At 61.8% G+C, this 55,033-nt stretch carries 61 protein-coding genes (2 of these 61 cut by a window edge); 40 read left to right on the plus strand and 21 right to left on the minus strand.

What is annotated here, in order from left to right:
* The 18 genes from flgK to AC0QTX_RS02855 form a co-directional block, all read left to right on the plus strand.
* Window positions 1-121, plus strand: partial view of a flagellar hook-associated protein FlgK gene (flgK, locus tag AC0QTX_RS02770; protein WP_474602295.1) — the 3' portion only. Its footprint begins 1,343 nt before the window's first position; 121 of the gene's 1,464 nt are visible here — the last part of the coding sequence; the start codon falls outside the window, past its left edge; it ends in the stop codon at window positions 119-121.
* 3 nt (window positions 122-124) lie between these two features.
* Entirely contained in the window at window positions 125-1,474 is a 1,350-nt protein-coding gene (locus AC0QTX_RS02775) for a flagellin (RefSeq protein ID WP_474602296.1), read from the plus strand.
* Window positions 1,475-1,489: 15 nt separating this feature from the next.
* Window positions 1,490-1,837, plus strand: a complete 348-nt coding sequence (gene flaF, locus AC0QTX_RS02780; protein ID WP_474602297.1) for a flagellar biosynthesis regulator FlaF — start codon at window positions 1,490-1,492, stop codon at window positions 1,835-1,837.
* A complete protein-coding gene (gene flbT / locus AC0QTX_RS02785; RefSeq protein ID WP_474602298.1) occupies window positions 1,834-2,250 on the plus strand; it encodes a flagellar biosynthesis repressor FlbT in 417 nt (138 codons plus the stop codon). Before flaF ends, flbT begins: the two co-directional genes overlap by 4 nt.
* 14 nt (window positions 2,251-2,264) lie before the next feature.
* Window positions 2,265-2,660 carry a flagellar hook assembly protein FlgD gene (gene flgD / locus AC0QTX_RS02790; protein WP_474602299.1) on the plus strand — a complete coding sequence of 132 codons (396 nt, stop codon included), beginning with the start codon at window positions 2,265-2,267 and terminating at the stop codon, window positions 2,658-2,660.
* 1 nt (window position 2,661) lies between these two features.
* Window positions 2,662-2,928: a flagellar biosynthetic protein FliQ gene (locus AC0QTX_RS02795; protein ID WP_204238942.1), complete on the plus strand. Its 267-nt coding sequence runs from the start codon at window positions 2,662-2,664 to the stop codon at window positions 2,926-2,928.
* Between the two features lie 123 nt (window positions 2,929-3,051).
* Window positions 3,052-5,127: a flagellar biosynthesis protein FlhA gene (gene flhA / locus AC0QTX_RS02800; RefSeq protein ID WP_474602300.1), complete on the plus strand. Its 2,076-nt coding sequence runs from the start codon at window positions 3,052-3,054 to the stop codon at window positions 5,125-5,127.
* Window positions 5,124-5,879 (plus strand): flagellar biosynthesis protein FliR, encoded by a 756-nt coding sequence (gene fliR, locus AC0QTX_RS02805; RefSeq protein ID WP_474602301.1) that lies wholly within the window; start codon window positions 5,124-5,126, stop codon window positions 5,877-5,879. Before flhA ends, fliR begins: the two co-directional genes overlap by 4 nt.
* A 5-nt stretch (window positions 5,880-5,884) precedes the next feature.
* Window positions 5,885-6,283: a hypothetical protein gene (locus tag AC0QTX_RS02810; protein ID WP_474602302.1), complete on the plus strand. Its 399-nt coding sequence runs from the start codon at window positions 5,885-5,887 to the stop codon at window positions 6,281-6,283.
* A 47-nt stretch (window positions 6,284-6,330) separates the two neighbouring features.
* Window positions 6,331-6,834 (plus strand): rod-binding protein, encoded by a 504-nt coding sequence (locus tag AC0QTX_RS02815; protein ID WP_474602303.1) that lies wholly within the window; start codon window positions 6,331-6,333, stop codon window positions 6,832-6,834.
* 40 nt (window positions 6,835-6,874) lie between these two features.
* The gene (locus tag AC0QTX_RS02820) at window positions 6,875-7,219 is read left to right on the plus strand and encodes a flagellar protein FlgN (RefSeq protein WP_474602304.1); all 345 of its coding nucleotides are present in this window, start codon (window positions 6,875-6,877) and stop codon (window positions 7,217-7,219) included.
* Window positions 7,216-7,665 (plus strand): hypothetical protein, encoded by a 450-nt coding sequence (locus tag AC0QTX_RS02825; protein ID WP_474602305.1) that lies wholly within the window; start codon window positions 7,216-7,218, stop codon window positions 7,663-7,665. The genes AC0QTX_RS02820 and AC0QTX_RS02825 overlap by 4 nt, the downstream gene beginning before the upstream one ends.
* 53 nt (window positions 7,666-7,718) lie before the next feature.
* Entirely contained in the window at window positions 7,719-8,102 is a 384-nt protein-coding gene (locus AC0QTX_RS02830; protein ID WP_474602306.1) for a response regulator, read from the plus strand.
* 4 nt (window positions 8,103-8,106) lie between these two features.
* On the plus strand, window positions 8,107-9,222 hold the full coding sequence (locus AC0QTX_RS02835; RefSeq protein WP_474602307.1) for a protein-glutamate methylesterase/protein-glutamine glutaminase: 1,116 nt from the start codon (window positions 8,107-8,109) through the stop codon (window positions 9,220-9,222).
* Entirely contained in the window at window positions 9,219-10,070 is an 852-nt protein-coding gene (locus AC0QTX_RS02840) for a CheR family methyltransferase (protein WP_474602308.1), read from the plus strand. The genes AC0QTX_RS02835 and AC0QTX_RS02840 overlap by 4 nt, the downstream gene beginning before the upstream one ends.
* A gap of 410 nt (window positions 10,071-10,480) precedes the next feature.
* Window positions 10,481-11,629 carry a flagellin N-terminal helical domain-containing protein gene (locus AC0QTX_RS02845; protein ID WP_474602309.1) on the plus strand — a complete coding sequence of 383 codons (1,149 nt, stop codon included), beginning with the start codon at window positions 10,481-10,483 and terminating at the stop codon, window positions 11,627-11,629.
* 74 nt (window positions 11,630-11,703) lie between these two features.
* Window positions 11,704-12,306 carry a hypothetical protein gene (locus tag AC0QTX_RS02850; protein ID WP_474602310.1) on the plus strand — a complete coding sequence of 201 codons (603 nt, stop codon included), beginning with the start codon at window positions 11,704-11,706 and terminating at the stop codon, window positions 12,304-12,306.
* 30 nt (window positions 12,307-12,336) lie between these two features.
* Window positions 12,337-13,125 (plus strand): DUF1217 domain-containing protein, encoded by a 789-nt coding sequence (locus AC0QTX_RS02855; RefSeq protein ID WP_474602311.1) that lies wholly within the window; start codon window positions 12,337-12,339, stop codon window positions 13,123-13,125.
* Window positions 13,126-13,175: 50 nt separating this feature from the next.
* On the opposite strand, the gene AC0QTX_RS02860 is transcribed toward AC0QTX_RS02855, so the two are convergent.
* On the minus strand, window positions 13,176-13,547 hold the full coding sequence (locus tag AC0QTX_RS02860) for a hypothetical protein (RefSeq protein ID WP_474602312.1): 372 nt from the start codon (window positions 13,545-13,547) through the stop codon (window positions 13,176-13,178).
* Between the two features lie 621 nt (window positions 13,548-14,168).
* Here AC0QTX_RS02860 and AC0QTX_RS02865 point away from each other — a divergent pair.
* Entirely contained in the window at window positions 14,169-14,828 is a 660-nt protein-coding gene (locus tag AC0QTX_RS02865) for a transglutaminase-like cysteine peptidase (RefSeq protein WP_474602313.1), read from the plus strand.
* Window positions 14,829-14,889: 61 nt separating this feature from the next.
* Here the strand turns inward: AC0QTX_RS02865 and AC0QTX_RS02870 are convergent, their stop codons facing one another.
* Window positions 14,890-15,492: a hypothetical protein gene (locus AC0QTX_RS02870; RefSeq protein WP_474602314.1), complete on the minus strand. Its 603-nt coding sequence runs from the start codon at window positions 15,490-15,492 to the stop codon at window positions 14,890-14,892.
* Window positions 15,493-15,678: 186 nt separating this feature from the next.
* Between AC0QTX_RS02870 and AC0QTX_RS02875 the strand changes: the two genes are divergently transcribed.
* Window positions 15,679-17,349: a methyl-accepting chemotaxis protein gene (locus AC0QTX_RS02875; RefSeq protein ID WP_474602315.1), complete on the plus strand. Its 1,671-nt coding sequence runs from the start codon at window positions 15,679-15,681 to the stop codon at window positions 17,347-17,349.
* Between the two features lie 111 nt (window positions 17,350-17,460).
* On the opposite strand, the gene AC0QTX_RS02880 is transcribed toward AC0QTX_RS02875, so the two are convergent.
* The gene (locus AC0QTX_RS02880) at window positions 17,461-17,925 is read right to left on the minus strand and encodes a response regulator (RefSeq protein ID WP_474602316.1); all 465 of its coding nucleotides are present in this window, start codon (window positions 17,923-17,925) and stop codon (window positions 17,461-17,463) included.
* Window positions 17,926-18,091: 166 nt separating this feature from the next.
* On the opposite strand from AC0QTX_RS02880, the gene AC0QTX_RS02885 reads away from it, so the two are divergent.
* The 4 genes from AC0QTX_RS02885 to AC0QTX_RS02900 all read left to right on the plus strand — a co-directional run bounded on the left by AC0QTX_RS02885 (window position 18,092) and on the right by AC0QTX_RS02900 (window position 21,225).
* Window positions 18,092-18,490 carry a response regulator gene (locus AC0QTX_RS02885; protein ID WP_474602317.1) on the plus strand — a complete coding sequence of 133 codons (399 nt, stop codon included), beginning with the start codon at window positions 18,092-18,094 and terminating at the stop codon, window positions 18,488-18,490.
* Window positions 18,491-18,529: 39 nt separating this feature from the next.
* The gene (locus tag AC0QTX_RS02890; RefSeq protein ID WP_474602318.1) at window positions 18,530-18,952 is read left to right on the plus strand and encodes a response regulator; all 423 of its coding nucleotides are present in this window, start codon (window positions 18,530-18,532) and stop codon (window positions 18,950-18,952) included.
* Window positions 18,953-19,075: 123 nt separating this feature from the next.
* On the plus strand, window positions 19,076-19,462 hold the full coding sequence (locus tag AC0QTX_RS02895) for a response regulator (protein ID WP_474602319.1): 387 nt from the start codon (window positions 19,076-19,078) through the stop codon (window positions 19,460-19,462).
* 170 nt (window positions 19,463-19,632) lie between these two features.
* Window positions 19,633-21,225, plus strand: a complete 1,593-nt coding sequence (locus AC0QTX_RS02900; RefSeq protein WP_474602320.1) for an ABC-F family ATP-binding cassette domain-containing protein — start codon at window positions 19,633-19,635, stop codon at window positions 21,223-21,225.
* Window position 21,226: 1 nt separating this feature from the next.
* Here the strand turns inward: AC0QTX_RS02900 and AC0QTX_RS02905 are convergent, their stop codons facing one another.
* Window positions 21,227-24,697, minus strand: a complete 3,471-nt coding sequence (locus AC0QTX_RS02905; RefSeq protein ID WP_474602321.1) for an indolepyruvate ferredoxin oxidoreductase family protein — start codon at window positions 24,695-24,697, stop codon at window positions 21,227-21,229.
* A gap of 159 nt (window positions 24,698-24,856) precedes the next feature.
* Here AC0QTX_RS02905 and AC0QTX_RS02910 point away from each other — a divergent pair, with 159 nt between their 5' ends.
* Complete coding sequence (locus AC0QTX_RS02910) at window positions 24,857-25,312, plus strand: Lrp/AsnC family transcriptional regulator (RefSeq protein ID WP_474602322.1); 456 nt, start codon at window positions 24,857-24,859, stop codon at window positions 25,310-25,312.
* Window positions 25,313-25,326: 14 nt separating this feature from the next.
* Here AC0QTX_RS02910 and AC0QTX_RS02915 read toward each other — a convergent pair whose 3' ends face one another.
* Window positions 25,327-25,719, minus strand: a complete 393-nt coding sequence (locus AC0QTX_RS02915; RefSeq protein WP_474602323.1) for a PaaI family thioesterase — start codon at window positions 25,717-25,719, stop codon at window positions 25,327-25,329.
* A 193-nt stretch (window positions 25,720-25,912) separates the two neighbouring features.
* On the minus strand, window positions 25,913-27,943 hold the full coding sequence (gene paaZ, locus AC0QTX_RS02920; RefSeq protein ID WP_474602324.1) for a phenylacetic acid degradation bifunctional protein PaaZ: 2,031 nt from the start codon (window positions 27,941-27,943) through the stop codon (window positions 25,913-25,915).
* 205 nt (window positions 27,944-28,148) lie between these two features.
* On the opposite strand from paaZ, the gene AC0QTX_RS02925 reads away from it, so the two are divergent.
* The 7 genes from AC0QTX_RS02925 (at window position 28,149) to AC0QTX_RS02955 (ending at window position 33,769) form a co-directional block, all read left to right on the plus strand.
* The gene (locus AC0QTX_RS02925) at window positions 28,149-29,045 is read left to right on the plus strand and encodes a PaaX family transcriptional regulator (protein WP_474602325.1); all 897 of its coding nucleotides are present in this window, start codon (window positions 28,149-28,151) and stop codon (window positions 29,043-29,045) included.
* Window positions 29,046-29,267: 222 nt separating this feature from the next.
* A complete protein-coding gene (paaA, locus tag AC0QTX_RS02930) occupies window positions 29,268-30,263 on the plus strand; it encodes a 1,2-phenylacetyl-CoA epoxidase subunit PaaA (protein WP_474602326.1) in 996 nt (331 codons plus the stop codon).
* Window positions 30,264-30,277: 14 nt separating this feature from the next.
* Window positions 30,278-30,568, plus strand: a complete 291-nt coding sequence (gene paaB, locus AC0QTX_RS02935; RefSeq protein WP_474602327.1) for a 1,2-phenylacetyl-CoA epoxidase subunit PaaB — start codon at window positions 30,278-30,280, stop codon at window positions 30,566-30,568.
* On the plus strand, window positions 30,568-31,326 hold the full coding sequence (gene paaC, locus AC0QTX_RS02940; RefSeq protein WP_474602328.1) for a 1,2-phenylacetyl-CoA epoxidase subunit PaaC: 759 nt from the start codon (window positions 30,568-30,570) through the stop codon (window positions 31,324-31,326). Before paaB ends, paaC begins: the two co-directional genes overlap by 1 nt.
* Before the next feature lie 13 nt (window positions 31,327-31,339).
* Window positions 31,340-31,855: a 1,2-phenylacetyl-CoA epoxidase subunit PaaD gene (gene paaD, locus AC0QTX_RS02945; protein WP_474602329.1), complete on the plus strand. Its 516-nt coding sequence runs from the start codon at window positions 31,340-31,342 to the stop codon at window positions 31,853-31,855.
* 17 nt (window positions 31,856-31,872) lie between these two features.
* On the plus strand, window positions 31,873-32,949 hold the full coding sequence (paaE, locus tag AC0QTX_RS02950; RefSeq protein WP_474602330.1) for a 1,2-phenylacetyl-CoA epoxidase subunit PaaE: 1,077 nt from the start codon (window positions 31,873-31,875) through the stop codon (window positions 32,947-32,949).
* A 16-nt stretch (window positions 32,950-32,965) separates the two neighbouring features.
* Window positions 32,966-33,769 carry a Phenylacetic acid catabolic protein gene (locus AC0QTX_RS02955; protein WP_474602331.1) on the plus strand — a complete coding sequence of 268 codons (804 nt, stop codon included), beginning with the start codon at window positions 32,966-32,968 and terminating at the stop codon, window positions 33,767-33,769.
* Window positions 33,770-33,790: 21 nt separating this feature from the next.
* Here AC0QTX_RS02955 and AC0QTX_RS02960 read toward each other — a convergent pair whose 3' ends face one another.
* From AC0QTX_RS02960 to paaG, 4 genes are read right to left on the minus strand one after another with little or no spacing between them, the layout of a single operon-like run.
* Window positions 33,791-34,426, minus strand: coding sequence for a TetR/AcrR family transcriptional regulator (locus AC0QTX_RS02960; protein ID WP_474602332.1), 636 nt, complete (start codon window positions 34,424-34,426; stop codon window positions 33,791-33,793).
* 7 nt (window positions 34,427-34,433) lie between these two features.
* The gene (paaK, locus tag AC0QTX_RS02965) at window positions 34,434-35,768 is read right to left on the minus strand and encodes a phenylacetate--CoA ligase PaaK (RefSeq protein ID WP_474602333.1); all 1,335 of its coding nucleotides are present in this window, start codon (window positions 35,766-35,768) and stop codon (window positions 34,434-34,436) included.
* Window positions 35,769-35,785: 17 nt separating this feature from the next.
* On the minus strand, window positions 35,786-36,259 hold the full coding sequence (paaI, locus tag AC0QTX_RS02970) for a hydroxyphenylacetyl-CoA thioesterase PaaI (RefSeq protein WP_474602334.1): 474 nt from the start codon (window positions 36,257-36,259) through the stop codon (window positions 35,786-35,788).
* On the minus strand, window positions 36,259-37,050 hold the full coding sequence (gene paaG / locus AC0QTX_RS02975; protein WP_474602401.1) for a 2-(1,2-epoxy-1,2-dihydrophenyl)acetyl-CoA isomerase PaaG: 792 nt from the start codon (window positions 37,048-37,050) through the stop codon (window positions 36,259-36,261). The genes paaI and paaG overlap by 1 nt, the downstream gene beginning before the upstream one ends.
* A gap of 338 nt (window positions 37,051-37,388) precedes the next feature.
* Here paaG and AC0QTX_RS02980 point away from each other — a divergent pair, with 338 nt between their 5' ends.
* From AC0QTX_RS02980 to AC0QTX_RS03000, 5 genes are all read left to right on the plus strand, one after another.
* A complete protein-coding gene (locus tag AC0QTX_RS02980; protein ID WP_474602335.1) occupies window positions 37,389-38,555 on the plus strand; it encodes an ABC transporter substrate-binding protein in 1,167 nt (388 codons plus the stop codon).
* A gap of 77 nt (window positions 38,556-38,632) precedes the next feature.
* On the plus strand, window positions 38,633-39,505 hold the full coding sequence (locus tag AC0QTX_RS02985; protein WP_474602336.1) for a branched-chain amino acid ABC transporter permease: 873 nt from the start codon (window positions 38,633-38,635) through the stop codon (window positions 39,503-39,505).
* Between the two features lie 2 nt (window positions 39,506-39,507).
* Entirely contained in the window at window positions 39,508-40,455 is a 948-nt protein-coding gene (locus AC0QTX_RS02990; RefSeq protein ID WP_474602337.1) for a branched-chain amino acid ABC transporter permease, read from the plus strand.
* Window positions 40,452-41,234 (plus strand): ABC transporter ATP-binding protein, encoded by a 783-nt coding sequence (locus AC0QTX_RS02995; protein ID WP_474602338.1) that lies wholly within the window; start codon window positions 40,452-40,454, stop codon window positions 41,232-41,234. The genes AC0QTX_RS02990 and AC0QTX_RS02995 overlap by 4 nt, the downstream gene beginning before the upstream one ends.
* Entirely contained in the window at window positions 41,227-41,931 is a 705-nt protein-coding gene (locus AC0QTX_RS03000; RefSeq protein ID WP_474602339.1) for an ABC transporter ATP-binding protein, read from the plus strand. Before AC0QTX_RS02995 ends, AC0QTX_RS03000 begins: the two co-directional genes overlap by 8 nt.
* A 13-nt stretch (window positions 41,932-41,944) precedes the next feature.
* Here AC0QTX_RS03000 and AC0QTX_RS03005 read toward each other — a convergent pair whose 3' ends face one another.
* From AC0QTX_RS03005 to AC0QTX_RS03035, 7 genes are all read right to left on the minus strand, one after another.
* Window positions 41,945-42,163: a DUF2783 domain-containing protein gene (locus AC0QTX_RS03005; RefSeq protein WP_474602340.1), complete on the minus strand. Its 219-nt coding sequence runs from the start codon at window positions 42,161-42,163 to the stop codon at window positions 41,945-41,947.
* Window positions 42,160-43,776 carry an FAD-dependent oxidoreductase gene (locus tag AC0QTX_RS03010; protein ID WP_474602341.1) on the minus strand — a complete coding sequence of 539 codons (1,617 nt, stop codon included), beginning with the start codon at window positions 43,774-43,776 and terminating at the stop codon, window positions 42,160-42,162. The genes AC0QTX_RS03005 and AC0QTX_RS03010 overlap by 4 nt, the downstream gene beginning before the upstream one ends.
* A gap of 21 nt (window positions 43,777-43,797) precedes the next feature.
* Window positions 43,798-44,754 (minus strand): MBL fold metallo-hydrolase, encoded by a 957-nt coding sequence (locus tag AC0QTX_RS03015; RefSeq protein WP_474602342.1) that lies wholly within the window; start codon window positions 44,752-44,754, stop codon window positions 43,798-43,800.
* A 134-nt stretch (window positions 44,755-44,888) separates the two neighbouring features.
* Complete coding sequence (locus tag AC0QTX_RS03020; RefSeq protein ID WP_474602343.1) at window positions 44,889-45,797, minus strand: TonB family protein; 909 nt, start codon at window positions 45,795-45,797, stop codon at window positions 44,889-44,891.
* 17 nt (window positions 45,798-45,814) lie between these two features.
* Window positions 45,815-46,261: a protein TolR gene (gene tolR / locus AC0QTX_RS03025; protein ID WP_474602344.1), complete on the minus strand. Its 447-nt coding sequence runs from the start codon at window positions 46,259-46,261 to the stop codon at window positions 45,815-45,817.
* A complete protein-coding gene (locus AC0QTX_RS03030) occupies window positions 46,261-46,947 on the minus strand; it encodes a MotA/TolQ/ExbB proton channel family protein (protein WP_474602402.1) in 687 nt (228 codons plus the stop codon). The genes tolR and AC0QTX_RS03030 overlap by 1 nt, the downstream gene beginning before the upstream one ends.
* Before the next feature lie 10 nt (window positions 46,948-46,957).
* Window positions 46,958-47,290, minus strand: coding sequence for a Tat pathway signal protein (locus tag AC0QTX_RS03035; RefSeq protein WP_474602345.1), 333 nt, complete (start codon window positions 47,288-47,290; stop codon window positions 46,958-46,960).
* 351 nt (window positions 47,291-47,641) lie between these two features.
* Here AC0QTX_RS03035 and AC0QTX_RS03040 point away from each other — a divergent pair, with 351 nt between their 5' ends.
* Entirely contained in the window at window positions 47,642-47,923 is a 282-nt protein-coding gene (locus tag AC0QTX_RS03040; protein WP_474602346.1) for a hypothetical protein, read from the plus strand.
* 334 nt (window positions 47,924-48,257) lie between these two features.
* Here AC0QTX_RS03040 and AC0QTX_RS03045 read toward each other — a convergent pair whose 3' ends face one another.
* From AC0QTX_RS03045 to AC0QTX_RS03060, 4 genes are all read right to left on the minus strand, one after another.
* The gene (locus AC0QTX_RS03045) at window positions 48,258-49,775 is read right to left on the minus strand and encodes a UxaA family hydrolase (RefSeq protein ID WP_474602347.1); all 1,518 of its coding nucleotides are present in this window, start codon (window positions 49,773-49,775) and stop codon (window positions 48,258-48,260) included.
* Between the two features lie 18 nt (window positions 49,776-49,793).
* Window positions 49,794-51,143: a TRAP transporter large permease gene (locus AC0QTX_RS03050; protein WP_474602403.1), complete on the minus strand. Its 1,350-nt coding sequence runs from the start codon at window positions 51,141-51,143 to the stop codon at window positions 49,794-49,796.
* A gap of 20 nt (window positions 51,144-51,163) precedes the next feature.
* Window positions 51,164-51,766 carry a TRAP transporter small permease gene (locus AC0QTX_RS03055; protein ID WP_474602348.1) on the minus strand — a complete coding sequence of 201 codons (603 nt, stop codon included), beginning with the start codon at window positions 51,764-51,766 and terminating at the stop codon, window positions 51,164-51,166.
* Window positions 51,767-51,843: 77 nt separating this feature from the next.
* Window positions 51,844-52,839, minus strand: a complete 996-nt coding sequence (locus AC0QTX_RS03060) for a sialic acid TRAP transporter substrate-binding protein SiaP (RefSeq protein WP_474602349.1) — start codon at window positions 52,837-52,839, stop codon at window positions 51,844-51,846.
* A 125-nt stretch (window positions 52,840-52,964) separates the two neighbouring features.
* On the opposite strand from AC0QTX_RS03060, the gene AC0QTX_RS03065 reads away from it, so the two are divergent.
* Both AC0QTX_RS03065 and AC0QTX_RS03070 read left to right on the plus strand, forming a co-directional pair.
* Complete coding sequence (locus tag AC0QTX_RS03065) at window positions 52,965-53,681, plus strand: GntR family transcriptional regulator (protein ID WP_474602350.1); 717 nt, start codon at window positions 52,965-52,967, stop codon at window positions 53,679-53,681.
* A 161-nt stretch (window positions 53,682-53,842) separates the two neighbouring features.
* Window positions 53,843-55,033 carry the 5' portion of a thiamine pyrophosphate-dependent enzyme gene (locus AC0QTX_RS03070; RefSeq protein ID WP_474602351.1) on the plus strand. It continues 42 nt past the right edge of the window, so the window shows 1,191 of its 1,233 coding nt (coding positions 1-1,191); it begins with the start codon at window positions 53,843-53,845; its stop codon lies beyond the right edge, outside the window.

Here is a 55,033-nt window from a genome sequence, read left to right on the forward strand (position 1 = left end):
CGTGAACATGGATGACGAGACTGCACTCATGCTGCAGCTGGAGAAATCCTATTCCGCTTCGGCCAAGCTGCTCTCCGTCATCGATCAGATGCTCAAGACACTCCTCAGCGTGGTGGGCTAATCCATGAGAACGACTTTTGTCTCGACTCTGGCGCTCTGGAATTCATCCAAAACGTCGCTCGACAAGCTGCAGACAGGCCTTGTGAAGGCAAACAAGGAGCTTGTCACCGGCCGCGAGTCCGATGTGGGCTTGAAGCTCGGCTACAAGACCGGCCAGACTCTCTCCTTGCGCCAGGATCGAGCTGAGATCGACGCCCTGATCGACAGCAATGCCTCGATCCTGCTTCGGATGAATTCGAGCACGACAGCCCTCGATCAGGTGCGGACCAACGGCGACAAGTTCATGGATGCGCTCATTGCGACGCCGCTGAGTTCGTCGAGCCTTTCGACAATCATGTATCAGGCGAAAGCCAATCTCCAAAGCATGACGTCGTCGATGAACAGCAACGTGGGCGGTCAGTACATCTTCGGCGGCATCAACTCGCAGGAAAAACCACTCAACGACTACTCGGGCGGAACGCCTCCTCTGCGCGCGAGTGTCAGCATTCCCGTGTCGGGCTTGTCAGCCAACGATGTCATCAGCTTTAGTGTGGGCGGCGCTCCAGACCAGGTCTTCACTGTCATCGGAGAGACCACCGTCGACGATCTTGTCGCGTCCATTAACGCAGCGGTCACGGCGAACACCCTCAGCGGCGTAGAGGCATCCCGCGATCCGGTGACCGGCAATCTCGTGCTGAAATCGACCGATCCGACGGGCAAGATCGATGTGACGGGCTCCTTCACGAATGTGGACGGAACCGGAGTCCCGGTCGCGGGAGCCGTCACGCGAAGCCCTCAAGCCGCTGTCGCCTCGGCCTTCAGGTCGACCTTCGGGTTCGGGTTGGATGACGCTGCCGTATCGACGATTACGCCCGGCGATATGAGAGCCTTCCTGGAAGGTTCTTTCGCGGCGCTTTTCGAAGGGACCAACTGGCAGGACTGGTCGAACGCATCGAGCCAGAACATTCAAAGCAAGATCTCCGCAACGGAAAAGGTGGAGGCATCCACCAACGCCAATGGTCAGGGGATCCAGAAAATGGCGATGGCCTATACGATGATCTCCGAACTCGGCCTCGATCGTCTGGGTGAGAGTACCCGGGAAACTCTCGTCAACAAAGCGATTGCGACCTTCTCCGAGGCCACTACGGGCGTGACCATCATGCAATCGAAGCTTGGAGCCGTTCAGGAGAAGGTTGAGGAGGCTGACGAGCGGATGAGCCTGCAGAAGGATATTTTCGACGCGAAGATCATCCATCTGGAGGCGGTCGATCCGGCCGAGGCGAAGATCAGGGTCGACCGGCTGATGACGCAAATCCAGACGTCCTACTCCCTGACGGCACAACTCAGGACCATGAGCCTGATCAACTATTTGTAATGGGTGGAGTGAAGTATGTACCGTTTCTCCTACGCCGAAGTCATTGAGGACTCCTCCAGAGATTGCCGCGACCGCGAATACCAGCTTTTCGATCGGGCCATCACCATGCTGAAGGCGGCTAAAGGCAAGCCGTCACAGTCCCAGGAAATGCTTGAGGCCATCGTCTTCGTTCAGCGTCTCTGGACCTATCTGATCAAGGATATCGGCCATCCTGATAATGGGCTCCCGGATAAACTGAAGGGACAACTCATTTCCATCGGCCTCTGGATCATGCGTGAGTCCGATCGCGTGGTCAGAGGTGAACACAACAATCTTGAAGCTCTGATCGATATCAATGCCATGATCCAGGAAGGCCTGAAATGAAAGCGAAGATGCGGTTTTCCCTCAAGGCGGGCGAGCGGATTTTCATCAATGGCGCGGTGCTGACGGTGAGCCAGAAGGTCACCTTGAGCCTTCTGAACGAAGCGCGCTTCCTCCTGGAGAGCCATGTGCTTCAGGTTGCGGAAGCAACCACGCCGATGCGCCAGCTCTATTTCGTCGCGCAGTCCATCCTGATCAACCCCCAGGAAGCCGACAAGGTGATGGGCGCCTTCCGCAAGCTTTACGACTCGATCCTCTTGGTCGCAGCGGACGAGCCCACGAAGGAGGCCCTTCGCAGGGCAGGCGATCTGGTCGAGGCGGATCGGATCTTCGAGGCTCTCAAGCTCATCAGGACCCTGTTCGAGCCGGAGGAGCTCTCAGTCACTCCAGTCCCTGCAGCCGTCCAGGCCGCCTAACCGGGAGTCTTACGATGAATGTGACCTCCGTATCATCGCCTGTCGCAAGCCGGTCGGGTGCGACCGGCCAGTCGACCGCTACGGCGACCTACGACAACTTCCTGAAGCTCCTGATGGCCCAGATGAAAAATCAGGACCCGACGGAGCCCATGAAGTCGACTGAATACATGGCTCAGCTCGCGACCTTCTCCCAGGTCGAGCAGACGGTGCAGAGCAACGCCAAGCTCGATGCGCTGCTCGCGTCGTCGGCTCTCGCCCAGGCCGACAGCGTGATCGGCCGGACCGTGACGACGGCAGACGGCAAGATCTCGGGCAAGGTGGACTCGGTGATCATCACCAACGAAGGCGCCGTCGCCAAGCTGACGGGTGGCGCCAACGTTCTGCTCGGCCCGGGCATCGTGGTGAGCTGACATGAACGAGGTCGACGCCTTGGAACTGGTCCGCGCCGCAATCTGGACCGTCATCATCGGAGCCGGCCCCGCCGTGGCCGCCGCCATGGTGATCGGCATCGTCATCGCCTTGATTCAGGCACTGACTCAGATCCAGGAGGTCACCCTCACGTTCATTCCGAAGATCATCGCGATCCTGGTCGTCACGCTGGTGACGGGTTCCTTCGTCGGCTCCCAGATCTTCGCGTTCACTGAACTTGTCTACGGCCGGATTGTAACAGGGTTTTAAAAGCCTAAGTTCTTTGCCGAACGGGGCGCGATATTCTCCCGCTCCCCAACGGCTTGCGACCTCCGCGCAAGCTTCATGGTGCATCTGTCAGGCTCAACGTTCAATCGGTGAGCTGACAGGCACATGGAAGCAGTTCAAACTACAGCGCTGAGCCGCGGCAGGGATGTGGCCTTCGCCGGCGGCGTGGTGGCTATTCTGGCCATTCTCTTCCTTCCGATTCCTCCCCTACTGATCGATATGGGCCTTGCCCTCTCGGTCGCCATGTCCGTCCTGATCCTGATGGTGGCTCTCTGGATTCACAAGCCGCTTGAATTTTCGGCTTTTCCGACGGTCCTTCTCATCGTGACCCTGTTGCGTCTCGCTCTGAGCATCGCATCGACCCGCCTGATCCTCTCCGAAGGTCACAAGGGCATCGATGCGGCCGGACACGTGATCAGCGGCTTCTCCCAGTTCGTGATGAGCGGCGACTTCGTTATCGGTATCGTCGTCTTCATCATTCTCATCACCGTCAACTTCCTGGTCATTACCAAGGGCGCGACCCGAATCGCGGAGGTCGGTGCTCGCTTCACCCTCGATGCCATCCCCGGCAAGCAGATGGCCATTGACGCGGATTTGTCTGCGGGCCTGATCGATGAGAAGGAAGCTCAGAAGCGGCGGCGTGAGCTCGAGGAGGAGAGTGCCTTCTTCGGTTCAATGGACGGCGCCTCCAAGTTCGTCCGCGGTGAGGCCATCGCGAGCCTGATCACGATCGCGGTCAACATCTTCGGCGGGATCATCATCGGTGTGACCCGGCACGGCATGGAGCTGTCCAAGGCCGCCGACGTGTTCACGCAGCTCTCCGTGGGTGACGGCCTCGTCAGCCAGATCCCGGCACTGGTGGTCTCCCTCGCAGCCGGCCTTCTCGTCTCGAAGGGCGGAACGCGCGGGCAGGCGCAGGAGGCGGTTCTCGATCAGCTGGGAGCCTATCCGCGGGCCCTGATGGTGTCTGCTGCCCTGATGTTCGTGTTCGCCATCATGCCTGGCCTTCCCATGATCCCCTTCCTAGCGCTGGGCGGCTGCATGGGCTTCATCGCCTATTCGATCCCGAGGCAGAGAGCCGACCTGGAAGCGAAGGCTAAGGTCAAGGTCGCCGAGGAGCAGCAGAAGAACTTGCTGGAGTCGCGGGATTCGGTGAAGGAGTCCCTGAAGCTGGCCGAAATCGAGGTATGCCTCGGCAAGCATCTCGCGTCCTATCTCGCAAGCTCACATGGGGACCTGGCGCACCGCGTCGGCAAGATGCGCAAGAAGTTCGCGCAGGATTACGGCTTCGTCCTTCCGGATGTGAAGCTCTCCGACAGCCTGATGATCCCGCCGAAGAGCTATCAGATCAAGATCCACGGAACCGTGGTGGCGACGCAGGAAATCCGGCCGGGCGATCTTCTCGTCGTGCTCGGTGACGGCCCGATGCCGGACGTTCCGGGTGACGAGGTCCGCGAGCCTGCTTTCGGAATGAAGGCTCTGTGGATCTCCGACGTCTATGTGGGCGAGATCAAGCGGCAGGGTTTCACGGCCGTCGATGGCGGCTCGGTTCTGCTCACGCATCTGAGCGAGGTGATCCGCAACAACCTGCCGCAGCTTCTCTCCTACAAAGACGTTCGCAATCTCCTGGATGGCCTCGACACGGAGTACAAGAGGCTGCTGGATGATATCTGCCCTTCGCAGATCTCCTATTCGGGGCTCCAGGCCGTGCTGAAGCTCCTGCTGGCCGAGCGGGTCTCGATCCGAAACTTGAGCCTCATTCTTGAAGCGATCGCGGAGATTGCCCCGCATGCGCGGCGTGCCGAGCAGCTGGTTGAGCATGTTCGGGTGCGCATTGCGCAGCAGATCTGCGGCGATCTGGCGGAAGGCGGCGCCCTCAACGTGCTGCGCCTGGGCAACAAGTGGGACATCGCCTTCCATCAGAGCCTGAAGCGGGACGCAAAGGGCGACGTGGTCGAGTTCGATATCGACCCACGCCTTGTAGAGCAGTTCGGCACCGAAGCCTCCGATGCGATCAAGGCCCGGATGGGGCAGGTTCAGACCTTCGCCATCGTCACGGCGCCGGACGCGCGCCCCTATGTGCGGATGATCATCGAGCGCATGTTCTCTTCGCTGCCCGTGCTGTCCCACCTGGAAATCGCGCGCGGTGTGGAGGTCAACGCGCTCGGGACGATTTCGTGACTGAAGCCTCTTCCGAGATCCTGCTCGGCATCTTCCTGATCTTCTGCCGGGTTGGCGGCTGCCTGCTCATCGCCCCCGGCTTCTCAAGCTTCCGCATTTCGATGCAGGTGCGCCTGTTCATCGCCCTGACAACCAGTCTCGCCCTGGCGCCCGTCCTGCTGACGAAATTCAGCGGTGGCGCCGCCGGTCTTGCGCCCGCCGCGATGTTCGTCTCGATTGGGTCCGAGTTGCTGACAGGCCTCCTTATCGGGCTGTTGGGGCGGGTCTACTTTCTGGCTCTGCAGACCATGCTGAGCGCCGTCGCCATGGCCTTGAGCCTCGGCGGCATGCCCGGAACTCCGATCGATGAGGCTGAGCCGCTTCCGCCGATCAGCTCCTTCATAATGATGGCGGCTACGGCGATCCTGTTCTTCTCCGACCTGCATTGGGAGCTCTACCGCGGCATCGTGGAGTCCTATACGCGACTGCCGATGGGAGTGGGATTCGGAAACCGCTTGTCTCTGAACCAACTGGTGGACCAGATCGCCGCGGCCTTCGTGCTGGCACTCAGGATCAGCAGCCCGTTTATCGTCTATTCCGTCATCGTCAACTTGGCCGTGGGGCTCACCAACAAGCTGACGCCGCAGATCCCGGTCTACTTTTTGGCGACACCCTTCATCATGCTCGGTGGCCTGTTCATCATGTACTTCGCCGCCCACGATTACGTTCTTCTCTTCATCGACGCCTTCTCCGTCTGGCTTCGAAACGGATAGGTGACATGAAGCAGCGCATCCGAAAGATAAACCGCATCCTGAAGGTGCAGGAACGTCTCAAGCAGGAAGCCGAGCTGAAGGTCTCGCTTCTCGAAAGAGAAGCTGCAGAACTGAGAACGGCGCAGGAAGCCATTATTCACTCGATGAACGATCACGATACGCTCCACGGCCTGTTCGTGGATGTGGCCGCCAAGCGCTTGCAGGCTCTGTCCATGCGGGAAGGCCAGGTAGAAAAGGCAAAGGCGGCCCAGAAAGCCGTTGCTCTGGATAAGGCCATGCAGGCGAAGCGGACGGAGAAGATGCTGACGAACCTCAAAGGCCAGGATCGGCGTGAGATGGAGAAGAAGGATCTCGCTGCGATTCTCGAAACGCTTGCAAAGGGCAGCAGCGCAAGCTTCCCGTAAGCTAGCCGATGTAAAAAGAGCCGAACGCAAGAACCGAGAGTCACGCGATGGCGATCAGCCCGCCCTCAGATATTATCAGCGACGTTGCAAGAGCAGCCGATCCGGCACGCCTTCAGGCCGCTTCGCGCAAGCTCACGGAGGGAGCCTCACCGGCGGAAGGCGCAAGCTTCGACGACGCCGTGAAGGCAGCCGCGGACAGGCCGCTCATGATGCCCGGGGCCGACATTTATTCCCTGCGCAACTCGTTGCGCAACGATGCTGAGACCGCGAACGCCGATAAAGTGCGCAAGGCTCATCAGGATTTCGAGGCCTACATCCTGCAAACCTTCGTCGAGTCGATGTTGCCGAAGGATGCCGAGAATACCTACGGCAAGGGCAATGCGGGCTCGATCTGGAAATCCATGCTGGCCGAGCAGATCGGTGGGCAGCTGTCGAAGGCCGGCGGTATCGGGATCGCCGAGAGGCTTCTCGATGCCCGCAAGCACGGTCCGTCCGCTGCCGGGCCGCAGGTGCCGAGCCAATCGATGAACACCCTGCTCGGCAAGGTGTGACGCCAGCCGTGAAAGACCATACGAACAGAGGAATATGCCCATGTTGATGAAATCGCTGGACCGCCTTGAAGAGACGCTCGACATGGAAACATCGGCGCTCATGGCGCGGGATCTCTCCAACCTGGACGAGTTCAACCGCCGCAAGAGCCAGTGCCTCCTCGAGATCAGCCGTATCGTCCGGACGGCCGAAATCAGCGCCCTCGATCCCAAGGCGACCAAGCGTCTTCAGAACCTGCAGGGCAAGATCGAGCAGAACCAGGACATTCTCCGGCGCCACATGCATGCCGTGCAGGAGGTCGCCAGCATCATCTCGAATGCGATCCAGAAAGCTGAATCCGACAGCACCTATTCGGCTCATGTGGCCAGGACAGGTCACGGCGCATGATCAAGAACGTGATGGCGGGTTTCTGGGTTTGCGCCGTCACGCTGGCCTCGTGCTATGCGGCGGTGACATGGACCGTCGGGAAGGCACCCGTCGAGGACAAGGGAAGCTATGAAGGCCTGCAGTACAAGAAGCTGCCGGCAATGAACATTCCGGTCATTGCCGAGGGAGCCGTCCAGGGGTACGTGATCGCCAATCTCGTCTTCACGGCCGATGCCAAGACGTTGCGGGAGATCTCGATTCCACCCGAAGCCTTCATTCAGGACGAGGTATTCCGGTATGTCTATGCCGACGAGACCCTCGATTTCAAGAAACTGTCCCGCTACAACGTCAACGGGATGATCAGTAACGTTCGAGACAAAATCAACAAGCGTCTGGGTGCCGAGATCGTCAAGGAAATCCTGGTCGAAAATTTCAACTTCGTCGACAAGTCCGCCATTCGCTCCTAGCCAATCTGCGCTCCGCCGGGAGCCGAACTGCTCGGGGACAGGAAGCTTTTCAAATGAGTTATTGTCTAATCATTGATGACTCGCGCGTCATCCGGAAGGTCTCCCGCGAAATCGCCGAAGGGTTGGCCTTCCGCGTTTCCGAGGCGGAGAACGGGGAGGTGGGGCTCCAGGCGTGCCAGGCAGAGATGCCGGACGTGATCCTCCTGGACTGGAACATGCCCGTCATGGACGGGTACAGCTTCCTCAAGCATCTGCGTGCAACGCCGGAGGGGCAGGCTCCCAAGGTCGTGTTCTGCACGACGGAGAACGATATCGATCATATCACGCGAGCTTTGGACGCAGGAGCGAACGAGTACATCATGAAGCCGTTCGACAGGGATATCCTCGCAGCCAAGTTCCAGGAACTCGGCGTCCTTCCCGCCTCCCATTCAGCGTGATTTCATGTCGCTTGCTCCTGTCATTCAGCCTGGTCCTGCTCAGAGCCGGCCGACCCGCGTCATGATCGTCGACGACAGTGCCGTTATCCGCGGGATGATCGCGCGCTGGCTCACCGAGGCTGGAGGCTTCGAGATCGTCGCCACGGCATCCAACGGGCGCATGGCGGTCGATGCCGCCGAGCGCTCCAAGCCCGAGATCATCCTCCTCGACATCGAAATGCCGGAAGTCGACGGCCTCGCGGCTCTTCCGATGATCCTCAAGGTGCATCCGGCGAGCAAGGTCATCGTCATCTCGACCTTGACGCTGAGAAATGCGGAAATCTCCCTGAATTGCCTTTCCCTGGGGGCGGTCGATTATTTGGCAAAGCCGGAAAGCGCCCGCGCGGCAGGTGCGGCGGCCGACTTCCAGCGCGACCTTATCGCGAAGCTTCGCGCTCTTGGCGAGGCGAAGGGACGCCAGGCGAGAGCGCCGGCACCCGTTTTGCCGGTTCCGTCGAAGCCATTTACTCCGCCTGCTGCGAAGCCCGGCGCGGTGAGGCCGCAATGCCTGCTGATCGGATCCTCCACCGGCGGTCCGCGTGCGGTCGAACGGGTTCTGCTCGATCTCAAGCCCGCCCTCTCCAGCATCCCGGTGCTGATCGTGCAGCACATGCCTGCCATGTTCACGGCCGTCTTTGCCGAGCACCTGCAATCGTTCCTCTCCGTTCCGGCCCGTGAGGCAAAGGACGGAGACGTTGTCACTCCTGGAACGATCCTTGTCGCTCCAGGCGGGCGGCACATGGGTGTGGTCTCGTCGAGCGGCAGGGCCGTCATCCGGCTGAACGATGGACCGCCCGAGAACTTCTGCCGACCCGCCGTTGACGTGCTCTTCCGAGAAGCGGCAGGCGTGTTCGGCGCCTCGGTCATTGCGGCCGTGCTCACCGGCATGGGATCCGACGGAACGCACGGAGCACGCCTTCTCGCGAAGGCAGGCGCCACGATCATCGCCCAGGACGAAGCCACGAGCATCGTTTGGGGAATGCCGGGAAGCGTCGTGAAGGCCGGTCTGGCCCACGAGGTTCTTCCCTTGGAATCCATCGGCCGCTCTCTGAAGGGCCATATCACCGGATCTTCGAAATGACCGAGGCCGAACTCGACGCCCTGCGCGCCTTTCTCAAAGCCCGTTCGGGCCTGGCGCTGTCTGCGGACAAACGGTATCTCGTGGAGAGCCGTCTCTCGTCCGTCTGCACGCGCTTCAAGATCGACAGCCTGTCGCATCTGGTGCGCGAGATCAGGGCAGGGCGGTCGATCGCGCTGGAGAAGGCCACCGTCGACGCGATGACCACGAACGAAACCTTCTTCTTCCGAGACAAGTCGCCATTCGATCTGTTCCAGGAGGTCCTGCTGCCGAAATACCTGAAGGAGCGGGCATCGACCCGAAGGCTCCGGATCTGGTGTGCGGCGGCTTCCACCGGCCAGGAGCCGTATTCGCTCGCCATGCTGCTCAAGGAGGCCGCGCCTCGCATGCCGGGCTGGCACATCGACATCGTGGCGTCCGACATCTCCAACGAGGTTCTGGAGAGGGCGAAGGCGGGCTTCTACAACCAGTTCGAGGTGCAGCGCGGCCTGCCGATCCGCTTCCTGGTCAAATACTTCACCCAGGTGGGCGACCAGTGGCAGATTGCGCCTGAGATCCGCAGCATGGTGGATTTCCGGTACCTGAACCTGATCGAGGATTTCAATCGCCTGGGCCAGTTCGATATCGTCTATTGCCGCAACGTGCTGATCTACTTCGACGCCAACCTGAAGGCCGATGTGCTGCGCCGGATCGCCAACGTCATGACGCCCGACGGCTCCCTGCTGCTCGGTGCCTCGGAGACGGTGCTCGGCGTGACCGACGCTCTGACGCTCGATCCGGCTCATCGGGGACTGTATTCCAAGAACGTTTCAAGCGCTGCGCCGAAGATGTTCGCCGTCGGTGGGCGATAACCCGGATGAGAACACACATTCATCTTAGCTCTGCCTTCGTCGATGGCGTTGTTTGAGGTTTGAATGGCGTGCTGGGCAAGTAAATGGCTCTGCCTTTTATAGTTAATGGAAGATTAACAGCAAAAATTGTGTTCCAACTTCGTTTTCGATGCTTGACGCTGGAAGGTGAGGTTGGTAGACAAGAGCTGCAAGCACCGCAGACGGAGAACTTAAAAGATCTCCAGGTGCAGAGAAAGCACTATGGTACGCCTTCGCAGGAAGGCCAGGCATGATGCCATTCCATTTTGCCGGTAAAAGCCCGGATGTCATGTGAGCAGCGGATCGAGATTCTCTCGAGGCATGAAGCCATTCCGCTGGGTCGGTTAGATCCCGACATTCCCTGAAAATCACATCATTCAAGGAAGAAGCACATGTCTTCGATCAACACAAACCTTTCCGCCATGACTGCCCTGCAGGCTCTCAAGAGCACGCAGAATGCCATGAACAAGAACCAGAACCAGATCTCCACGGGTCTGCGCGTCGGAGAGGCCTCCCACAACGCTTCCTACTGGTCGATCTCGACGCAAATGAAGTCGGACAACGGCGCTCTCGGCGCTGTGAAGGACTCCATCAAGCAGTCGAAGGCGATGATCAACACCTTCACGTCGGCGCTCGACAAGTCGCTGACCTATCTCAACAAGATGAAGGAAGGCCTCGTTGCCGCAACTCAGCCTGGCGCGGATCTGGCTAAGATCCAGACGGAGTTCGATGCTCACATCGCCGGTATGAAGAGCACCGCCGAGTCGGCTCAGTTCAACGGCCAGAACTGGCTCAAGGGCGATAAGAGCGCTCCGGCTGCCGTCCTGACGACCAATCTTGTGGTGTCTTACAACGGAACGGACAACTCCGTCGGCACTCTCGGCATCAATACCGCCGACACCATCCTGTTCGACAGCCGGGCGACCGGAACCAAGACCGGTCTTTTGGATAATGTCGCAACCAGCATTGCGACGATCGCCCCGACCAGAGCAGGTGTAGCCTCTACTCCGGCGACAGCTGCTCCCACGACGCTGGCCTGGACGCCTGACAAACTGGAAATTGCTGAAGGAAACAAGATCACTTTCAGCGTTGGTGGAGTTGAGAAGTCCTACACGATGGTGGCTGGCGAGACGACCGCGACTCTCACAGCAGCGATCGATAGTCTTTCTACCGATGAGGCTGCTGCGTGGAATGCCACCACTGGGCTAACTATCACCTCGGCAGCAAATAACGTCGTCATGAGCGGCACGTTCCAATCTGGTGAGATTGCGCAGGCTCTGAAGAACATCGATACGGCCATTGCAAGCGTCACGAAGGGCTCAGCGATCCTCGGTGCCAACAAGGCACTCCTGGAAACCCAGGAAGAGTTCATCAGCACCCTCTCCGACTCGCTCACCGCTGGCGTCAGCGCCTTCATCGACGCCGACATGAACGAGGCTTCGACCCGCAACCAGGCTCTGCAAACCCAGCAGCAGCTCGGCGTGCAGGCTCTCTCGATGGCTAACCAGAACAGCCAGATGATCCTGAAGCTCTTCCAGTAAGAGTTTTAGTATCGACCTGAAGGGAGCCTCGCCTTGTGAAAGGCGGGGCTCCTTTCGTTCGGGAAGAGCGTATCATGTCCGTCATCCGATCATTTCGCTTTCCGTTCCGGCTCAAGCTGCTGGCCGCAGGGCTGACAGCCGGCATCCTCGGGATGGGGCTTTCCAGTGAGAGCCATGGATTGGCCACCTGGTTCGGCCCCTGGGACTATGTCTTGAGGCACGATGACGAGGGGCAGCCCCAGGCGGCCTTCGCCCGGTTGCGGGGAGAAAACGGCTCTCTGCTCTGGCTCACGTGCCAGCGCCTTGCATCGGAGCCCGATCAGCCCTCGACCCCTTTTACGACGGTCGCCGTTGTGCAGAAGCAGTTCCTGGGCCGGAGCAATCCGAATGGGAGAAGCACCGTCTACTGGTTCGACGACAATGGCCCCGAGGTCGGACACTGGATCTACCGCGACCGGCACGGCCAAATCCCGGATCCCGGTCAGGTGCGGGCCTTCATCGACAAGCTCGCCGGAGCGAAAAGCCTGACCATCGAGCTCTCGAACTATCGTTATGAGACGCAGCAGCACGAGTTCCGGTTTGACCCGAAAGACACCAGCAACGTCGCGGACAGGTTCAGGAAAGACTGCGCCGCTATCCTTCGCGAAAAAATCGATGATTCTTCGCTCGCCGAGTGACCGCCTGATTCAGAGCTGAAAGGGTCCGCCATGATCAGCACATCCACACGCTACCACCTCGTCACCCGGGATCTGGCACGGACGAAGTCCCTGATCGAGAAGGATCCGGCAACGAAGCGCGAGATCGAGTATTATCAGGCGAACATCAAGACCATCAAAACGATTGAAGACTTCGTCAAGAACGACCGCATCTTCAAGTTCGCCATGAAGGCCTATGGCTTGGAGGACATGGCCTACGCCAAGGGGCTCTTCAAGAAGCTGCTCCAGGAAGGCGTGACCGACCGCCTGAGCATGGCGAACAAGATGTCGAACCCGCTGTACAAGGAGTTCGCCAAAGCGTTCGACTTCAAGGCGAAGGGAGCTGCGGCAACGTCGGAGGCCAGTGCCACGACCGAGGCGGTGCAGAAATATATCCAGATGACCCTCGAGAAGAAGGAGGGCGATCAGAACCAGGGCGTGCAGCTCGCCATGTACTTCAAGCGCAAGGCTTCGTCAGTCACGACGACCATGGGTCTGCTCGCCGACAAAGCGCTTCTCAAATTCGTCCAGACCGCCTTCAATATCCCGCAGAATGCCTCCAAGGCTGATCTCGACATCCAGGTCCGCAACCTGGAGAAGCACATCAACATCAAGGATCTGCAGGACCCGAAGAAGGTCGACAAGCTGATCCAGCGCTTCAATGCCATGTGGGACGTGACCAATCCCAGCATGGCCACCGCTGCGCCGGTGCTGACGCTCTTCGATCAATCATCGGTCCAGCAGGGCTTCAGCGTGGACCTGATGATGAGCATCGCCAAGCTCCGTCCGGGCGGCTTCTGATCCGAGTGCCGCGCACCGCATGGGCGCGGCATCGCCATGACAGCTCCACCTTAAGGCAGAACGCTCACGATGATCCGTTCGGACACAGGGATGGTGTCCGACGGGGCATGGACGACGTATATGCCATGGCAGACCCGTGTGATTTTACGGACGGGAGTGTGGTGCTTGTCAGCGCCCGTCAGGTAGTTCACGGTGTAGAAGGGCTCGCCCCCCACATAAGCGGTCGTCTTGGTCTTGAAGACATAGCCCACCTGGCTGGGGTTGATCCGATACACGGATGTGGGCGGGCCATAGGCTGCAATGTGCGACGAAATCGGCTTTCCGATGTAGTCCGAACAGGACATCTCGGCGGCTTCATAGGTGGCCGTCGTGCAGGCGCCGGCACCGAAAGCAATCGCGAGTAAGGCGAGAATGGATCTCAAGCAGGCCTCCCAATGACCTGCGGAATGTATCATGGAAATTCTGGCGCTCCGATCCATTGCAATGAGCCTTCGCCTCTCTTGGTAAAGACGTGGCGCGTTTTGCCCGATGCCTTTCTCGCGAGCTACCCCTGCCTGCTCGTGCCAGTTTCGCACAAGGCTGCCGACGCATGATGCGCCCGGAACGACGATATCGTCGAACTCTGGGGGAAGCGGATGAGTATCATTCTGGTGCCGGTTATTGCCGGGTCGCTGATCGGGCTTGTGGGTACACCCACCATTCGCCTCATGGCATCTTCAAAAAGAGCCAGGACCTGGGCCAGAAGCCAGAGCGGGTTTCTGCGCCGTTACTGAAGAAGTCCGAGCGGGCATTGTGCGAAAAGATGCCGCCGCGGCGGGTTGCTCGGCGAGATCGGGGCGTTTCTTCAGGGCCAAGACGTTTTTGCATGCGGCAGAGTCGATTCCTGCGCTCCTCTTCATTCGAAGAGTATCGGCGCCCGGTTCATCGTTCTGTTGCTTGAAGTCAACACTGCGACATCGTTCTGAGATCTTCCCCCGAATCGCGCTTGCGCAGATCCCGTGCGGCTGACAGCTTTGATCAAAAGAAGCGGATGGGTGCGGGGCATGAACAGGATTGGAGTTTCAAAACAGACATGGAGGCGGCTCCTGGCCGTTGCGGGGCTTGGCGCCTCGATCCTGTCAAGTGTCGCTGCCGTTCATTCGGCTCATGCGTTTCCGCAGTCGAACCTGCCGGTCATGAACGCTGCCATCCTGTCAACCGGACAGGCCGGGCCGACGCCGGCCTGGATCGCGTTCTGCAAGCAGATGCCCGGCGAGTGCGCGCTCGATTCCTCAGAGCCCGCCATCATCGCGTTGGATCAGGCCACCTGGAAGCTCCTCGCCGATGTCAACGAGCGCGTGAACGCCAGGATCCTGCCGGTGACGGACCAGGAGCATTGGGGGGTGGCGGATCGCTGGGACTATCCCGATGACGGGATGGGGGACTGCGAGGACATCCAGATCCTGAAGCGCCGCGTGCTCATCGAGGCAGGCCTGCCTCGGCGAGCCCTGCGGATGACGGTGGTCATCGACGAGCTCGGCGCCGGCCATGCAGTGCTGATGGCGCGCACCGATCGCGGCGACTACATCCTGGACAACAAGCGTGCGGCCGTTCTGTCCTGGCAGGATACCGGCTACCGTTATGTGAAGCGGGAAGGGTCGGAGGGCACGGCCTGGGTGTGGCTCGGCAATCAGGCGGCCCCGATCGTGACGGCCACCAAATAAGCAGGATGATCGAGCCATCGCATGAGCGCGGGAGCCGCGCTCATGCGGGCAAAGATGTCTTTCAGCTCGCAATCTTCGCGGTCGGCCGCTGGCTGATCATCGTCTCGGAGGTCAGGACGACCCAGCCGTTGTCGGAACGCTCGATCGAGATGATCTGGCCGATTCCGGGAAGCGTCATTCCGGGCGTAACCCACCAGACGCCCTCGGGACCCTCGATCAGAGCGGATTCGCTCGTGGCGCGGTGGATCACATAGCGCTGGAACTGGCTCTGCCGATCGATGGCCAGAAGCGCCTTGTCGGTCTTGGCCTCCTGAGCGGGCTCCACATTCTTCTGCCTGTTCAACGAGCCCGTCGTGGCCGGGCTGAGATCGGTCGCGCGGGCATGGCTGACTTCTGTGCCCTTGCTCATCAGCAGGCCGTTTCCTGCGCTTTGGAGATAGGCATACCCGTCGCTCAGATAGACTGCATAGACCGGCAGAGCGACGGCCGAGAGGGTGAGCGCCAGCCCGAGGCACATGACGATCCGATCGCCCACAGCCTCGCGCGCGCGGATCATTTCCTCGAGGCGGCGCACCTTACGATCCCGAGGTTCGATGGCGGCTCCGCGCCCGGCTTGGCCCGCCCTGGCCACCTGCTCCAACACTTTATCGAACCGTACGCCCATGGAACCCGCCGCTATGAAAATCGACTGCAATCATTCCTATGAGGTTATACTTAACAATCCGTCACCTGCCGCAAAGAAACCCTGTTGAAAATTCTCATCCGCCAGCACAAGCCCTGCACAAGCATTTCGTGATTACTCAGGTCTGTATTCAAGCGATATTGCGGATCAGACCGGTTTGGGGGATGCATGAAGATCAGAACGAAGATATTTGCGCTCGTTGCCGCCTTGAGCTTCGTTGCGGTGGTTATCGCTGCCGTCGGCATCAATACCCTGCAGACCTACAATCAGGCCGTTGATGATGTGCGGCTCGCAGCCACTCGCGCCCTTTACGGCGAGCGCTTGAACCGGCTGGTGACGCACGTGGTCATGGAAGCGCGCGGCATCTATGCATCGAAGAATACGGCCGATGCGCGAAAGTTCGGCGATGGGGTGACCACGAGCCTGAAGGAGATCGATACGCTCCTGAAGGAGTGGGAGCCGATCGTCCCTGCCTCGCACAGAGAGCTGTTCGATGCGGTGGTCAAGGATGCTGCCGCGTTCAAGACCTTCAGGTCCGAGACCGTACGCCTCGGCGCCGAGGTGTCGCCCGAAGCGGCCAATGCGCAGGGCAACAACGACGCAAACCGGGCCAACAGAAAAGCCTTTCAGACCAGCATCGATGCGCTGACGAAGAAGGGAAGCGAAGAGATCGACGCGGTCGACCGGAGGTCGGCGGAACTCTACGGCGAGCGTCTCACCCTGCTTGTTTCCATCGCGCTGGGCGGCACGATCCTGGCTCTCCTGATCGGCTGGCTCGTGGGCCACAGACAGATCGCCCGTCCGCTGCGGATCGTCACGGAGGCGATCCAGAAGCTGGCTTCCGGAGACTATAATCTGCCGCAGGCGAAGGTCGGCAACGACGAGGTCGGCGACATCTGGAAGGCGACCCAGATCTTCGCCGGCACCATGCAGGAAGCGGATGGGCTCCGGCGCCAGCAGGCGGAATCCGAAAAGCAGGCCGTAGAGCGCCGCAAAGTCGAGATGATGACCCTCGCGCAGGGCTTCGAGGGCAGCGTGGGGGGACTCGTCCAGCATCTCTCCGTCGCCGCCCAGCAGATGGAAGCGACGGCTCGCTCCATGGCCACCACGGCCCAGCAGACGAACCAGCAGTCGAACTCGGTGGCGGCTGCAGCCGAGCAGACTTCCAGCAACGTCCAGGCGGTGGCCGCCGCGACGGAGGAACTTGCCGCATCGTCCAACGAGATCGGAACTCAGGTGGCGCAAACGTCGGCTGCCGCGGCCAGGGCCGTGCAGAACGCGCGCAAGACAAACGAGCTCGTGGAGACGCTTGCGGACGGCGCGCAGAAGATCGGCGAAGTCGTTGCCCTCATCAACAGCATCGCGAGCCAGACCAACCTGCTGGCGCTCAATGCCACCATCGAGGCGGCACGCGCAGGAGAGGCCGGCAAGGGCTTCGCGGTCGTGGCCGCCGAGGTGAAGGAACTCGCGAACCAGACCTCGCGGGCAACCGAGGACATCACCTCTCACATCAACCAGATCCAGCAATCGACCAAGGGCGCCGTGGACGCCATCCGCGAGATCGGTCTCACCATCGAGGAGGTGCATCAGATCGCCACCAATGTCGCCGCCGCGGTCGAGGAGCAGCAGGCGGCCACGCAGGAGATCGCCCGCAATGTGAGCGAAGCGGCCCGCGGCACGCAGGAGGTGACCCAGAGCATCGTCCAGGTCCAGGGGGCGGCAATCCATGCCGGATCGGCCGCCTCCCAGGTGCTGGCCGCAGCCGGAGAACTGGCGACCAATTCGTCGGCCCTGAGCCGGGAGGTCGAAGGCTTCCTGCAGGGTGTCCGGGCGGCGTGACGCGGCTGCCAGGACGCCGCTGATTCGAAAGACCCGGTCGGCAGGAATCAAAAGGCGCAGCGCTTCGGGCTGCGCCTTTCCCGTTGGAGGCCTGCCGGCACCGGAAAGGCTTCAGGCGGTCTTGGAGATATCCCCCATAGGGGTGCCCTCGCCGGGAGCGCCGGCGTCAGGGTTCTCAAGGAGGAGGTGACGGGCTTCCTGCGCCCTCTTGGCCGCCGCCTGAACCTGAGACACCAGCGTGGCATTCAGATAGGGCTTTGCGAGGAAGACCGCTCCTGGCGGCAGATCATCCTCACTGGGCCATGCGCGCCCGGAGGAGACGATGATCTCCACCCGGGGCCAGGCGCGATGGACATGGGCCACCAGCTCGTAGCCGTTCATCCCAGGCGGCATCTCTACGTCCGAGAGCAGCACGTCGACAGCAACCTCGGCCCTCAGAACGCGCAGGGCCTCCTCGGCATCGCCGGCCTCGATGACGCGGAAGTTCGCCTCAAGCAGAATGTCGGCCGTCACGAGCCGCACGAGCGGTTCGTCTTCGACCAGGAGAACGACGCCTGAGAATTGCTGATCGGACACGGGACCGAGGGGGCAAGAGGGCGGGACAGGGGGCAAACGTGGCCATTGATAGCCGGTTCCGCCCGATGGAGCCAGCCTTTCCCGCGTGGTGACTTAGCGCACAGGAGCTGGAGAACCCGCAAGGCACCACCACGTTGTCCGCCTGTTGTATGCGTCTGGGGCAAGAATGAGTGCAGCATCCGTTACGGTTCTTCCACGCCGGACCCCACCGACCATCCTTGTTGTCGAGGGCGATGCCCGGATCCGGTGCCTTGTCAGCGACGAATTGCGGGCCTGGGGCTTCAAGGTTCTGGAGGCGGGTTCCTCACCGGAGGCATTGACCGTGCTCGATGCCGTCCGGATCGAACTGCTGTTTCTGGCCCTCGACCTGCGGCCGGCCGACAGCGGCTGGGACGTGGTCCACCACGTTCGGGAGTGGCATGCCCTCACCAGGATGATCGCCACATCCGGGGAGGCGGACCCGCCGGAGGATCTCGGGCCGTTCGTCCGCAAGCCCTACCGGCCTGTCGAGGTCGCCGAACTGGTCGCTCGCACCCTGAACTGGCCTCATCCTCCCCAAGCTTGACCGCAGGAACAAAGGCAAAAGCTCGGCGGTTAGCTTTGCGTGAGCACGTCATCCACCAATCTCTCGGCCCAGGCCGGCGCCCCCCTCCAAACCATCCTCGTCGTCGAGGACGAGGTGCTGATCCGCCTCGTGATCGCCGAATACCTGCGCGAATGCGGCTACCGGGTCCATGAGGCCGTAAGCGCCGAAGAGGCGATCCTTATCCTCCAGGCTCCTGAGGTTTCCATCGACATCGTGTTCAGCGACGTCGAGATGCCGGGCGGCATGGACGGCTTCGGGCTGGCCCGCTGGATCCGGGCCCACATGCCGCGGACCGAGGTCATCCTCACCTCCGGGGCCGAGCGGTCGGCCGACATTGCCGGAACCCTCTGCGAGGCCGGTCCCCTGATGAAGAAGCCGTATCACACGCAGGAGGTCGTGGACCGAATCAGGCAGCTGAAGGCCAAGGCCAAGCGCCTCTAGCCCGCTCCCCCGCATCCTCGCTCTCCAATCCGGCACCCGCGTCTCGGCTCATGCCTGCTCGACGGGAGGGAACTGGACAGGGCTAACCCCGTTTCTTGCAACATGAAACCGCATCGCCGCATCGTGAAACAGCCTGTCGTCCTGCTGGTGGAAGACGAGCCCCTCGTTCGTCTCACCCAGGTCGACATCCTCAAGGAATCCGAGTTCTGGGTCGTCGAAGCCCAGGATGCCGACGAGGCGTTCGAGCTTCTGAAGTCGCGGCCGGAAATCGACGCCATCCTGACCGATGTGGATATGCCGGGCTCCATGGACGGCTTCGAATTTGCGCGCCTGGTGCGGCAGGGCTGGCCGGAGGTGGCCGTCCTGGTGATTTCCGGCAAGACCGGTCCAGGGCCGGGCGACCTACCGCCCAACGCCACCTTCCTGCACAAGCCCATCATGCCGGATGACCTGATCGCGGCGCTGCAGGACGTGATGGCCAAGCGACCGCAGAGCAGCAGCGCGTCCTGAGAGACCTGGTAGGTCTCCTGCCCTATACCGTAGCTTGCCGCCCGGCCAAACCCTCCCTATAACCTGCGCCCGACGCCTCACCGGGAGGCGTTCTTTCGACGGGATGTGCGCAGACATGGATTTCCACCCGACAGCAACGCCGCTTCGCCTTGCCACCGGGATCATCCATCATGCCTGCTTCGATCACCCTCTCCCGTCTCTCCTGGACCACGCCTGACGGCCGCTCGCTCCTTTCCAGCCTTGATCTGAGCTTCGGCCCGGAAAGGGCCGGCCTCGTCGGCCGCAACGGCGTCGGCAAGAGCACGCTCCTCCGGCTGATCGCCGGCGACCTGCAGCCGCATTCCGGCAGCGTTGCTGTCAGCGGCAGCTTGGGATTCCTGCACCAGTCGGTTCAGCTCGACCCGTCCGAGACCGTCGCCGACCTGTTCGGGACTGCCGAGGCACTGGCCCTCCTGCGCCGCGCCGAGAACGGCGCGGCTGCCGCCGAAGAGCTTGCGGATGCGGACTGGACCCTGGAGGCGCGCATGGAAGCTGCACTCGCCCAGGTCGGCCTGGATGCTGGTCCGGGCACGCCTCTCGCGACCCTGTCGGGCGGGCAAGCCACGCGGGCAGGCCTCGCCGCGCTGGTTTTTGGCGAGCCCGACTTCCTGCTGCTCGACGAACCCACCAACAATCTCGACCGGGAGGGGCGCGCGGCAGTGATCGAACTTCTCGGCCGATGGCGCGGCGGCGCCATCGTGGTCAGCCATGACCGGGAGCTGCTCGAGACCATGGACGCCATCGTCGAGCTGACGTCCCTCGGCGCCACGCGCTATGGCGGCAACTGGAGCCGGTACCGCGAACGCAAAGCGCTGGAGCTCGCGGCGACCCGCCGCGATCTGGCGGATGCGGAAAAGCGGGTGGCGGAGATCGACCGGAGGACGCAGGAAACAGCCGAGCGAAAGGCGCGCAAGGATGGAGCCGGCCGGAGGCAACGGGCCAAAAGCGACATGCCGCGCATTCTCATGAACGCGCGAAAGGACCGGAGCGAGGACACGGGCGGCGAGAACGCGCGCCTGGCGGAGCGGCGCCGCTCACAGGCTCTCGACGCTGCAGCCTCGGCGCGCGAGCGCATCGAAATCCTGCAGCCCTTTTCCGTCGTCCTGCCGCCGACTCACCTGCCGGCCGGCAGGACGGTCCTGGCGATCGAAGGCGCAAGCGCCGGATATGCGCAGGAGCGGCCGATCCTTCGTGATCTCTCCTTGTCCATCACGGGACCTGAGCGCGTTGCGGTCGTCGGGCCCAACGGTTCCGGCAAGACGACGCTGCTCGCCCTCGTCACCGGAGGGTTGCAGCCCTGGAGCGGGAGCGTGCGGGTCTTCACCGGCTATGCCCTGTTCGACCAGCGGGTCAGCCTGCTCGATCCTTCCGCCTCCATCCGCGACAATTTCCGGCGCATCAATCCTGCAGCGGACGAGAATGCCTGCCGGGCGGCGCTCGCCCGCTTCATGTTCCGGGCCGACGCGGCGCTGCAGCCTGTCTCCACCTTGAGCGGCGGACAGCTGCTGCGGGCGGGTCTCGCCTGCGTGCTGGGCGGCTCAAAGCCGCCCGCTCTCCTGATTCTCGACGAGCCGACCAACCATCTCGACATCGATTCCATCGAGGCGGTAGAGGCCGGATTGCGGGCCTATGACGGCGCGCTCCTGATCGTCAGCCACGACGAGGCGTTCCTGGAGGCGATCGGCATCACGCGCCGGGTGGATCTCTCCGACCTGCGGGCGTGACTCAGGCGTGAGCGGCTTCGCGCCGGCGCGTGTCGATCACCTCCGGCTGCTCCGTCAGACGCGCCCATAGGCGCTCGACCTCGGCCTGCACCTTGTGGATGGCCGCTTCCTTGACCGGGCCGTAGCCGCGGATGTCCATCGGGGCTTTTGCGATCGCCAGCAGGTCGGCGAAATGCTGTGCATCGAGCCGGGCGAGAATGCGTTCGACTTGGGCCTCGTACCAGCCGATCAGGGCCCGCTCGTTACGCCGCTCGGCCGTATAGCCGAAGACATCGAAGAGCGTGCCGCGAACGATCTTCATCCTGGCCAGAACTTTCATGGGTGTCTGGATCCAGGGGCCGAAGGAACGCTTCTTCGGCCGGCCCCGGGCATCGCGCTTGGAGGCGAGAAGAGGCGGCGCCATGTGATAGTTTACCGTGAAGTCGCCTTCGAACTGCCGCTGCAGCTCGTCGAGGAATCCGGTCTCCATGTGAAGGCGCGCGACCTCGTACTCGTCCTTGTAGGCCATGAGCTTGAACAGCGAGTGTGCCACCGCGTCGGTGAGCGCCTCGGAGCCGAGCGTTTCTTCAGCCTTGCGGATTCGCGACACCGTCATCTCGTAGCGGGCGGCGTACAGCGCGTCCTGATAAGAGGTGAGAAACGCAACCCTCCGTGCGATCACCTGATCCAGTGTCTCGGGCTCTTCCGGCCTGTCGTTGGCGATCTCATGGACGACAGCCGGATCGGCGCTGAGCAGACGGCCCCAGGCAAAAGCCTGCCGGTTGCGCTCGACCGCGACGCCGTTGAGTTCGATGGCACGCGACAAGCTCTCGAACGAGACCGGCACGAGCCCCTGCTGCCAGGCAAAGCCCAGCATCATCACGTTGGCGAAGACCGTGTCGCCGAGCAGCGTCTCGGCGAGCGCATTGGCATTGACCGTCGCCATGTTGCCCGCGCCGATGACGCGCTCGATGGCACGAAGCCGCGTCCGGCCGGCGAGATCGGCATCGCGGAAGCGCACCACGTCGCCGGTGGGCATCTCGGCGGTGTTGATCACCGCGCGCGTGCCATGCCGATAGGTGCCTGACGCCTTGGGCGAGGAGCTGACGACAACATCGCAGCCGATCAGCGCATCCGCAGCGCCCTGGTCGATGCGCACCTGGTTCAGCTCCTCCGGGCGCGTCGCGATGCGCAGATAGCTCAGCACCGGCCCGAACTTCTGGGCGAAGCCCGTGAAGTCCAGCACCGATACACCACGGCCTTCGAGATGCGCCGCCATGCTGATGAGCGCCCCGATGGTCACCACGCCCGTGCCGCCCACGCCGGTGACGAGCAGATCGAAAGGTCTTTCCAGAACAGGCAGGGCAGGGGCCGGCAGCGTTGAAGCTCGTGCCGCCGCGTCAAAGCCCGACGTGGTCTTCACTTTGCGCGTTGCACCCTCCACGGTCACGAAGCTGGGGCAGAAGCCCTCCAGGCATGAGAAATCCTTGTTACATGTGGAGAGATTGATCTTGCGCTTGCGTCCGAACGGGGTCTCCTTCGGCTCCACGCTCAGGCAGTTGGACGCCACCGAGCAGTCGCCGCAGCCTTCGCAGACGAGGTCGTTGATATAGGCGAAGCGCTTGGGGTCATCCATCTGGCCGCGCTTGCGGCGGCGGCGCTTTTCCGTGGCGCAGGTCTGCTCGTAGATGAGCACCGTGACGCCGGAGATGTCGCGCAGCTCCTTCTGGACTCCGTCGAGATCCTCGCGCGGATGGATCGTCACGCCTTTGGGCAGATCGGCGGGAATGAATTTCTCAGGATCGTCCGACACGAGCGCAATGCGCTGCACGCCTTCCGCGCGCACGCTGTGGGCGATGGCATAGACGCTCACCGGCCCGTCCACCGGCTGGCCGCCCGTCATGGCGACCGCATCGTTGAACAGGATCTTGTAGGTGATGTTGGCGCCTGCCGCGATGGACTGCCGGATCGCCATGGAGCCTGAGTGGTAATAGGTGCCCTCGCCGAGATTCTGGAAGATGTGGCCCTGGCCCGTGAACTTGGACGAGGCCGCCCAGTTCACGCCCTCGCCGCCCATCTGGATCAGCGACGAGGTCTCCCGGTCCATCCAGCTCGCCATGAAGTGGCAGCCGATTCCGGCAAGCGCCTTGGAGCCTTCCGGCACCTTGGTGGAGGTGTTGTGTGGGCAGCCGGAGCAAAAGTAAGGCGTGCGCGTCGCGCCCGGAACAGCGATCATCCGATCCGGGTCAGGGGACAGGGCCGCCACGCGCTGCGCGAGGTTGAGATCGGGGAAGATGGGATCGAGGCGCTTGGCCAGAACGCCGGCGAGGAAGCGCGGCGTGAGCTCGCCCGTCCAGGGGATGAGGCGCTGGCCTAGCTCGTCGTGCTTGCCGACCATGCGCTCAGGCTTGGAGCCCGGATAGTCGTAAAAGTATTCCTTGAACTGGCTTTCGATGATGCCGCGCTTTTCCTCCACCACGAGGATCTCGCGCTTCCCCTTCACGAACTCCATGGCGTCGTGCAGCGGCAGCGGCCACACCATGCCGACCTTGTAGATGTCGATGCCATGCGCCCAGCAGGCGGCCTCGTCGAGACCGATGAGGCGCAGGGCCTCCATGAGGTCGAGATGGGCCTTGCCGGCCGTGACGATGCCGTAGGATGCATCCCGAATGTCGTAGATGCGCCGGTCGATGGGATTGGCCTTGGCGAAGGCATACACCGCGTGCTTCTTCGCCTCCATGCGCTCCTCAATCTGCGGTCCGGGCAGATCCGGCCAGCGATAGTGTAGGCCTCCTGGCGGCGGGGTGAAATCAGGATCGTTGAATCGGCGCGGCGGATGCAGTTCGACGGAGACGCCGGACTCGACGATCTCGGACACCGCCTTGAAGCCGACCCACATGCCGGAGAAGCGGCTCAGCGCATAACCGTACTCGCCGAACTCGAGATACTCGGCGACGCTCGCAGGATGGAGCGTCGGCATGAACCAGCTCATGAAGGCGACATCGGATTGGTGCGGCATCGACGAGGACACGCAGCCATGATCGTCGCCCGCCACCACCAGCACGCCCCCATGGGGCGAGGAGCCATAGGCGTTGCCGTGCTTCAAGGCGTCACCCGAGCGGTCGACGCCGGGGCCCTTGCCGTACCAGAGCCCGAACACGCCCTCTACCTGCCGGTTCGGGTCGGTCTCCACCTGCTGCGAGCCCAGCACCGCGGTGGCCGCGAGGTCCTCGTTGACGGCGGGCAGGAACTCGATCCGGTGTTCCTTCAGCTGCTCCTTGATGCGCCAGAATTCGAGATCCACGCCGCCGAGCGGCGAGCCGCGGTAGCCGGAGACGAAGCCGGCCGTGTTGAGGCCCGCCCTTCCGTCGCGCTTGGCCTGGTCGAGCACGATCCGAATGATGGCCTGGGTGCCGGTCAGGAACACCCGTCCGCTCTCGCGGGTATAGCGGTCGGAAAGCCGGTAATCGTCGAGGAACGGAACGCTTGTCATCAGCCTGATCCCGAAAAAAGAGGCCATTTCCCTGGCTAACTATGGTAGTTCCGAACGGCTGGTAGGTGCTTTCTCTTTGTTCCGGATCAGATCTTTTTTGTGGTAGATGTTTCAGCACGCAGCCTTATATCTGGTAGGTAATACCAGGAAGGGAGTGCCATGCTGGAGAAGCAGGACGAGCACATTCTGGCCCAGCTGCAGAAGGAGGGGCGCACCACCAACCAGCAGCTGGCCGAGGACGTGGGCATGTCCACCTCCGCCTGCTGGCGCCGCGTCAGGGTGCTGGAAGCGACAGGGGTGATCGTCGGCTATTCGGCGCTCGTGGATCGGGAAAAGGCCGGGTTCACCACCTCGGCCATCCTGCATGTGTCGCTCGAACGGCACGACTCGAAATTCGTCGATGAATTTGTTTCACGTGTAACAGCGCGAGCCGAGGTTCTGGAATGCTTTGCCACGACGGGCGACGCCGATTACCACCTGCGGGTCGTGGTGCGCGACATGCACGCCTACAACCAGTTCCTCGACGAGTTCATCTTTCGTCTGCCCGGCATCCGCACCGTGCGCACCAACGTGGTCCTGAAGGAGATCAAGACCAGCGTGGCGCTGCCGTTCTGAATGGCGCGGCTGATTTATTTGCTCTCAGGCAGCAGCGCATAGGCGAGCTGCGCGATGGCGACGGGCCGGCTGTCGCCGGCGGTGGTGAGCGTGACGCTGCCGAAGGCCATGGTGCGCCCCATGCGCACGACTTTCGCCTCCGCCAGCACGTCGGCGCTCGCCGCCGGGCGCAGGAAGTGCATGGTCTGATCGACCGTGGTCATGGGGCGGTAGGCCCCTCCGGCTGAGGAGACGGCGAACACCATGGCGGTGTCGGCAAGGCTCATGAGCGCCTGCCCGCAGATCACGCCGTTGTCGCGGCAGAGCCTTTCCGAGAACGGCATCCGCAGGACCGCGCCCTCGGAGTCGAGGCTTTCGATGGAGAGGTTGAGATCCTGGATCCACGGCGCGAAAACGTCGGTGAGCATCCGCTCCGCGGTGGCTTGGTCGAACGTAGACAATGGTCCCCCCAATCGCTGTTCTTCTGATCGTTAAGTCCGGTTGTGACGTGGCACCGTGTATCAGCAGTATACCAGGGCAATTGGCATGTGCTGACAATGTTGTGCCAATCTTGTGGATCGCACCCAACCTCGGCCCGCTGAAATCACGCGCCAGAGACTTTTATGATGGACGCACCGCATTCATGGTGAGGAGGTCGTAGGTCGCGACCGTCTCGTCCTTATCGGTGCTGATCTCCACATCCCACCGCACCTCGCCATACTGCTCATTTCGCGGCGACTTGGATTTTGCCGTGAGGCGAACCTTGATGGTCTCGCCCGGCTGCACGGGCCTGATGAAGCGCAAGGAGTCGAGGCCGTAATTGGCCAGGACCGGCCCGAGATCCGGATCGACGAAGAGGCCGGCCGCGAAGGACAGGAGCAGGTAGCCATGGGCGACGCGGCCGGGGAAGAACGGATGGTCCTTCGTGGCCTCTTCACTCATGTGGGCATAGAAGGTGTCGCCGGTGAACTCGGCAAACTGTTCGATGTCCTCCAGGGTGATCGTGCGCTCCTTCGAGACGAAGGTCTGGCCGATGGAGAGATCCTCGAAGTGGTAGCGGAAGGGATGCCGCCCCTCCTGGATCGTCGGAGCGCCCTTGATCCAGCTCTGCGTCACGCGCGAAAGCATTGCGGGCGAGCCCTGTAGGGCCGTGCGCTGCATGTAGTGGTGCACGCCGCGCATGCCGCCGAGTTCCTCTCCGCCGCCGGCGCGTCCCGGCCCACCATGGACCATGTGCGGCATGGGCGAGCCGTGACCGGTCTGCTCCTTGGCGCAGTCGCGGTCGATCAGCACCAAGCGGCCATGGAAGGCGTCGATGCCGAAGACGAGATCGGACGCGATCGCGGGATCGTAGGTATAGACCGAGGCGACCAGGCTGCCGTCGCCACGGTTGGCGAGAGCGATGCCTTGATCGAGCCCGTCATAGCCCATGACGGTGCAGACCGGACCGAAGGCCTCGACGCTGTGCACATTGGTGGCGCGGATCGGATCCGGGCAGTGCAGCAGAAGCGGCGGGATGAAGGCGCCGCGCTCGCGGTCCGCACCCTTGACGGTGAAGTTCTCCGGATCGCCGATCACGATGTCAGCCTCGCTCCGCAGCTTCGCCACCTGCGCCAGCACATCCCGGCGCTGGCCGAGGCCGACAACCGGGCCCATGCGGACGTTCTCGAGTTCCGGATTGCCGACGGTGACCTTGGAGAGCCGCTCACGCAGGGCCTCGATCACCGCAGGCACATGGGCGTTCGGCGCGATGGCGCGGCGGATGGCGGTGCATTTCTGCCCGGCCTTGACGGTCATCTCCTTCGCAACCTCCTTGATGAAGAGGTCGAACTCCGGCGTGCCAGGACCGGCGTCGGGCGCGAGGATCGCCGCATTGAGCGAGTCGCGTTCCGCGATGAAGCGAACGGATTCCCGGGCGATGACCGGATGCCGCTGCAGCTTCTGGGCTGTGTCGGCCGAGCCCGTGAAGGACACCACATCCTGGCAGGTGAGGTGATCGAACAGGTCGCCCGTGGAGCCGATGATACACTGAAGCGCACCCTCGGGAAGGATGTGGGACTCCGCGATCATACGCACCAGGGCATGCGCCACATAGGAGGTGATCGTCGCCGGCTTCGTGACCACCGGCACGCCTGCCAGGATGGCGGGTGCAAGCTTTTCCAGCATGCCCCAACAGGGGAAGTTGAAGGCGTTGATGTGAACGGCCACCCCGTGCAGCGGAGCCATCACATGCTGGCCGACGAAGCTGCCGCCCTTCGACAGAGGTTCGACAGCGCCATCGATGAGAAAGGTCGTGTTGGGCAGTTCGCGGCGGCCCTTGGAAGCATAGACGAACAGCGTGCCGATGCCGCCATCCACGTCGATGAAGTTGTCGGAACGTGTGGTGCCGGATTGATAGGAGATTTTATAGAGCTGGTCCTTGCGCTCTGACAGATGAATGGCAAGACGTTTCAGAAGCTCTGCGCGCTGGTGGAACGTCATTCGCCGGAGGTTGGGGCCGCCGACCTGCCGGGCGTAGGCGAGAACCTCTCCCATGTCGAGACCGCCATTGGCGACCTCGGCGACCACATCGCTTGTGACCGCGCTGCGCACCTCAGCGAGGTCCTGACCGGGCGACATCCAACTTCCGCGAACGAAGCTCTCAAGTCTCATGGGGCACCTTAGATGATGAATAGAGGCAACATTGGCATTGCTGCTCCTTTGGGGCATTATTGACCGACCGGTCGGTTAGTCAAGAATTTTGCTGATCGCCAGGCCAGCTGAGGCTCGACAGTGGCGGGAAAAAGCCGGTAGGTGAGATGCCAAGCTCATCAGGCAGGTGCCATCTCGCTCATGCGTAAACCGGAATAAGGCTCGAATGGCGGCATTTGTGCAAAACCTTCTGGACAGGTTTCACGAGCGGACCCCCATCAGAGCCGGTTCGCTGATCGTGACTGTCTTCGGGGATGCTGTCGTGCCCCGTGGTGGCGTGTTGTCCCTAGCCTCGCTGCTCGAGATCATGCGCGCCTTCAGGATCAGCGACACCCTCGTCAGAACGGCCCTGTCCCGCCTCGTGTCCGACGGCTGGTTCGAGCGCTGGAAGGTGGGGCGCAACAGCTACTATCGGCTCACCCCCCGCGGGCGGGGAGCGTTCGCGCAGGCGACGCAGCGAATCTATGTAGATCCGCCGCAGGAATGGCAGGGCTCCTTCGATCTCCTCCTGCTTGAGAGTGCACAGGATCGGACGACGCTCAAGGCCGAGCTGTCAGAGGCCGGATACGGCGCCCTCGGAACGGACCTCATGATTGCCGCCTCCGCAGCAGTCGGCGAGGCCAGCTTCTATCTCCGTCTCTCCGCTGCGCCGGCGGATATTGAGACCGCTCGTCGGCTTGCGGAGCGGGCTTGGCCGCTGCGGGAGATCGAAAACCGCTACAGGCGCTTCATCGACACCTATTCAGGCACGCTGGCAGCCCTAGAACGGGGGGCCGGGTTCACGAACCTGGATGCCCTTCTGGTCAGGATTCTCTTGATCCACGACTATCGCCGCGCCGTGCTGAAGGATCCGCTGCTGCCGGCGCAGCTTCTTCCGGAGCCATGGCAAGGAGCAGCCGCCCGCGCGCTCTGCGGCGCGATATACAGGTCGCTTCTCCCGGCCTCTGAAGGCTGGATCAATTCCCATGCTCGGAACGACAGGGGGGCGCTACCGGAGGCCGACAGCGGCTTCGGGCAACGGTTTGCCTCGGTCAAGGCAGTCGCCGGGTTGCGGGCCCTCTGACGAATAGGTTACGAAAATTCCTTGAATTCCAAATTTTCTGTGACATATTAGAGGTAGCTCGTGAGACGCTCACGGCGCAATCCCGCTTGCGTTGGAGCCCCGAGACCGGAACTGCGTTGAACATATGGCCGATTGGGCAATGTCATCCGTCCCTTGAAAAGCCGCCGGATCGTTGATCGGAAGCAGGTTGGGCGGCGGAAGCGAAGGCTAAGGAGAAGCGCCGTGTATGCACAAATGGTGAAGACGGGCGTCGATCACATTCAATCCAAGGAGGAGATGTCTCCCGAGGAGCGCGCCTTCCAGGATCGGGTCGATGCGGACATCAAGATCGAGCCGAAGGAATGGATGCCGGAGGCTTACCGCAAGACCCTGATCCGGCAGATCTCCCAGCACGCCCATTCCGAGATCATTGGCATGCAGCCGGAGGGCAATTGGATCACCCGCGCGCCGACCCTCGAGCGCAAGGCCATCCTGCTCGCCAAGGTGCAGGATGAGGCGGGCCACGGCCTCTATCTGTATTGCGCCGCCGAAACGCTCGGCGTGAGCCGCGACGAGCTTCTGGAGCAGCTCAACAGCGGCAAGGCCAAGTATTCGAGCATCTTCAATTACCCCACACTCACCTGGGCCGATATCGGCGCCATCGGCTGGCTCGTGGACGGTGCCGCGATCATGAACCAGGTGCCGCTGCAGCGCTGCTCCTACGGCCCCTATTCCCGCGCCATGATCCGCATCTGCAAGGAGGAGAGCTTCCACCAGCGGCAGGGCTACGACATCATGATGAAGCTGGCGAAAGGAACGCCTGAGCAGAAGGAGATGGCGCAGGATGCGCTGAACCGATGGTGGTGGCCTTCGCTGATGATGTTCGGTCCCTCCGACGCGGAATCGGTGCACAGCGCCCAGTCGATGCGCTGGAAGATCAAGATCAATTCCAACGACGAGCTGCGACAGAAATTCGTCGATCAGACGGTGCCCCAGGCCGAGTATCTCGGCCTCGCCGTTCCCGATCCGGAGGTCAAGTGGAACGCGGAGCGCGGACACTACGATTTCGGCGAGATCAACTGGGACGAGTTCTATCAGGTGATCGCCGGCAACGGCCCCTGCAACCGTCAGCGCCTGCGCACGCGGGTGAAGGCCTATGAAGAGGGACGCTGGGTGCGCGAGGCCGCCGATGCCTATGCGGCGAAGAAGGCGGCGCGTGCACAAGTCAAGGCTGCGTGAGCGGGAGACAACAAATGACCGAAAAGAAGGAATGGCCGCTCTGGGAGGTTTTCATCCGCAGCCAGCATGGTCTAGCCCACCGCCACGTGGGCAGCCTGCATGCGCCGGATGCCGAGATGGCGATCATGAATGCGCGTGACGTCTATACCCGCCGCAACGAGGGCGTCAGCATCTGGGTGGTGAAGGCTTCGGATATCGCAGCCAGTTCGCCGAGCGAGAAGGGGCCCCTCTTCGATCCCGCCAACAGCAAGGTCTACCGCCACCCGACCTTCTACGAGATTCCGGAAGAGCTGGGGCATATGTGATGGCAGATCAGAACGTGCTCTTCGAGTACCTGCTGCGCCTCGGCGACAATGCTCTCATTCTCGGGCACCGTCTGTCGGAATGGTGCGGCCACTCGCCGGCTCTGGAGGAGGATCTGGCACTCTCCAACGTCGCACTCGATCTCATCGGGCAGACGCAGCTCTGGCTGAACCTAGCCGGTGAAATCGAAGGCAAGGGGCGCGATGCCGACAAGATCGCTTATCTGCGCGATGCCCGCGACTTCCGCAATGTCCTCCTCGTCGAGCAGCCGAACGGCGACTTCGCGGCGACCATGGCGCGCCAGTTCTTCTTCGATGCCTGGCACTATCTGCTGCTGCGGGAGCTGACGGGCTCGAAGGATGCGCGCATCGCCGAGATCGCCGCAAAGGGTCTCAAGGAAGTCACCTATCATCTTGAGCGCAGCCGCGACTGGATTTTGCGCCTGGGCGACGGTACGGAGGAGAGCCATCGCCGCATGCAGACGGGGATCGACGATCTCTGGATGTATACGGGTGAGCTGTTCGAATCCGACGAGGTCGACCAAGTGATGGTCCGCGACGGACTAGCACCCGACCTCGCGACCTTGCATGAGCCCTGGCTCGGCCTCGTTCGTGCAACGGCAGAGGAAGCCACCCTGACCCTGCCGCAGCCCGGCTGGGCGCAGCGTGGCGGCAAGCGTGGCATCCATACGGAACATCTCGGCTATATCCTGGCCGATTTCCAGTTCCTTCAACGGGCCTATCCCAACGCCACGTGGTAAAAGGCAGACGCCGATGACTGGCAGCCTGACACAACCAGACCTTGACCAAGTGAAGGCTTGGTTGAATGAGGTGCCCGACCCGGAAGTGCCGGCCGTTTCCGTCATGGATCTTGGCATCGTGCGGGACGTCCGCTGGGAGGATGACGAACTCGTCGTTGCGATCACGCCGACCTATTCGGGCTGTCCTGCGACCAGCGTCATTGCGCTTGACATCGAGGCTGCCCTGCGGGCGAAGGGGCTCGACCGGCTGCGGGTCGAACGCAAGCTCTCGCCGCCCTGGACGACGGACTGGATCAGTGAGGCCGGGCGGCGCAAGCTCGAAGCCTACGGCATCGCGCCGCCGGCCGAGAGCGCGGGAGAGGCTCCTTCTCCCTTCGACCGCTTCCTGCGCAAGCCTCTGGTCATCGCCTGCCCGCGCTGCAAGTCCGATAATACCGACCGGGTGAGCGAGTTCGGTTCGACGCCGTGCAAGGCGCAGTATCAGTGCCGCGACTGCCTCGAACCGTTCGATTATTTCAAGTGCATCTGAAAACGAGCGGCTGCTCCATGACCAAGTTCTATCCCGTCACCGTCGCCGATGTCAGGCGCGAGACCCGCGATGCCATCATCCTCACCCTGGACGTGCCGGAGGAGCACAAGGAGGCTTTCCGCTTCTCGCCGGGGCAGTATCTGACCCTGCGCACCCATATCGACGGTGACGAGGTACGCCGGTCCTACTCCATCTGCGCGGCGCCGACGGAGAGCAGGCTGCGGGTCGGCATTAAGAAGATCGCAGGCGGTATGTTCTCGAGCTGGGCCGCCGAGCAGCTGTCGCCTGGCCAGACCATCGAGGCCATGCCCCCCATGGGCAATTTCTTCGTGCCGCTCGACAAGGACCGCAAGCGTCGCTTCGTCGGCTTTGCCGCGGGCAGCGGGATCACGCCGCTTATCAGCATCGTCAAGACCACCCTCGTGGCCGAGCCGCAATCGTCCTTCACGCTCTTCTATGGCAACCGTGCCTCAAGCTCGATCATGTTCCGCGAGGAACTCGAAGATCTCAAGAACGAGCATCTCGAGCGCTTCAGCCTCATCCATATCCTCAGCCGCGAGCAGCAGGATATCGATCTCTTCAACGGCCGCTTGACCAAGGAGAAATGCGACCAGCTTCTCGATCACTGGGTCGACGCTTCATCCATCGACACGGCGTTCATCTGCGGGCCGCAGGACATGATGCTGGGCGTGGCCAAAAGCCTCGAAGAGCACGGCCTCGACAAGCGGCAGATCAAGTTCGAGCTGTTCGCCACCTCGTCACCTGGCCGCCGGCAGCGAAGGCCGGAAGAGGCCAGGGCGGAGGAGGCTAAGAACCTGTGCGAGGCTACCATCATCATTGATGGGCGTGCCCGGAGTCTCTCGTTCGAGAAGGGCACCGCGTCCGTGCTCGACGCCGCGATGAAGGAGGGTTTGGAGCTTCCCTATGCCTGCAAAGGCGGCGTGTGCTCCACCTGCCGGGCGATGCTGGTTGAGGGTGAGGTCGACATGGATGCGAATTTCGCCCTGGAAGATTACGAGATCGCCCGCGGGTACATCCTGACCTGTCAGAGCTATCCGGTGAGCGACAGGATTCTGGTCGATTTCGACAGGTGATAGGGGAGCTGCTCCCATGGTCGATGAGGAAAGCCTCGTCAGTTTCATCGCCGGCGGTGGGCGCCTGAGCGCGCCCGACAACGTCACGCCCCGCTATCGCGGCGAGCTCATGCGTCTCATGGCGATCTTCGTCGATTCCGAGATGGCTGGCGCCTCAGGCTTTGCGGATTGCATCAATCTGGCGCCCGGACTCAAAGAGCGGATCACAGCCACGCATATCGTCCTGCAGAAGTTCGATCATGCCCGTCGGGTTCTCGAACTGATGGAGCAGTTCGGGGCGAATACGGATCAGTACGTGGGAGCTCACCCCTGGGCATCGCGCCTCGATCGCAGCGTGAATCTTGGGCTCCGGCGCATGGACGGAGACATGCGCCTCAACGTGTTTCACTACCCGATCAACGGCTGGGTCGATGCGGTGGTGATGAACTGCCTGATGGGGCAGGCAACCGTGGTGCAGCTCGACGAGCTGACGCGCGGCTCCTACCAGCCCCTCGCCGACATGCTCGCCAGAATCCTGCCCGTCGAGAGACGCCATGCGGAACTCGGTGAGCAGGGGTTGAGAGTGGCCCTCGACCGGGGACACGACAGGACCGACGCGCAGGCCTCCGTGAACTACTGGTACCCGCGGGTGGCCGACACCTTCGGGCGCGGATCGTCAGACCATTTCACGCATCATCGGAAATACGGCCTACGTCAGAAGGGAAGGGAAGAGCTGCTTGCCCAGTGGCAGGGCATTGTTCATCCCATTCTATCGCGCTTTGGTCTGGGTGTTCCGGGGCATGCATCGCCGCCGATCGGTGATCAAGCCTCTCTCCAGTGAAGTTCGAGGGGTAAGACCTTCCTATTCCGCGGCCGTAACACGCCGGGGGGCCGTTGCAGGCTCTGCATAGAGATTGCGTGTGCCGTCCACGATGAGCTGCGAGACGAGCTCCGCGTAATCCGCCCGCGTGACCTCACCTGTGCTCTTGAACCAGAGATAATGCCAGTTGATCATGCCGAAGAGGGACATGGTCACGGGCTTCAGCAGCTTGGTTCCCTTCAACTGGGGCGCAACGCCCGCCACCGCATCGGAGAAGATGCGCACCAAGTCGCGCTCCATCGCTTTGAGCTCGGCCTGCCGGTCCGCCGGCAGGAGGCGCAGGCCATTGATCTGCACGTTGTGCTGGGCATCCGCGTCGCGATAGGCCTCCAGGAGGGCCGCCACAAGCGATCTCAGGCGCTCGCCCGGAGAGAGGTCGGGTTGACCGGCAACCTCCACCACCTCGAGCAGCTCTTCCAGGTGAAAGCGGATGACGTCGAAGAGCAGCTCTTCCTTGTCCTTGTAGTAGTGATACAGGTTGGCCTTGGAGACTCCGCACGCCTCTGCGATCCTGCTCATCGAGGCACGGTCGTAGCCATGCTCGGCAAAAAGCTCGGCCGAGCGATCGAGGATCGCGCGGCGCTTGTCGTCGTAGTCTGTGGCGCGGGTCCGGGCCATGGGGCTGCTATTCTTTCGGTCTGCGGTCAATCACGCGCCTTGCCTTGCCAAGCGAGCGCTCGATGCCTTCCGGATCCAGGACATTGACCTGGGCGGTGATGCCAATAGTCTCCTTGATGGCCTGACTCAAGCGCTCTGCTGCGGCTTTCCGGGTTTCCGGATAGTCGGCCTCGGGCCTGATCTCGGCCTTGATCTCCATCTGATCCATCCGCCCCTCGCGGGTCAGGACGATCTGGTAATGGCCGGAGAGCGACGGAATGGTCAGAAGCTTCTCCTCGATCTGGCTGGGGAAAACGTTCACGCCCCGGATGATCATCATGTCGTCCGTGCGGCCTGTGACCTTCTCCATGCGTCGCATGGTCCGCGCGGTTCCGGGCATGAGGCGCGTGAGGTCGCGGGTGCGGTAGCGGATGACCGGCATCGCCTCCTTGGTGAGCGAGGTGAAGACGAGCTCGCCTTCCTGTCCATCGGGCAGAACCTCACCTGTGTGCGGATCGATCACCTCGGGATAGAAATGGTCTTCCCAGATGTGCAGTCCGTCCTTGGTCTCGATGCATTCGCAGGCGACGCCCGGCCCCATGACCTCGGAGAGACCGTAGATATCCACCGCATGGATGTTGAATGCCTCCTCGATCTCCGCCCGCATGGCGTTCGTCCAGGGCTCCGCTCCGAAGATGCCGATCTTCAGGGAGGACTTGCGGGGATCGAGTCCCTGTTTGCGGAACTCGTCGAGGATCGCCAGCATGTAGGACGGGGTGACCATGATCACGTCCGGCTGGAAGTCGTTGATGAGCTGAACCTGTCTCTCGGTCATGCCGCCCGACATGGGGATCACCATGCAGCCGAGGCGCTCGGCTCCGTAATGCGCTCCCAAGCCGCCGGTGAAGAGCCCGTAGCCATAGGCCACATGCACCTTCATGCCCGGACGCGCGCCGCTCGCCCGGATCGATCGGGCCACCACGTCGGCCCAGGTATCGATATCGCGCTTGGTGTAGCCGACGACGGTGGGCTTTCCCGTGGTGCCGGACGAGCCGTGCACGCGGGCGACCTGATCTTGAGGGACGGCGAACATGCCGAAGGGATAGTTGTCCCGCAGGTCGGCTTTGGTGGTGAAGGGAAATCTTGCGAGATCACTCAGATCCCTGAAGTCATCCGGGTGGACGCCCGCTGCATCGAACTTGGCTTTGTAGTGCGGCACGTTTTCATAGGCGTGGCGCAGGGACCAGGCGAGGCGCTCGCGCTGCAGGGCGGCAAGCTCATCCCGAGTGGCCAGTTCGACGCGATCCAGATGGGCCGGCTGAGGTTTGAGTTCGGAAAGCTTGCGAAGCGGGATCTGGTCCAAGGAAACCTCCCATCCTGTCATTCTTGTTGGGCGCCGCTTTCGGGAGCGGATGAGAGCAGCGTGCCGGCAATGGTCCGCGAGTGCCCTCGGAACTCGGCGACGACGTCACCCCGGCCATCGCGTACGGTGACGTCGTAGATGCCGGAGCGGCCTGAGCGGTTGCGCTCGACCGCGTGGGCCGTCAGCGTATCGCCCCTGCGTCCCGGCCGCAGGAACGTCACGGCACAATGCTGAGCGACTGTGCGCTGGTTGTAGGTGTTGCATGCGAAAGCAAAAGCCGAGTCGGCCAGCGTGAAGATGAAACCGCCGTGGCAGATGCCATGGCCGTTGGTCATCTCGAGCCGGATCGTCATGGAAAGGACGGCCTCCCCGGGTGAGACGCGTTCGACCACCATGCCGAGGCCCTGGCTCGCCTGATCCTCGGCCCACATGGCCTGGGCGCAAGCCTGCGCGATGTCGTGCGCGGCGATTGCGGAGGAGGGCGCGTCCATCAGGCTCTCCCGGTGAACTTCGGTTGCCGCTTCTCGAAGAAGGCCGTCACGCCCTCCATGTAGTCCGGCATGCGGCCCGCCTGGCCCTGCAGATCGCGTTCAAGGTCGAGCTGCCGGTCGAGATCGTTCGTTTCCGAGGCGTCGAGCGCCTGCTTGATCAGCGCCAGTCCTGCCGTGGGCTGCATTGCGAAGTGAGCGGCAAGGCGATTGGCCTCATTCATCAGGCTTGCGTCATCGACAGCCTTCCAGATCATGCCCCAGGCCTCTGCCTGCTCCGCCGTAACAGGCTCCGCCAGGAGCGCGAGGGCCCGGGCGCGGGCCGGGCCGACGAGGCGCGGCAGGAACCAGGTACCGCCGGAATCGGGAACGAGGCCGAGCTTCGCGAAGGCCTGGATGAACTTGGCCGAGCGCGCCCCTAGAACGATGTCGCAGGCCAGCGCGATGTTGGCGCCGGCACCAGCTGCCACGCCGTTGACGGCGCAGATGACCGGCATCTGCAGGGCGCGGAGCTTGCGGACGAGAGGATTGTAGAGACGCTCCAGGGTGGAGGAGAGATCCGGCACCTGTCCGGGGCTGAAGACGCGATCCGAGAGATCCTGGCCCGCACAGAACCCGCGGCCGGCGCCGGTCAATATGATCGCCCTGCATCCATCGTCAGCCTCGGCTTCGAGGAGCGCGGACAGCAGTTCCGCATGCATGGCTTCGTTGAAGGAGTTCAGGCGATCGGGTCGGTTGAGGGTAATCACGCGGTATCCCTCCCGCCGCTCCGTAAGGATGAGATCAGTCTCCACCATGGCCCTCCCGAACTATCGCTGATGGCAAGCGGCCTCTCTGCGTCTTGTGTAGTATTGACCAACCGTTCGGTCAATTATATTGATTGAAGAAACAGCGTCAATGAGCCAACACTCGGCCCTTGAGGGAGCAGAACGGGATGGCATGTTTCGACGACGAACAGGATGCGTTCGCCACGCGCTGCAGCTTGAATGCCGATGTTCATGCACGCTCAGCAATTCGCTGCTGCCAGCGAAATCCACGCACTTCATTTTCGCGATGATCCGCAGGCTCGTGGCAACCTCAATCCTTGCACAACTATAAGAAAAGACACCAACAAAGAACCAGGAGGAAACATATGAAATCGACAACAACGCTTAAGACCCTGTTAGTCGCCAGTGTCATGGGCTTCGGACTGTCTCAAGGCGTCTTGGCACAGGATACCGTCAAGATCGGCTCGGTTCTGTCGGTGACTGGCCCGTCCTCATTCCTTGGCGAGCCTGAGGACAAGACGCTCAGGATCTATGTCGACAAGATCAATGCGGCCGGCGGCGTCGCCGGCAAGAAGATCGAGCTGGTGATCTATGACGACGGCGGCGATGCCAACAAGGCACGCACCTTCGCGACACGCCTCATCGAGGATGACGAAGTGATCGCCATGGTCGGCGGCACGACGACCGGCAGCACCATGGCGATGATTCCGGCTTTCGAGGACGCCAAGGTTCCATTCATTTCGCTCGCAGGCGCCATCGAGGTGGTCGACCCTGTGCGCAAGTTCGTCTTCAAAACTCCGCACACCGACAAGATGGCTTGCGAAAAGATCTTTGAGGATCTCAAAAAACGCAACCTCACGAAGATCGGTCTGATTTCGGGGACCGACGGTTTCGGGGCCTCCATGCGGGCGCAATGCGTGAAGGTTGCGCCCACTTACGGCATGCAGATCGTCGCCGATGAAAATTACGGCCCACGTGACAGCGACATGACCGCTCAGCTCACCAAGATCAAGAATACGGCTGGCGTGCAGGCCGTGGTGAATCCAGGCTTCGGCCAGGGTCCCGCCATCGTGACCCGCAACTATGCCCAGCTCGGCATGAGCAGCATACCGTTCTACCAGAGCCATGGCGTCGCCTCCAAGAGCTTCATCGATCTCGCGGGCGCTGCAGCGGAGGGCGTGCGCCTTCCGGCTGCAGCCCTGCTCGTCGGCGACAAGCTGCCGGAGAGCGACCCGCAGAAGAAGGTGGTGACGGAGTACAAGCAGGCCTACGAGAGCGCCACGAAGCAGCCCGTCTCGACCTTCGGCGGGCATGCCTATGACGGGCTTTTCATCCTGGTCGAGGCCATGAAGCGCGCCAACTCCACGGATTCCGGTAAGATCCGTGACGAGATCGAGAAAACAAAGGGCTTCGTCGGAACGGGCGGCATCGTGAACATGTCGGCCACAGACCATCTTGGCCTTGATCTCTCGGCTTTCCGCATGCTCGAGATCAAGGGTGGCGACTGGAACCTGGTGGCATCAGGCAGCTGATCCGCGCCCGTAGGGACCGAACGGGAGGCGGATCATCGGCCTCCCGTTCGTCAATCTGACGAACGCGGGACAGCATCATGGCCGAGTTCCTTCAGTTTCTCATTTCCGGTCTGACGGTGGGCGCGGTCTATGCGCTCGTCGCGCTGGGCTTCACGCTGATCTACAATGCATCCGGCGTGGTGAACTTCGCCCAGGGTGAGTTCGTCATGCTGGGCGGGATGGTGACGGTGTTCGCATCGGCCGCCGGCGTGCCGCTGCCGCTGGCTGCTGTCATTGCCGTGATGGTTGCTGTGGGGATCGGACTTCTCCTCCATCGCCTCGCCATCGAGCCTGCCCGCGGCGCATCGGCCGTGACCCTCATCATCATCACGATCGGCGCATCGATCCTGCTCCGTGGCATTGCCGCGATCGTCTTCGATAAGCAGTTCCACAAGCTTCCCGGCTTCACGGGCGAGACGCCCATCGATATTCTCGGCGCGGCCGTCCAGCCGCAGAGCTTCTGGGTTCTCGGCGGAACCGCAATCGTTGTGGTGACCCTTTACGTTTTTCTCGAGCACACCCTTCTCGGCAAGGCCGTTCTGGCGACTGCTGCGAACCGGTTGGCAGCACGGCTGGTCGGCATCAACACGACCACCATCATGGCCCTGGCCTTTGGAGGTTCCGCCGCCATCGGAGCGATCGCCGGTATTCTCGTAACGCCGATCACCCTGACGAACTACGATGTCGGGACGCTGCTGGCCCTGAAGGGCTTTGCCGCTGCCATGCTGGGGGGCATGGGCAATCCACTCGGTGCTGTCGTCGGCGGACTTCTGCTTGGCCTGCTGGAGGCCTTTGGGGCAGGTTACTTAAGTTCCACCTATAAGGACGCCTTCGCTTTTCTGGTCATCCTTATCGTCCTGTTCGCAGCCCCGCAGGGGTTATTCGGACGCCGAGCCGTCGAGAGGGTGTGAGGATGGGTGCACTTCTGAACCAGCGCTTTGTGACACTCGCCGTGCTGGCGGTCTTCATCGCAGTGCTCCCGCTCGTCTTTCCTTCAAGCTATTACTTCCGCGTGGCGTCGCTCGTGTGGGTGTCCGCGCTGGCCGCCATCGGCCTCAATATCCTCATGGGGCAGGCGGGGCAGGTCAGTCTCGGTCACGCGGCGTTCTTCGGGATCGGAGCCTATTCGGTCGCCATCGGCCCGGCCCATCTCGGCATCCCGCCCTGGGCGGCGCTCCTCATTGGCGCCGTTCTCTCCGCTGTGCTCGCCTATCTGGTCGGTCGCCCGATCCTGCGGCTGAAGGGGCATTATCTGGCGATTGCAACTCTTGGCCTTGGCGTGCTCATCGCGCTTGTGATCTCGACAGAAAGCCGCTGGACCGGTGGACCGGACGGCATGCCGGTCGAGCGGCTGACGCTGTTCGGCTGGCGCATCAGCGGATCGTATACATGGTACTGGGTGACGGGTGCCCTTCTGCTCGTCGGAACCTGGATCGCGCTCAACCTTGACGAGACCCCGACGGGACGGGCTTTCCGTGCGCTGCATGACAGCGAAGTGGCTGCGCAGGTGGTGGGTGTCGACGTTGCCCGTTTCAAGCTGCAGGCCTTCGTGATCGCCGCCGTTTATGCCTCGATCGCAGGTTCGGCGCTGGCCTTCATGAACGGCTTCATCAACCCGGATCAGGCAGGATTCCTGCACTCCGTTGAACTCGTCACCATCGTGGTCCTTGGAGGGCTGGGATCCGTCGTTGGCAGCATCGTCGGCGCGGCGGTGCTGGTCACGCTGCCGCAGGCGCTGACGATCTTCCATGAGTACGAGCATCTTCTGCTCGGGCTCATCATCATCGTATCCATGATTTTCATGCGCAACGGCATCGTGCCGAGCCTCTCTGGCCTGTTCCTTCGGAGGGCACGGTCATGATGATCCTCAAGGCAACGGATATCGGCATCTCCTTCGGCGGCGTGAAGGCCGTCGACGGAGTGAGCTTTTCGGTGAGCCCCGGCCAAATCCTCTCGATCATCGGGCCGAACGGCGCCGGCAAGACAACGCTCTTCAACATCGTGTCCGGCATCTATGCGGCGAGCCGCGGCACGATCCACTTGGCCGAGGAGGACGTAACCGGTCTTCCGCCCCACAAGCTGGCGGCTCGGGGGCTATCCCGCACGTTCCAGAACCTGCAAATCTTCCAGCGCTTGACCGCCTGCGAGAACGTGATGGTCGGGCGACACCTCAGGGAGAAATGCAGTCTCCTGCCGGCGCTGTTCAGAGCTCCGTCCGTGACTCGCCAGAACCGGGAGACACGGGCCGCGGCCCTCGATCTTCTCGCCTATGTGGGCTTGAAGGATGTTGCGAACGTGCCGGCCGGCTCGCTCCCCTACGGCGCCTGCAAGCGCCTTGAGATCGCGCGGGCCCTCGCCGCCGAGCCGCGCGTGCTGCTCCTCGATGAGCCAGCGGCCGGCTGCAATGCGGTCGAGACCGAGGAGATCGATCACCTGATCCGGCAGGTTGCCGACAGGGGTGTGGCTGTCGTGCTCGTGGAGCATGACATGAAGCTCGTCATGAAGATCTCCGACAGGATCCTGGTTCTGGAGCGAGGCAGGCCACTGGCCGAAGGAACGCCGCGGGAGGTGCGCGATGATCCCAGGGTCCTTGAGGCTTATCTGGGACAGCACGGCGCCCGGGAGGCTGCCCGTGCTTGAAGTGGAGAACCTGCGCAGCGCTTACGGCCGGATCGAAGTCCTGAAGGGTGTCAGCCTCGAGGTGCGCACCGGAGAGGTCGTGGCGCTCATCGGGGCAAATGGGGCAGGAAAGACGACGCTTCTGCGCGCTCTTTCCGGCGTTCAGCCCATGACCGGCGGTGAGATCCGATTCAAAGGGCAGCGGATCGACCGCCTGCCATCTCACCAGCGGGTGGAACTCGGCATTACCCAGTCACCCGAGGGCCGACAGGTGTTCGGGCCTCTCACCGTCGAGGACAACCTGAGACTCGGGGCCTACAGGCGGCGTGACATAGAGATCGAGCAGGATAGAGACCGGGTTTATGCGATGTTCCCGATCCTGGCCGAGAAGCGTCATCTCCTGGCCGGCGGCTTGTCGGGCGGTCAGCAGCAGATGCTGGCGATCGGCCGAGCGCTGATGGGGCGCCCCAAGCTCCTGCTGCTCGATGAACCTTCCCTTGGATTGTCGCCGCTCCTGGTTGACCAGATTCTGGATGCCATCGTGTCCCTGAGAAAGGATGGGATCACGGTGCTTCTCGTGGAGCAGAACGCCAGCGCGGCTTTAGGCATCGCGGATCGCGGTTATGTGCTTGAAACCGGCAAGGTCGCCTATACCGGAACAGGTTCTTCCCTGCTCGCCGATCCTCAAGTGAAGGCGGCCTATCTCGGCATCGAGTAATCCGCCGACATGATCACCCTGATGTGGCGTCCACCGCTTCCATGCTCTGCTTCGCGAGGGCGATGGCTTCCAGGAGCACCGCGTGCTCACCGATATGGTTGGCAAGGATCAGCACGAGGCGGCTGTTGAGCGCCGCACTGTCCTCCTCCGACAAGCCACGATGCGCCTTGATCAGCGCGCGGTAGGTGCGATCCGGGTCTGTCAATCGGTTCTCAGTCACGAGCGCGCTCATGCATGGCCTCCCTCGGATCCGCGCAGGCGTCGCGAGGCGCTTTCGATCTGAGTGGCCGTTCCCCGGCGCCAGCGAGCTGCAAGGTGCTGGTCGGGCCGCACGAGATAGGTGCTTCCAGGGCTCGCGTCGAAACGGTGTGCGAAGATCCCTTGCTCGTCGATGAGATCCTCCCCGAGAACGAGAACGCGATAGCCTTTTGGTGGCTGAACTCCGTTCGCGACATGCAGGATTGTCTCCTCGCCGCCAAGCGCTTCCAGCAGCCAGATTGGCTGTCCGCTGCGGTCGCGCATGGGAGCGTCGGGAATAGGCGCTCCGAGACGCGCGGAGCCGGACCATGGGTCTACATCTGGCGTCGATAATGGGGTATCGTAGGTGGATGGCATCGACAGTCTTCCTGAATTCACCATCCGCTTGGCAAAGGAGGCATGCCGGGCGAGGGACAGGGCAGCATTGCGAAAGCGAAGCTCCTGCGCCGAGCGTGGTGCGATGAAGTCGGTCGAGCGGGTCGAGTGTCCGATATTCTCATCCGCAGCAGCGGACCGTTCGAGATCATACGACCCGATCAGGCTCTCGGGCGCCTCTCCATTGAGGATGTAAGCAAGCTTCCACGCCAGATTGTCTGCATCCTGAATGCCGGAGTTTGCGCCTCGTGCGCCAAAGGGCGAGACTTGGTGGGCTGCGTCTCCGACGAAAACCACGCGGCCATGCACGAAGCGCTCCAGCCGGCGGCACTGGAAGGTGTAGACCGAGACCCATTCCAGTGAGAAATCGCCGTGGCCCAGCATCTGCCGGAGCCGCGGGATCACACGCTCGGGTGCCTGTTCGGCTTTCACGTCCGCATCGCGCCCAAGCTGCAGGTCGATGCGCCAGACGTCGTCCGGCTGTTTGTGCAGAAGAGCGGAGTAACCCTCATGGAAGGGCGGGTCAAACCAGAACCAGCGCTCGGGCGGAAAATCGCCCTTCATCTTCACGTCGGCGATGAGAAAGCGATCCTCGAAGACTTCGCCCTGAAACGCGAGCCCCAGCAATCCACGTAAGGCGGAGCGCGCGCCGTCGGCGGCCACAACCCACTCGGCGTCGAGATCGTAGGGGCCTTCAGGCGTCTCGACTGTGAGCGTGGCGCCACCGTTGCGGCGCTTCAGCCCAACCACCTTGTTGCGCCAGCGGAGCCCGAGATTCGGGAGCGCAGCAGCGCGCTCCACGAGCGCGCGTTCCAAGTAGTATTGCTGGAGGTTGATGAAAGCCGGCATCTTGTGCCCATCCTCGGGCAGAAGATCGAAGGCATAGAGAAGTTCGTCGCTCTGGAAGACCTTGCCGATCTTCCAGGTTACTCCTTTCTCGAGACAAGGATCTGCAACGCCAAGACGATCCAGGATCTCGAGAGTGCGCTTGGCATAGCAGATGCCTCGCGAGCCCTCGCCGATCCTGTCCGCATCGTCGAGAAGCACCACGGGGATGCCACGCTGCGCGAGGTCGATGGCCGTGCAGAGGCCGACGGGTCCGGCACCCACGATCACCACCGGATGCCGTGCAGGGGAGGGGCGGTCCTGATCAGGGCAGCGGCGGTAGCCATATTGATAGAGGATCCTGCGGGTGTTCGTGGCGCTTCCCATGTCTCCACCTCACATCGAGCGTCAGCTCTGAAGAGCCGCCCACATCTCGCGATCCCGCTCGGCGGTCCAGATCACGGGATGGTCGATGCCTGAGGCTTCGTCAAAAGCACGCGAGACGTTGAAGGGGAGGCAGTGCTCATAGATGGCGAAGTTCCCGAACTTCGGGTCCATGACCTCGCGGGTGGCTGCAAAGGTCTCCTTCAGCGAGCGTCCACACGCCGCCGACAGTTCAGCTGCGCCGTAGAGAGTGGTGACGAAGTCGCGAGTCATGGCCGCTGCCTCGCGCACCTGCTGGCTGCCCCGCAGGGCATCGCCACGTCCGGGCGCAATGGCCTGCGGCTGGAAGTCCAAGATGGCGTCGAGCGTCAGCGGCCATTCACGCAAATAAGCATCGCCGCAATAGCAGGCCGAGTGATACTCCACGAGGTCGCCGGTGAACATCACCTCCGCATCCGGCACCCAGGCCACGATGTCGCCTGCCGTGTGGCCGGCACCGAGATGGAACAGCTTCACCTCACGCCTGCCGAGAAAAACCGACATGCCGCTCTCGAAGGTGAGGGTGGGCCAGGTGAGGCCCTCCGGAATGCTGCTCTCGCCCTTGAACAGGCGCGGGAAGCGGCCGATCTCCGAGGCCTTGTCCTGCTCGCCGCGCTCGACGATCAGATCATAGGTGGCGTTCGAGGCGATGATGCCTTGCGCGTTGTAGGCGGAGGCGCCGAGCACGCGTACGGCGTGATAGTGGGAGAGCACCACGTATTTGATCGGCTTGTCGGTCACGGCCCGCACACGGGCGATCACGTCCTCGGCCATCATCGGAGTAGCCTGCGCGTCAATGACCATGCAGCCGTCATCGCCGACGATGATGCCGGAATTGGGGTCGCCCTGCGCTGTATAGGCATAGAGATCCGGCCCGATTTCAGTGAAGGATACTGTCTTGTCGGACAGGTCTCCCGTCGAGGCGAAAGCCTTCTCGCTCATGTGCATCTCCCGCTTGCCACAGTCCTTCTTCCGTCGCGAGCGAGACGGTCAAATGACTAAAGGCGCTGTTTGGGAGCAGGTTAAACCCGATCCTGAGACCGTCAAGTTCACAGGTTTCAGGACAAGAGGAATCATTAGCGTAGATTGAAGCGCAGCGGTACAGAGACGGTGAATTGCTGCTGGGGGAGAGCTGCCGGTGCCGGAGGAAGTAAAGACCCCGGACTTGCCGCCGCGCGCGCAGCTTGGTCGAGAGCCGGGTGTCCGGCGCTTTGCACCACGCTGGAGCTGACGATACGTCCTGATCGATCCATGGTGAAGCGCAGAGTCGCAACGCCACCGACACCTTGGCTGCGTGCCACATCCGGATAGCGCAGACGGTTACGCAAAGCTGCAGCGAGACTTGCCACATAGCGGTTGAGCACGCTCGGATCAGCCGATGCCGCGGCTCCTCTCGTGTTCTCACGCGAGCCCGAAGCCTGTCCTGCGTGCGCTTCGGATGGCGTCTGCGGCTGCTGGATGGAGATCCGGTGTGGAGGAGACTTCCGCTCCACGGGTTTAGGTGGTGGCGACTTCTTCTCGGGCTTCGGCTTGGGTTTGGAGGGTGGCGGTTCCTCAAGAGGTTTTGCGATCACCGTCTCAGGTGAGGGGAGAGCCACGACAGGCTCCGTTGCCATCTCCGCTTCGACAGGAGGTACTTCCGTGGTTTCTTGCGGTTCAGGGCGTTCGGCTGCCTCCTCAGGCTGCTCTGCCGTCACGTCTTCCGGCGGAAGGGGCTCAACGGTCTCCGGTTCCAGCGGCACTGGTTCCAGTTCAATCGGGGGGGCTGCCATCGCGAACATCTCCGCAGGCACGACGGACACCGTTTCCTCCATGGCGGGAGCGAGATCAATGGTGATCTCCTGCTCGCCAGGGGCGCTATCCGTCTTGCTGGATCGCCAGAGCGTCAGGGTTCCCAGGACGGCTCCATGCAGGGCCAGCGCCGTAAGGAAGGCAATTCCAAGCCGGCCCGGCTCCTGCGTCGAACGTATGGTTTGAGAGGACATTTTGCTTGGTTCAGATCTTACCGGACCGGCGTCTCGCTCGGAGCCTGAGCGATGAGGGAGACCTTGCTGAAGCCGGCCTCACTGAGCTGTCCCATGATCTCAACAATGCGGCCGTAAGGAACGGCTCTGTCGCCGCGAACCAGCACGACCTGGGACGGGTCAGCGCTCGCAAGCGCCTTGAGCCGAGGCATCATGACGTCGGGAGCCAGCGCCTCTTTGTCGAGGAAGGGCTGGCCCTGCGCATCAATGCTGATCACGACGGGCTGCTTTGGCTGCGACACCTTTGCTGCCGCCGTCTTCGGCAGATTCACAGGCACGCCAACCGTCATGAGGGGTGCTGCCACCATGAAGATGATGAGCAGCACGAGCATCACGTCGACGAGCGGCGTGACATTGATCTCGGACAGGAGAGCAACACCAAATTCGTCGTCCGGTTCACCCGAGCGGAGCGGCCCCATTCCCATTATCCAGCGGCCTCAGAGCGCAGATGAGGCTTGTGATCGACCGCTAACCGGTCGCCGAGCATCGTGATGCCTGCTGTAAAGGATTGCTGCAGGCGCCCGAGATCGATCGTGAGCTTGTTGTAGGCGATCACGGCGGGAATGGCGGTGACGAGGCCGATAGCTGTTGCAAACAGAGCTTCGGCAATACCGGGAGCAACAACCGAGAGGCTGGTGTCCTGGCTTGCAGCGATGGCGGAGAACGAGTTCATGATGCCCCAGACCGTGCCTAACAACCCAATGAAGGGGGCTGCCGAGCCTGTGGTGGCCAGGAACGGCAGCCCCACTTGGAGCTGACGCAGGTCGGAAGATAGTGCTGCGCGCATGGCCCGCTCGATCCGCTCCCGACGTTCTGCTCGGCTCTCGGATGGATCCCGATCTCGCCACGCATCTTGACCGGCAGTGATGATCCGCCCCGTGGTTCCGGAAAATTGCGGACGCAGTCTTTCACCTGAGCGGGCAAACATCTCGAAGGTAAGCGCCTGACGGCGGATTCTCCTGAAACGCAGAAGCTTCTCGACCACGATCGTCCAGCACCCAAGCGATGCCATTGCGAGCAGGATCATGACGCCTTTGACGATCGGGTCAGCCTGCAAGAACAGTGAGAGGAAAGACAGATCGTGCGCAGATGTGGGGATAATGCCATCCATCGAAATGATCTCACTTAGCGAATGAAATTGCATCGATCTTGGAAACCGTTTCAATTGCGGAAAGACACTCCTCCCGAGAACTCCCCGCTACCTCGCACGCCAGAACATCATTGAGGAGAACGCGTCCGAACCGGGAGCAGCTCAAGCCTGGAAAGTCGAAGAGCTTGATGAGCGTCTTGCGGCTAGGCACTGGACCGATCTCGACGGCCAGCCTCTTGGCTGCAACGCCCTCGGGATCGAGTGCAAAAAGATCGAGTTTCAGCGAGCGCCAGCTGTCGCCCCTCTGGTTGTCGATCGGGAAATAGGTCCGGCAGTTCTCGCCTGCCACCTCAATCTTGTTCAATTCGATACGCAAAGGAGAGGGTACAGCACGGTCTTGAGCCAGAGCCGAACCGCTGAAGGGGAGCAGCAGAGCGAGGCATGCCCATATGCTGCCTGTTGAGTACCCAGGCTCATTCCACGTGCTTGTCCTCATGAACCCTTCCTCCTCGGTCGTGCAGGTGACGGCGCGGCATGCGCAGCCACACAGGGGCAAGAGAAGACGTGTTTTCTCTCAATCCCAAGGCCGACATGTGTCCAACGCCAGGGAAACTTCCCGTGAGAAGTTCAGATGAGATATCTTGAAGAAATCAGATAGATCAAGGGGTTAGCTAAAATTCAGAGCTGTTCTAAAACAAGCGCTACAGCTTTGAGAATGAGAGCGATTTCGCTTCTTTACAAAATTTTCAAAGTATATTTCTTGCCATTGTTGACTGCACAAGGTGTGCCGGATGGCTATCAACCAAGTTCAATGCGCATTGGCCGGGTTTCACAAAAATACCGCTTTGGACAAGGACAACGGAGCGGCACGTACTTTGCTCCAAGGAGGTTCAGCGTGGGTTTCAAAGGTCACGACAAGCCTTATCCAGCTTGGTATCCATATGCCTTTGTCGGCGGCATCGCGGCCCTTGCAACGGCGCTCTACGTAGTGAGCTGATGCAGGCTAGGCGGCTCAAGGCAGGTGCTGCGCTCGTAGCCGACGAGATTATCCGATATCCGATGATGAGTTTAAGGGTTTCATCATTCCCTTGACACTGCATCCCAAAGCGAAGCGAGGCAGTACATCCGTGCCTCGTTCACTTTTGGGAGAGTGTTGATCCTTCTGCTGGATCAGCCCGAGCATGTTTGCAGGAACATGGTTAACACATCGTTAAAAGATGCTTACTTATGGGAAGAACCGTCAACTGGTTATCCGGAGAGTCCAGACCTCGTAGCGACCGAAGAAGGGCTGACAACTGAGGTTGCCTGAAACCTACTCCCTTCGCTCCTGGTCACATCACGGCACCAACTTGCCATGGAACGAACTCGAGGTCGCCATAGCCTAGTTCTTCCGATTTTGTCGGCACTCCGGAGGCCACCTTCAGCAGGGTCTCGAAGATCTCCTGCCCCTTCGCCTCCAAGGAGATGCCGTCGAGGATATCGCCGCAATTGATGTCCATATCGTCGATCATCCGGCGGTAGATGTCCGAGTTGGTGGCAAGCTTGAGAGACGGTGCAGGCTTGCAGCCGAAAGCGGATCCGCGCCCTGTCGTAAAGGCGATCAAGTTGGCGCCACCGGCCACTTGACCCGTCGCTGCAACAGGGTCATAGCCGGGCGTGTCCATATAGACGAAGCCGTGATCCTTCACCTGCTCGGCATATTCGTACACGGCCTGAAGCGTGGAGCGCCCGCCCTTGGCTGTGGCACCCAGAGACTTCTCGAGAATCGTCGTAAGACCGCCCGCTTTGTTGCCCGGTGACGGGTTGTTGTTCATCTCGCCGCCATTGCGCTCCGTATAGGCTTCCCACCACCTGATCCGTGAGACAAGCTTCTCGCCGACGTCACGGGTCGCGGCGCGGCGGGTGAGCAGATGCTCTGCACCGTAGATCTCCGGCGTCTCGGACAGAATGGACGTCCCGCCGTGCCGCACGAGCAGGTCGGAGGCGACGCCCAGCGCCGGATTGGCCGTAAGGCCGGAATATCCATCGGAGCCACCGCACTGCAGAGCAAGGACGAGCTCCGAGGCTGGACGTGTTTCCCGCTGCGCCATCGCAACCACCGGAAGCATGGCTTTCACCGCATCAACGATGGCCTGCACGGTCAGCCGTGTTCCACCGGTTTCCTGTATCGTCAGGGTTCGGAACGTGTCCGTTTCCGTGAGGCCATACTCCTTCTTCATGCGCCCGATTTGAAACACCTCGCAGCCCAGGCCGACCATGATCACGCCTGCAAAATTGGGATGGCTGGCATAGCCCCACTGGGTCCGACGCAGGATCTCGAATCCCTCGCCATAGGCTGCATGGCCGCAGCCTGTGCCGTGAACGATGGCCACGATGCCGTCGATCCCGGGATAATCGCGAAGAATGCCCGAACGCTCCACCTCGGCTGCGGCAAACCGCGCAACGGATGCTGAGCAGTTCACGGATGTGAGAATGCCGATGTAGTTGCGGGTCCCGGTCTTGCCCGAGGCACGCCGGTATCCCTGGAAGGTGGCCTGCAGCTCCGGCGGAAGCAGGTCGTCGTCCTTTGCGTCAGCGCAGAACGCATAATCCCGCTCGAAATCGTGCATGCCCACATTGTGCTCGTGCACCCATTCGCCCGGCGCGATATGGTTCTTGGCAAAGCCGATGATCTGGCCGAACTTCCGGATCGGCTCTCCCTCTCGGATCGGATCGACTGCCATCTTGTGGCCGCGCAGGATGCGCTCGCGAGCTGTCAGCCCGGCAGCGTCGGCCCCCTGGTTCACGAGATCGATGGCGATGACCACGTTGTCATCGGGCGAAAGGCGGATCGTGCGTGGAGTGTTCATGACAATCGCTTTTTGAAATCAAAGGTAGCCGTTTTCCTTGAGGAACTGCGGCAGCCAAAGGACGGTTTCAGGGACAAAGGTGATGAGAAGAAGAACGAGAAGCAAGGGCACAAGCCAGGGGGCACAGGCCTTCATACATTCCTCGAAGGTTATGTTCGCCACGCGGGTGAGCACGTAGAGGACCATGCCGACAGGAGGCGTCAACAAGCCAATCATCAGGTTGAGAACCATGATGAGGCCGAAATGAACCGGGTCGATGCCGAGCTTTATGGCAACCGGCAGCAGCACGGGTGTCAGGATTGTGATGGCTGCAATCGTTTCCATGAAGCAGCCGACGATCAGCAGGAAGACGTTCACCAGGATCAGGAAGGTGATCGGATCGGCCGCATAGGTGATGATCCATTCACCGAGAGCGTCGGTGGTGCGGGTTGTGGTCAGCACCCAGCCGAAGATCGAAGCTCCTGCCACGATGAGAAGAACCACAGCCGTCGTCTCGACTGTGTCCATGGTGACACGGATGAACTGGCGCAGACTCAGCACAGAATAGCGCGGCCGCTTTCCGCGTGCAGCAAGCAGCATGTTGAAGCTGCCATGGATCACGGTCGACAGCAGCAGCGCATAGGCGCAGGCGAAGACGGCCGCTTCCGTGGGCGTGAACAGGCCGAAGCTCATGCCGCCGATGATGATGGCGGGGGTGAGAAGAGGCAGAAAGGCATTGACAAAGGATCGCCCAAGGCGGCCGAACTCGAACTTTGCATCGCGCCCGATCCCATAATAATGGGCATAGAGAGCTACAGTGGCCGACATGAAGAGCGCCATGATCAGGCCAGGAACGATGCCTGCGACGAAGAGTGCATTAATCGAGGCGTTGGCAACCACACCGTAGATGACCAGCGGCAGAGACGGCGGAATAATGGGTCCAATGGTCGATGAAGCAGCAGTGAGGCCCACGGCGAACTTCGTGTCGTAGCCATGATCGCGCATGGCCTTGATCTCGATCGTTCCAAGCCCGCCTGCGTCCGCTACGGCTGTTCCCGACATTCCAGCGAAGATGACGGAACCAGCGACGTTCACATGGCCAAGGCCGCCCTTCAGCCAGCCGACCGCTGCGACGGCAAAGTCGTAGATCTGCTTGGTAATGCCGGCAGAGTTCATCAGGTTTCCGGCCATGATGAAGAAGGGGACCGCAAGCAAGGGGAAGGAGTCGACGCCGTTCACCATCCGGTGAATCACGGTGATCACCGGTGTTGTGATCTCACCCGTCATGTTTCCGACGAAGAGGAACAGCAGTGAGGATCCTGCCAGGGCCACCGCGATCGGGACGCCGATGACGATCATGATCAGGAGGGCAACAAGCATCAGGGTAATGAGCATGGAGGTCTCCGCCCTCAGTCGATTGTCAGGCTGTGAGGGGCATCCGCCTCACGGCGGCGCAGGCGGCGCAGGAACCGTAAGGTCGCATGCACGGTCACGCCGGCCAGAGCTGCTGAAACCGCCCAGTACAGGTAGCTTTTCGGAATATCGATCGAGACCATGTAGCCCGGAGCGAGTGCGCCGAGCTGATAGGCATACCATGCCATGGCGCCGCAGAAGAGGGCGACGAGGCCGTCCACCGCAACAAGGGTCCAGTGCTTGGCTTCGCGGGGAAGGTAGACGAGAAGCGCCTCAACGGCAATATGCGAGCCCTTGCGCATGGCCGTGACCGACCCGACAAAGGTGATCAGGATGAGGAAATACCGGGCGATTTCCTCCGTCCACCCCAGGGAGTTGTTCAGAACGTAACGGGTGAAGAACTGTAGAAAAACGATCCCGAACAGGATCCAGAAGATCCCAAAGACCAACGTATCCGACCATCGTAGGTCGGATAGATCCACATGCGCCTCCTCCTCGCGCCATTGTTCGAAGAGTTCATCCATCTCCTGGTGGATGTCTCCCGAGGGAGCCGCATCGATCCTCTCTTCGGTTATGGCAGGCGCCTGGGTGTTCTGCATCGTGGGCCTTCGTTCCAGCTTTTCTCATTCAGAAGCGTGAGGCTCTCTCCACGCGGAAGAGAGCCTCGAGAGTCGTGCTAGTTGGTGGCTGCCTTGATTGTCTGGAGACGGTCGTAGACTGACTTGTCCCAAGTGGCATCAGAGCCCATGTGCATCTTGACCACAGCTTCACGGAACGGGGTCCGATCCACCGCCACCACGTTCTTGCCCTGTCCCTTGAACCAGTCGACAAGATCCTTTTCCATCTTGACGATGTCGTCGGTGCACTTGTCCGCTGCTTCCTGCAGGACTCCAGTCAGGGTTTTCTGTTCGTCCGCTGAGAGGCGCTTCATTGTGCCGCCGGAAACGATGCTCAGAAGTGCATCCGTAATGTGCCCCGTCAGCACAATGTTCTTCTGGACCTCATGGAACTTCTTGGCCTGGATGGTGACCAGCGGGTTCTCCTGCGCGTCGACCACTCCTTGCGAGAGCGCCAGATAGACTTCCGCAAATGCGATCGGTGTCGGGTTGGCGCCAACGGCTCTCGGGAACATGGTGTAGAGCGGCGCATCGGGCACGCGGATCTTTACCCCCTTCATGTCCTCGGGCTTGGTGATGTCCTTGTTCGCTGTCACGTGCCGCTCGCCGTAATAGGTCAGGCTCACGACCCGGTGGCCGGTCTTCTTCTCGTATCCCTGGCCGAGCTCCTTGAAGAGATCGGATTTCCGGAAGGCGTTCCAATGACCGAAGTCGCGGAACATGTAGGGAGCTCCACCGATGGCGACCGGCCCATGGGCGCGGCCGGCGAAGAGCTGGCCGGTATAGATGATGTCGACCGTACCGAGGGATAGGCCTTCGTTGATGTCGCTCTCCTTGCCGAGCGACGAGGCTGGGAAGACCTCAATGGTGTACTTGCCGTTGGTCCGCTTCTTGAGCTCCTCACCGGCCCAGAGCGCCCATTTATGATAGGGCTCGGACGTCTCATAGACGTGAGCCCATTTGAGCTTGGTCTGGGCGCTTGCGGGCAAAGCGGGGAAGGTAAGGGTAGCAGCGGCGATGAGGCCAAAGGCTAGGCGGCGGGTCAAAGATGGCATAGGCGTTCCTCCGAAAGAGCCCGGCTCTGCGACCGGTTCGTGATGGCCGGCGAGCGGTGCGCTCGCCAGAGTCACCCGACAAGCTTGTGGCTTTCGCCCATCGGTTGAACTAACATGTTAGGCATATGGACGCGTTCGACAAGAGAAAAAGCTACGATTTCCTGACTCCCTTTGAACGGGGGCCGCGGGGGAACACGACAGAGCAGGTCGAGCGCTCGCTTCGCTCAGCCATCGTTGATCTCGATTTCGAGCCGGGCGAGTTCATCGACAAGGGAGCCGTCTGCGCTGCCTTGGGTGTCTCCCGATTTCCTGTCTCGGAGGCCTTGTCGCGCCTCGCCACTGAGGGACTCGTTGAAATCCTGCCCCAGCGTGGCAGCCGTGCTGCACGTATTCGCCTTTCGGAAATCAGAGAATCGATGCTGATCCGCCAAGCTCTCGAATGCATCGTGGCGGAAAAGGCAGCTGAGCACCTGTCGGGGGGCCATGTGGCGGCCCTTCGTGAGAACCTTCAGGCCCAGCAGGAGGCCGTCGAGCGGGGGGATCGCCCCGGCTTCTATGCGCTGGATCTCGTGTTCCATACGATCCTGGTCGAAGGACTGGAACTGCCCCGGGTGGCTGCCGTGATCGATGCATCCCGTGCCAACATCGATCGGGTGCGCCGGCTCCTCTCGTCGCCTCGCCGCCACACCGTGACATTGGTCGAGCATCGCGAGATCTTTCAGGCGCTCGAAGCTCGTGACCCCCAGGCGGCGCACAGAGCCATGGCGGCTCATCTCCAGGCAGTCATGGAGGAACTGGGGCGCTTCTCGGCCGAGCATGCGGATGTCTTCGTGCATACCTAAAGGGAGACCGGAGGAGCCGTGATGAATTGGTTCGGCGGTGGCTCAGGAGGGTCAGGCCGAGCGATCTGGATGCTCTGCCCCTCGATCTCACGTCTACATCGTTGCGCCTATGGTCGGATGGTGTTTCTTTCCTAGTTCTCTCCGGAGGAGAACAACAGATCATGACGCCTGACGCACCCCTGTCCCTTCACGTACCTGAACCGGCCGTCCGTCCGGGGGGAGCCCCGGACTTCTCGAACGTTAAGATTCCCAGGGCAGGAGCCGTGCCCCGGCCGGAGATCGATGTCGAACCGGAATCCATCCGGGATCTCGCTTTCTCGATCATTCGTGTGCTCAACCGCAATGGAGAGGCTGTCGGCCCCTGGGCTGGCCTGCTGAGCGACGAGGAGTTGATCGAGGGCATGCGCCACATGATGACGCTGCGAACCTTCGACGCGAGGATGCTGATCGCCCAGCGCCAGGGCAAGACGTCCTTCTACATGCAGCATCTCGGGGAGGAGGCGATCAGCTGCGCCTTCCGCAGGGCGCTCTCGCCGGGCGACATGAATTTTCCGACCTATCGTCAGGCCGGCCTCCTGATTTCGGACGGCTACCCCATGGTCGACATGATGTGCCAGATCTATTCCAACGCGCGCGATCCGCTGAAGGGGCGCCAACTGCCCGTCATGTACAGCTCCAAGGAGCACGGCTTCTTCACGATCTCTGGGAACCTCGCGACTCAGTACATACAAGCGGTCGGGTGGGCAATGGCGTCGGCGATCCGCAACGACAGCAAGATCGCCGCTGCGTGGATCGGGGACGGATCAACGGCCGAGTCGGATTTCCACGCGGCGCTCGTCTTCGCCTCCACCTACAAGGCGCCGGTCGTGCTCAACATCGTCAACAACCAATGGGCGATCTCGACCTTCCAGGGGATCGCCCGGGGAGGCTCGGGCACCTTTGCGGCGAGAGGCTTGGGTTTCGGCATTCCGTCCCTGCGGGTCGACGGCAACGACTATCTGGCCGTTTACGCCGTAGCAAAATGGGCCGTCGAGCGGGCCCGTCGCAATCTCGGGCCGACCCTCGTCGAATACGTCACCTACCGGGCCGGGGCGCACTCCACATCCGACGATCCGTCAGCCTATCGGCCGAAGACCGAATCAGACGCCTGGCCTCTCGGCGATCCGATCATCCGTCTTAAGAACCATCTGATCGTTCGCGGCGTCTGGTCCGAGGAGCGGCACAAACAGGCCGAGGCCGAAATCCTCGATACGGTGATCGCCGCCCAGAAGGAGGCGGAGAGCTACGGGACGCTGCATGCTGGCGGAAAGCCGTCTGCGCGCGACATGTTCGACGGCGTCTATGCCGAGATG

The organism is Microvirga sp. jy35, from assembly GCF_056148915.1.

Bases quoted from the DNA above. Each gene is read 5' to 3' on its own strand.
- AC0QTX_RS02775 (WP_474602296.1), top strand. From the start codon at position 125: ATGAGAACGACTTTTGTCTCGACTCTGGCGCTCTGGAATTCATCCAAA.
- flaF (WP_474602297.1), top strand. From the start codon at position 1,490: ATGTACCGTTTCTCCTACGCCGAAGTCATTGAGGACTCCTCCAGAGAT.
- flbT (WP_474602298.1), top strand. From the start codon at position 1,834: ATGAAAGCGAAGATGCGGTTTTCCCTCAAGGCGGGCGAGCGGATTTTC.
- flgD (WP_474602299.1), top strand. From the start codon at position 2,265: ATGAATGTGACCTCCGTATCATCGCCTGTCGCAAGCCGGTCGGGTGCG.
- AC0QTX_RS02795 (WP_204238942.1), top strand. From the start codon at position 2,662: ATGAACGAGGTCGACGCCTTGGAACTGGTCCGCGCCGCAATCTGGACC.
- flhA (WP_474602300.1), top strand. From the start codon at position 3,052: ATGGAAGCAGTTCAAACTACAGCGCTGAGCCGCGGCAGGGATGTGGCC.
- AC0QTX_RS02810 (WP_474602302.1), top strand. From the start codon at position 5,885: ATGAAGCAGCGCATCCGAAAGATAAACCGCATCCTGAAGGTGCAGGAA.
- AC0QTX_RS02815 (WP_474602303.1), top strand. From the start codon at position 6,331: ATGGCGATCAGCCCGCCCTCAGATATTATCAGCGACGTTGCAAGAGCA.
- AC0QTX_RS02820 (WP_474602304.1), top strand. From the start codon at position 6,875: ATGTTGATGAAATCGCTGGACCGCCTTGAAGAGACGCTCGACATGGAA.
- AC0QTX_RS02825 (WP_474602305.1), top strand. From the start codon at position 7,216: ATGATCAAGAACGTGATGGCGGGTTTCTGGGTTTGCGCCGTCACGCTG.
- AC0QTX_RS02830 (WP_474602306.1), top strand. From the start codon at position 7,719: ATGAGTTATTGTCTAATCATTGATGACTCGCGCGTCATCCGGAAGGTC.
- AC0QTX_RS02835 (WP_474602307.1), top strand. From the start codon at position 8,107: ATGTCGCTTGCTCCTGTCATTCAGCCTGGTCCTGCTCAGAGCCGGCCG.
- AC0QTX_RS02840 (WP_474602308.1), top strand. From the start codon at position 9,219: ATGACCGAGGCCGAACTCGACGCCCTGCGCGCCTTTCTCAAAGCCCGT.
- AC0QTX_RS02845 (WP_474602309.1), top strand. From the start codon at position 10,481: ATGTCTTCGATCAACACAAACCTTTCCGCCATGACTGCCCTGCAGGCT.
- AC0QTX_RS02850 (WP_474602310.1), top strand. From the start codon at position 11,704: ATGTCCGTCATCCGATCATTTCGCTTTCCGTTCCGGCTCAAGCTGCTG.
- AC0QTX_RS02855 (WP_474602311.1), top strand. From the start codon at position 12,337: ATGATCAGCACATCCACACGCTACCACCTCGTCACCCGGGATCTGGCA.
- AC0QTX_RS02865 (WP_474602313.1), top strand. From the start codon at position 14,169: ATGAACAGGATTGGAGTTTCAAAACAGACATGGAGGCGGCTCCTGGCC.
- AC0QTX_RS02870 (WP_474602314.1), bottom strand. From the start codon at position 15,492: ATGGGCGTACGGTTCGATAAAGTGTTGGAGCAGGTGGCCAGGGCGGGC.
- AC0QTX_RS02875 (WP_474602315.1), top strand. From the start codon at position 15,679: ATGAAGATCAGAACGAAGATATTTGCGCTCGTTGCCGCCTTGAGCTTC.
- AC0QTX_RS02885 (WP_474602317.1), top strand. From the start codon at position 18,092: ATGAGTGCAGCATCCGTTACGGTTCTTCCACGCCGGACCCCACCGACC.
- AC0QTX_RS02900 (WP_474602320.1), top strand. From the start codon at position 19,633: ATGCCTGCTTCGATCACCCTCTCCCGTCTCTCCTGGACCACGCCTGAC.
- AC0QTX_RS02905 (WP_474602321.1), bottom strand. From the start codon at position 24,697: ATGACAAGCGTTCCGTTCCTCGACGATTACCGGCTTTCCGACCGCTAT.
- AC0QTX_RS02910 (WP_474602322.1), top strand. From the start codon at position 24,857: ATGCTGGAGAAGCAGGACGAGCACATTCTGGCCCAGCTGCAGAAGGAG.
- AC0QTX_RS02915 (WP_474602323.1), bottom strand. From the start codon at position 25,719: ATGCTCACCGACGTTTTCGCGCCGTGGATCCAGGATCTCAACCTCTCC.
- paaZ (WP_474602324.1), bottom strand. From the start codon at position 27,943: ATGAGACTTGAGAGCTTCGTTCGCGGAAGTTGGATGTCGCCCGGTCAG.
- AC0QTX_RS02925 (WP_474602325.1), top strand. From the start codon at position 28,149: ATGGCGGCATTTGTGCAAAACCTTCTGGACAGGTTTCACGAGCGGACC.
- paaB (WP_474602327.1), top strand. From the start codon at position 30,278: ATGACCGAAAAGAAGGAATGGCCGCTCTGGGAGGTTTTCATCCGCAGC.
- paaC (WP_474602328.1), top strand. From the start codon at position 30,568: ATGGCAGATCAGAACGTGCTCTTCGAGTACCTGCTGCGCCTCGGCGAC.
- paaD (WP_474602329.1), top strand. From the start codon at position 31,340: ATGACTGGCAGCCTGACACAACCAGACCTTGACCAAGTGAAGGCTTGG.
- paaE (WP_474602330.1), top strand. From the start codon at position 31,873: ATGACCAAGTTCTATCCCGTCACCGTCGCCGATGTCAGGCGCGAGACC.
- AC0QTX_RS02955 (WP_474602331.1), top strand. From the start codon at position 32,966: ATGGTCGATGAGGAAAGCCTCGTCAGTTTCATCGCCGGCGGTGGGCGC.
- AC0QTX_RS02960 (WP_474602332.1), bottom strand. From the start codon at position 34,426: ATGGCCCGGACCCGCGCCACAGACTACGACGACAAGCGCCGCGCGATC.
- paaI (WP_474602334.1), bottom strand. From the start codon at position 36,259: ATGGACGCGCCCTCCTCCGCAATCGCCGCGCACGACATCGCGCAGGCT.
- AC0QTX_RS02980 (WP_474602335.1), top strand. From the start codon at position 37,389: ATGAAATCGACAACAACGCTTAAGACCCTGTTAGTCGCCAGTGTCATG.
- AC0QTX_RS02985 (WP_474602336.1), top strand. From the start codon at position 38,633: ATGGCCGAGTTCCTTCAGTTTCTCATTTCCGGTCTGACGGTGGGCGCG.
- AC0QTX_RS02990 (WP_474602337.1), top strand. From the start codon at position 39,508: ATGGGTGCACTTCTGAACCAGCGCTTTGTGACACTCGCCGTGCTGGCG.
- AC0QTX_RS02995 (WP_474602338.1), top strand. From the start codon at position 40,452: ATGATGATCCTCAAGGCAACGGATATCGGCATCTCCTTCGGCGGCGTG.
- AC0QTX_RS03005 (WP_474602340.1), bottom strand. From the start codon at position 42,163: ATGAGCGCGCTCGTGACTGAGAACCGATTGACAGACCCGGATCGCACC.
- AC0QTX_RS03010 (WP_474602341.1), bottom strand. From the start codon at position 43,776: ATGGGAAGCGCCACGAACACCCGCAGGATCCTCTATCAATATGGCTAC.
- AC0QTX_RS03015 (WP_474602342.1), bottom strand. From the start codon at position 44,754: ATGAGCGAGAAGGCTTTCGCCTCGACGGGAGACCTGTCCGACAAGACA.
- AC0QTX_RS03020 (WP_474602343.1), bottom strand. From the start codon at position 45,797: ATGTCCTCTCAAACCATACGTTCGACGCAGGAGCCGGGCCGGCTTGGA.
- tolR (WP_474602344.1), bottom strand. From the start codon at position 46,261: ATGGGAATGGGGCCGCTCCGCTCGGGTGAACCGGACGACGAATTTGGT.
- AC0QTX_RS03030 (WP_474602402.1), bottom strand. From the start codon at position 46,947: ATGGATGGCATTATCCCCACATCTGCGCACGATCTGTCTTTCCTCTCA.
- AC0QTX_RS03040 (WP_474602346.1), top strand. From the start codon at position 47,642: ATGAGAGCGATTTCGCTTCTTTACAAAATTTTCAAAGTATATTTCTTG.
- AC0QTX_RS03045 (WP_474602347.1), bottom strand. From the start codon at position 49,775: ATGAACACTCCACGCACGATCCGCCTTTCGCCCGATGACAACGTGGTC.
- AC0QTX_RS03055 (WP_474602348.1), bottom strand. From the start codon at position 51,766: ATGCAGAACACCCAGGCGCCTGCCATAACCGAAGAGAGGATCGATGCG.
- AC0QTX_RS03060 (WP_474602349.1), bottom strand. From the start codon at position 52,839: ATGCCATCTTTGACCCGCCGCCTAGCCTTTGGCCTCATCGCCGCTGCT.
- AC0QTX_RS03065 (WP_474602350.1), top strand. From the start codon at position 52,965: ATGGACGCGTTCGACAAGAGAAAAAGCTACGATTTCCTGACTCCCTTT.